57 protein-coding genes and 5 pseudogenes (1 of these 62 running past the window's edge) are annotated in these 56260 nt (G+C 51.7%); 35 read left to right on the forward strand and 27 right to left on the reverse strand.

All coding sequences use genetic code 11. From position 1 onward, the window contains the following. The first annotated feature begins 62 nt into the window (after positions 1-62). Positions 63-1025, forward strand: coding sequence for a DNA replication terminus site-binding protein (locus L2Y28_RS22865; RefSeq protein ID WP_000119428.1), 963 nt, complete (start codon positions 63-65; stop codon positions 1023-1025). 9 nt (positions 1026-1034) lie between these two features. Beyond that, on the forward strand, positions 1035-1940 hold the full coding sequence (locus tag L2Y28_RS22870) for a hypothetical protein (protein WP_001198595.1): 906 nt from the start codon (positions 1035-1037) through the stop codon (positions 1938-1940). A gap of 301 nt (positions 1941-2241) precedes the next feature. Here L2Y28_RS22870 and L2Y28_RS22875 read toward each other — a convergent pair whose 3' ends face one another. Then, positions 2242-3417 carry a tyrosine-type recombinase/integrase gene (locus tag L2Y28_RS22875; protein WP_000795949.1) on the reverse strand — a complete coding sequence of 392 codons (1176 nt, stop codon included), beginning with the start codon at positions 3415-3417 and terminating at the stop codon, positions 2242-2244. 169 nt (positions 3418-3586) lie between these two features. On the opposite strand from L2Y28_RS22875, the gene L2Y28_RS22880 reads away from it, so the two are divergent. Together L2Y28_RS22880 and L2Y28_RS22885 are read left to right on the forward strand one after the other, a co-directional pair. Continuing rightward, the gene (locus L2Y28_RS22880) at positions 3587-3799 is read left to right on the forward strand and encodes an Hha/YmoA family nucleoid-associated regulatory protein (RefSeq protein WP_001285422.1); all 213 of its coding nucleotides are present in this window, start codon (positions 3587-3589) and stop codon (positions 3797-3799) included. Positions 3800-4159: 360 nt separating this feature from the next. Beyond that, a complete protein-coding gene (locus L2Y28_RS22885; protein ID WP_001232447.1) occupies positions 4160-5242 on the forward strand; it encodes a hypothetical protein in 1083 nt (360 codons plus the stop codon). 165 nt (positions 5243-5407) lie between these two features. On the opposite strand, the gene L2Y28_RS22890 is transcribed toward L2Y28_RS22885, so the two are convergent. The 13 genes from L2Y28_RS22890 to L2Y28_RS22950 form a co-directional block, all read right to left on the reverse strand. Next, positions 5408-6907 (reverse strand): helix-hairpin-helix domain-containing protein, encoded by a 1500-nt coding sequence (locus tag L2Y28_RS22890; RefSeq protein ID WP_001284318.1) that lies wholly within the window; start codon positions 6905-6907, stop codon positions 5408-5410. A 25-nt stretch (positions 6908-6932) separates the two neighbouring features. Beyond that, positions 6933-8570, reverse strand: a complete 1638-nt coding sequence (locus tag L2Y28_RS22895) for a PP2C family serine/threonine-protein phosphatase (protein WP_000081059.1) — start codon at positions 8568-8570, stop codon at positions 6933-6935. Continuing rightward, the gene (locus L2Y28_RS22900; protein ID WP_001253656.1) at positions 8570-9610 is read right to left on the reverse strand and encodes a TerY-C metal binding domain-containing protein; all 1041 of its coding nucleotides are present in this window, start codon (positions 9608-9610) and stop codon (positions 8570-8572) included. The genes L2Y28_RS22895 and L2Y28_RS22900 overlap by 1 nt, the downstream gene beginning before the upstream one ends. Positions 9611-9694: 84 nt before the next feature. Next, complete coding sequence (locus L2Y28_RS22905) at positions 9695-10333, reverse strand: VWA domain-containing protein (RefSeq protein ID WP_001253658.1); 639 nt, start codon at positions 10331-10333, stop codon at positions 9695-9697. Beyond that, on the reverse strand, positions 10333-10974 hold the full coding sequence (locus L2Y28_RS22910; RefSeq protein ID WP_000116681.1) for a TerD family protein: 642 nt from the start codon (positions 10972-10974) through the stop codon (positions 10333-10335). The genes L2Y28_RS22905 and L2Y28_RS22910 overlap by 1 nt, the downstream gene beginning before the upstream one ends. A gap of 22 nt (positions 10975-10996) precedes the next feature. Further along, positions 10997-11635, reverse strand: coding sequence for a VWA domain-containing protein (locus tag L2Y28_RS22915; protein ID WP_001253657.1), 639 nt, complete (start codon positions 11633-11635; stop codon positions 10997-10999). Positions 11636-12097: 462 nt separating this feature from the next. Then, positions 12098-12565 (reverse strand): tellurium resistance protein TerW, encoded by a 468-nt coding sequence (terW, locus tag L2Y28_RS22920; RefSeq protein WP_001176767.1) that lies wholly within the window; start codon positions 12563-12565, stop codon positions 12098-12100. 17 nt (positions 12566-12582) lie between these two features. Further along, a complete protein-coding gene (locus tag L2Y28_RS22925; protein ID WP_011152964.1) occupies positions 12583-13791 on the reverse strand; it encodes a DUF4236 domain-containing protein in 1209 nt (402 codons plus the stop codon). A 10-nt stretch (positions 13792-13801) separates the two neighbouring features. Beyond that, positions 13802-14758, reverse strand: a complete 957-nt coding sequence (locus L2Y28_RS22930) for an HpcH/HpaI aldolase/citrate lyase family protein (RefSeq protein ID WP_011152965.1) — start codon at positions 14756-14758, stop codon at positions 13802-13804. Next, the gene (locus tag L2Y28_RS22935) at positions 14758-15837 is read right to left on the reverse strand and encodes a cysteine protease StiP family protein (protein WP_001585166.1); all 1080 of its coding nucleotides are present in this window, start codon (positions 15835-15837) and stop codon (positions 14758-14760) included. The genes L2Y28_RS22930 and L2Y28_RS22935 overlap by 1 nt, the downstream gene beginning before the upstream one ends. A gap of 1 nt (position 15838) precedes the next feature. Next, positions 15839-16612, reverse strand: a complete 774-nt coding sequence (locus tag L2Y28_RS22940) for a hypothetical protein (protein ID WP_001040058.1) — start codon at positions 16610-16612, stop codon at positions 15839-15841. Next, positions 16605-17747: a phosphoribosyltransferase domain-containing protein gene (locus tag L2Y28_RS22945; RefSeq protein WP_001280115.1), complete on the reverse strand. Its 1143-nt coding sequence runs from the start codon at positions 17745-17747 to the stop codon at positions 16605-16607. The genes L2Y28_RS22940 and L2Y28_RS22945 overlap by 8 nt, the downstream gene beginning before the upstream one ends. Positions 17748-17756: 9 nt before the next feature. After that, on the reverse strand, positions 17757-18815 hold the full coding sequence (locus L2Y28_RS22950; protein ID WP_012695441.1) for an ATP-grasp domain-containing protein: 1059 nt from the start codon (positions 18813-18815) through the stop codon (positions 17757-17759). 320 nt (positions 18816-19135) lie between these two features. Between L2Y28_RS22950 and L2Y28_RS22955 the strand changes: the two genes are divergently transcribed. From L2Y28_RS22955 to L2Y28_RS22990, 8 genes are all read left to right on the forward strand, one after another. Beyond that, positions 19136-19717 carry a tellurium resistance-associated protein TerZ gene (locus L2Y28_RS22955; protein WP_000254137.1) on the forward strand — a complete coding sequence of 194 codons (582 nt, stop codon included), beginning with the start codon at positions 19136-19138 and terminating at the stop codon, positions 19715-19717. Next, entirely contained in the window at positions 19717-20874 is a 1158-nt protein-coding gene (locus tag L2Y28_RS22960) for a TerD family protein (protein ID WP_044704557.1), read from the forward strand. Before L2Y28_RS22955 ends, L2Y28_RS22960 begins: the two co-directional genes overlap by 1 nt. A gap of 22 nt (positions 20875-20896) precedes the next feature. Continuing rightward, positions 20897-21352 carry a tellurite resistance TerB family protein gene (locus L2Y28_RS22965; RefSeq protein ID WP_000007449.1) on the forward strand — a complete coding sequence of 152 codons (456 nt, stop codon included), beginning with the start codon at positions 20897-20899 and terminating at the stop codon, positions 21350-21352. A gap of 22 nt (positions 21353-21374) precedes the next feature. Continuing rightward, positions 21375-22415 (forward strand): tellurium resistance membrane protein TerC, encoded by a 1041-nt coding sequence (gene terC, locus L2Y28_RS22970; protein WP_000255079.1) that lies wholly within the window; start codon positions 21375-21377, stop codon positions 22413-22415. 48 nt (positions 22416-22463) lie between these two features. Continuing rightward, positions 22464-23042 carry a tellurium resistance membrane protein TerD gene (gene terD, locus L2Y28_RS22975; protein WP_000116680.1) on the forward strand — a complete coding sequence of 193 codons (579 nt, stop codon included), beginning with the start codon at positions 22464-22466 and terminating at the stop codon, positions 23040-23042. Between the two features lie 68 nt (positions 23043-23110). Further along, positions 23111-23686: a TerD family protein gene (locus L2Y28_RS22980; RefSeq protein ID WP_236919606.1), complete on the forward strand. Its 576-nt coding sequence runs from the start codon at positions 23111-23113 to the stop codon at positions 23684-23686. A gap of 428 nt (positions 23687-24114) precedes the next feature. Next, the gene (locus L2Y28_RS22985) at positions 24115-25356 is read left to right on the forward strand and encodes a VWA domain-containing protein (protein WP_001053340.1); all 1242 of its coding nucleotides are present in this window, start codon (positions 24115-24117) and stop codon (positions 25354-25356) included. A 90-nt stretch (positions 25357-25446) separates the two neighbouring features. Then, on the forward strand, positions 25447-25902 hold the full coding sequence (locus L2Y28_RS22990) for a hypothetical protein (protein ID WP_000374058.1): 456 nt from the start codon (positions 25447-25449) through the stop codon (positions 25900-25902). 240 nt (positions 25903-26142) lie between these two features. Here L2Y28_RS22990 and L2Y28_RS22995 read toward each other — a convergent pair whose 3' ends face one another. Both L2Y28_RS22995 and L2Y28_RS23000 read right to left on the reverse strand, forming a co-directional pair. Then, the gene (locus L2Y28_RS22995; protein ID WP_000398479.1) at positions 26143-26334 is read right to left on the reverse strand and encodes a hypothetical protein; all 192 of its coding nucleotides are present in this window, start codon (positions 26332-26334) and stop codon (positions 26143-26145) included. 91 nt (positions 26335-26425) lie between these two features. Continuing rightward, on the reverse strand, positions 26426-26767 hold the full coding sequence (locus L2Y28_RS23000) for a hypothetical protein (protein ID WP_001151572.1): 342 nt from the start codon (positions 26765-26767) through the stop codon (positions 26426-26428). A gap of 625 nt (positions 26768-27392) precedes the next feature. Here L2Y28_RS23000 and L2Y28_RS23005 point away from each other — a divergent pair. Both L2Y28_RS23005 and L2Y28_RS23010 read left to right on the forward strand, forming a co-directional pair. Next, a pseudogene (locus L2Y28_RS23005) lies at positions 27393-27613 on the forward strand (type I restriction-modification system subunit M N-terminal domain-containing protein); the annotation flags it as partial. A 140-nt stretch (positions 27614-27753) separates the two neighbouring features. Next, positions 27754-28008, forward strand: a complete 255-nt coding sequence (locus L2Y28_RS23010; RefSeq protein ID WP_000880375.1) for a hypothetical protein — start codon at positions 27754-27756, stop codon at positions 28006-28008. Positions 28009-28010: 2 nt separating this feature from the next. Here the strand turns inward: L2Y28_RS23010 and L2Y28_RS23015 are convergent, their stop codons facing one another. Both L2Y28_RS23015 and L2Y28_RS23020 read right to left on the reverse strand, forming a co-directional pair. After that, positions 28011-30050, reverse strand: a complete 2040-nt coding sequence (locus L2Y28_RS23015; protein ID WP_000166877.1) for an ATP-dependent helicase — start codon at positions 30048-30050, stop codon at positions 28011-28013. Further along, the gene (locus L2Y28_RS23020) at positions 30047-31033 is read right to left on the reverse strand and encodes a hypothetical protein (protein WP_000211823.1); all 987 of its coding nucleotides are present in this window, start codon (positions 31031-31033) and stop codon (positions 30047-30049) included. The genes L2Y28_RS23015 and L2Y28_RS23020 overlap by 4 nt, the downstream gene beginning before the upstream one ends. 920 nt (positions 31034-31953) lie before the next feature. Here L2Y28_RS23020 and L2Y28_RS23025 point away from each other — a divergent pair. The 9 genes from L2Y28_RS23025 (at position 31954) to L2Y28_RS23065 (ending at position 39093) form a co-directional block, all read left to right on the forward strand. Beyond that, positions 31954-32346: a hypothetical protein gene (locus tag L2Y28_RS23025; protein WP_000341066.1), complete on the forward strand. Its 393-nt coding sequence runs from the start codon at positions 31954-31956 to the stop codon at positions 32344-32346. A 658-nt stretch (positions 32347-33004) separates the two neighbouring features. Beyond that, entirely contained in the window at positions 33005-33661 is a 657-nt protein-coding gene (locus tag L2Y28_RS23030; RefSeq protein ID WP_000462754.1) for a trypsin-like serine protease, read from the forward strand. 202 nt (positions 33662-33863) lie between these two features. Beyond that, complete coding sequence (locus tag L2Y28_RS23035; protein WP_000340139.1) at positions 33864-34361, forward strand: membrane protein; 498 nt, start codon at positions 33864-33866, stop codon at positions 34359-34361. Between the two features lie 4 nt (positions 34362-34365). Next, positions 34366-35754: a hypothetical protein gene (locus L2Y28_RS23040; RefSeq protein WP_012695445.1), complete on the forward strand. Its 1389-nt coding sequence runs from the start codon at positions 34366-34368 to the stop codon at positions 35752-35754. 400 nt (positions 35755-36154) lie between these two features. Next, on the forward strand, positions 36155-36448 hold the full coding sequence (locus L2Y28_RS23045) for a helix-turn-helix transcriptional regulator (protein ID WP_012477377.1): 294 nt from the start codon (positions 36155-36157) through the stop codon (positions 36446-36448). Between the two features lie 4 nt (positions 36449-36452). Continuing rightward, complete coding sequence (locus tag L2Y28_RS23050; protein ID WP_000088044.1) at positions 36453-37778, forward strand: type II toxin-antitoxin system HipA family toxin; 1326 nt, start codon at positions 36453-36455, stop codon at positions 37776-37778. 60 nt (positions 37779-37838) lie between these two features. Then, positions 37839-38045: a hypothetical protein gene (locus L2Y28_RS23055; protein WP_000134171.1), complete on the forward strand. Its 207-nt coding sequence runs from the start codon at positions 37839-37841 to the stop codon at positions 38043-38045. Positions 38046-38145: 100 nt separating this feature from the next. After that, complete coding sequence (locus tag L2Y28_RS23060) at positions 38146-38556, forward strand: hypothetical protein (RefSeq protein WP_000985909.1); 411 nt, start codon at positions 38146-38148, stop codon at positions 38554-38556. A gap of 12 nt (positions 38557-38568) precedes the next feature. Next, positions 38569-39093, forward strand: coding sequence for a hypothetical protein (locus L2Y28_RS23065; RefSeq protein WP_001805097.1), 525 nt, complete (start codon positions 38569-38571; stop codon positions 39091-39093). A 181-nt stretch (positions 39094-39274) separates the two neighbouring features. On the opposite strand, the gene L2Y28_RS23070 is transcribed toward L2Y28_RS23065, so the two are convergent. From L2Y28_RS23070 to intI1, 4 genes are all read right to left on the reverse strand, one after another. Beyond that, positions 39275-40279 (reverse strand): IS110-like element IS4321 family transposase, encoded by a 1005-nt coding sequence (locus tag L2Y28_RS23070; protein WP_000427623.1) that lies wholly within the window; start codon positions 40277-40279, stop codon positions 39275-39277. 78 nt (positions 40280-40357) lie between these two features. After that, positions 40358-43330 (reverse strand): Tn3 family transposase, encoded by a 2973-nt coding sequence (locus L2Y28_RS23075; RefSeq protein WP_001138073.1) that lies wholly within the window; start codon positions 43328-43330, stop codon positions 40358-40360. 2 nt (positions 43331-43332) lie between these two features. Beyond that, positions 43333-43890: a recombinase family protein gene (locus L2Y28_RS23080; RefSeq protein WP_001162012.1), complete on the reverse strand. Its 558-nt coding sequence runs from the start codon at positions 43888-43890 to the stop codon at positions 43333-43335. Positions 43891-44186: 296 nt separating this feature from the next. Continuing rightward, a complete protein-coding gene (gene intI1 / locus L2Y28_RS23085) occupies positions 44187-45200 on the reverse strand; it encodes a class 1 integron integrase IntI1 (protein WP_000845048.1) in 1014 nt (337 codons plus the stop codon). 145 nt (positions 45201-45345) lie between these two features. Here intI1 and aadB point away from each other — a divergent pair, with 145 nt between their 5' ends. From aadB to ampR, 7 genes and pseudogenes are all read left to right on the forward strand, one after another. Continuing rightward, complete coding sequence (gene aadB, locus L2Y28_RS23090; protein WP_000381802.1) at positions 45346-45879, forward strand: aminoglycoside nucleotidyltransferase ANT(2'')-Ia; 534 nt, start codon at positions 45346-45348, stop codon at positions 45877-45879. A 57-nt stretch (positions 45880-45936) separates the two neighbouring features. Next, positions 45937-46775 (forward strand): annotated as a pseudogene (locus L2Y28_RS23095) (AadA family aminoglycoside 3''-O-nucleotidyltransferase). Positions 46776-46891: 116 nt separating this feature from the next. After that, a complete protein-coding gene (locus tag L2Y28_RS23100) occupies positions 46892-47239 on the forward strand; it encodes a quaternary ammonium compound efflux SMR transporter QacE delta 1 (protein WP_000679427.1) in 348 nt (115 codons plus the stop codon). Next, a complete protein-coding gene (gene sul1 / locus L2Y28_RS23105; RefSeq protein WP_000259031.1) occupies positions 47233-48072 on the forward strand; it encodes a sulfonamide-resistant dihydropteroate synthase Sul1 in 840 nt (279 codons plus the stop codon). Before L2Y28_RS23100 ends, sul1 (L2Y28_RS23105) begins: the two co-directional genes overlap by 7 nt. Positions 48073-48476: 404 nt before the next feature. Further along, positions 48477-50018 (forward strand): IS91-like element ISCR1 family transposase, encoded by a 1542-nt coding sequence (locus tag L2Y28_RS23110; protein ID WP_000050481.1) that lies wholly within the window; start codon positions 48477-48479, stop codon positions 50016-50018. 263 nt (positions 50019-50281) lie between these two features. Next, on the forward strand, positions 50282-50938 hold the full coding sequence (locus tag L2Y28_RS23115; RefSeq protein ID WP_012579084.1) for a quinolone resistance pentapeptide repeat protein QnrA1: 657 nt from the start codon (positions 50282-50284) through the stop codon (positions 50936-50938). A gap of 185 nt (positions 50939-51123) precedes the next feature. Then, the gene (ampR, locus tag L2Y28_RS23120; RefSeq protein WP_004193231.1) at positions 51124-51999 is read left to right on the forward strand and encodes a LysR family transcriptional regulator AmpR; all 876 of its coding nucleotides are present in this window, start codon (positions 51124-51126) and stop codon (positions 51997-51999) included. Positions 52000-52002: 3 nt separating this feature from the next. Here ampR and hypA read toward each other — a convergent pair whose 3' ends face one another. Continuing rightward, positions 52003-52368: a hydrogenase maturation nickel metallochaperone HypA gene (gene hypA, locus L2Y28_RS23125; protein WP_025999322.1), complete on the reverse strand. Its 366-nt coding sequence runs from the start codon at positions 52366-52368 to the stop codon at positions 52003-52005. Here hypA and L2Y28_RS23130 point away from each other — a divergent pair. From L2Y28_RS23130 to L2Y28_RS23150, 5 genes and pseudogenes are all read left to right on the forward strand, one after another. Then, positions 52261-52596, forward strand: coding sequence for a multidrug efflux SMR transporter (locus L2Y28_RS23130; RefSeq protein ID WP_052238321.1), 336 nt, complete (start codon positions 52261-52263; stop codon positions 52594-52596). The two genes, hypA and L2Y28_RS23130, sit on opposite strands and share 108 nt — an antisense overlap. Continuing rightward, positions 52590-53429: a sulfonamide-resistant dihydropteroate synthase Sul1 gene (sul1, locus tag L2Y28_RS23135; RefSeq protein ID WP_000259031.1), complete on the forward strand. Its 840-nt coding sequence runs from the start codon at positions 52590-52592 to the stop codon at positions 53427-53429. Before L2Y28_RS23130 ends, sul1 (L2Y28_RS23135) begins: the two co-directional genes overlap by 7 nt. Positions 53430-53556: 127 nt before the next feature. Further along, the gene (locus L2Y28_RS23140) at positions 53557-54057 is read left to right on the forward strand and encodes a GNAT family N-acetyltransferase (RefSeq protein ID WP_000376623.1); all 501 of its coding nucleotides are present in this window, start codon (positions 53557-53559) and stop codon (positions 54055-54057) included. A gap of 320 nt (positions 54058-54377) precedes the next feature. Beyond that, positions 54378-54446 (forward strand): annotated as a pseudogene (locus L2Y28_RS23145) (EAL domain-containing protein); the annotation flags it as partial. A gap of 117 nt (positions 54447-54563) precedes the next feature. After that, entirely contained in the window at positions 54564-55328 is a 765-nt protein-coding gene (locus L2Y28_RS23150; RefSeq protein WP_001389365.1) for an IS6-like element IS6100 family transposase, read from the forward strand. Positions 55329-55467: 139 nt separating this feature from the next. On the opposite strand, the pseudogene L2Y28_RS23155 reads toward L2Y28_RS23150, so the two are convergent. From L2Y28_RS23155 to merD, 4 genes and pseudogenes are all read right to left on the reverse strand, one after another. Further along, positions 55468-55533 (reverse strand): annotated as a pseudogene (locus tag L2Y28_RS23155) (EAL domain-containing protein); the annotation flags it as partial. A 2-nt stretch (positions 55534-55535) separates the two neighbouring features. After that, positions 55536-55721, reverse strand: a pseudogene (locus L2Y28_RS23160) (DUF3330 domain-containing protein); the annotation flags it as partial. 65 nt (positions 55722-55786) lie between these two features. Next, the gene (merE, locus tag L2Y28_RS23165; protein WP_001087807.1) at positions 55787-56023 is read right to left on the reverse strand and encodes a broad-spectrum mercury transporter MerE; all 237 of its coding nucleotides are present in this window, start codon (positions 56021-56023) and stop codon (positions 55787-55789) included. After that, a protein-coding gene (gene merD, locus L2Y28_RS23170; protein WP_001277466.1) for a mercury resistance co-regulator MerD crosses the window boundary here: on the reverse strand, positions 56020-56260 show its 3' portion. 125 nt of this gene lie beyond the right edge of the window; 241 of the gene's 366 nt are visible here — the last part of the coding sequence; its start codon lies beyond the right edge, outside the window — the gene reads right to left on this strand; the stop codon is at positions 56020-56022. Before merD ends, merE begins: the two co-directional genes overlap by 4 nt.

A 56260-nucleotide genomic window follows, 5' to 3' on the forward strand; every position in this document is an offset into this window, starting at 1 on the left:
GTTCTGCAAGGTCAGCCTGGGCAGCAAAATTGATTGGAAATAACATGAGCCTGGAGAAACGTATGAGTTATGACGATTTGCCCTATTTTCGTGACCAGATTCTGGAACGCATCGACTCGCTCAAGTGTTTTCTTTCGAACACCCCCCCGATGATGGCAAACCTGATGACTGTCTCCACCGTATCTAGAACAGAAGAGCGCTTGAAGCAGGTTAAACCCATCAGGGTTAGTATTAAAGACGATGCTTCGGTTGAGGAAATTATTCAGGCACTTACTGACATCTGTGTGGATGACATAGAGTCATTAAGTCATGATTCCACCAAAGTAACCACTAAATACCCGGGTCTAATCATTGTCCCCGAAAGAGCAGATCTTCTCGAAAGCTTGATCACTTCTATAAACGAAGCAAAAAATGATTTTGCTGCGGCAATGAGGCGTATCGATAATAAAAAGAATGTCCGTTTTGATAAAGTGCACAAGAAGCTCCCGGGCCTTGTCGCTATGCACTCAACAAGAAATATCCTTTTCATCAAGTCCCAGCTTAAAAAAGTTACTTTTTCATGGCGGCTAAACCGAAACCAGGAAGTTAAAACAGCAGAGCAACTTGTGAGTTTGTTGGAGCGCAGGAGAGCCTCAGAAGTAAAAAATGTAGCAACTACCAATTTGAATGTCGTGTCTAATATCGATAAGGCTTTACACCGTCTTGAATTTCACCCACTGAAGCAGGGCGAATCTTATCGCCTTTGTCGAACTAACTCTTTCCCTGTTCCGATTGCTCACATTTTTGCATTTAGGCCTGAAGGGCAGGAACGAAACGGGAATAAATATGCTGAGACTGATTATTCAGTAGTAAAAGCATCCTTGCCCATTTTCGCAGCAGGCAACATACCTCAATTAAAAACGCTCTCTGACTGGGCTCCTGAAAACAGCCAGGGTCCGTCCAACCAACGGAAGCTGAGCCTGAAATATACAGAACTCGTGCCGGGGGCTGAGCTGGGCATTTTCATTGTCAGCCCCGAAAATTAAGGAACAACAATGCAATGGATTTCCACAGCCAGCCAGAAAATCGATGAGCGTCTCTATCGTGTCTGCGTCTGGGTAAAAAAATATCACGCTGATGCGATTAACCGCGTTGTGCTAACCGTTGATCTAAGTAAAGCCCGACATGACCCTGACGAGGACCAGGTAAGAGCAGAGCTGCTGTGCGGCCATTATTTTTTGCTTCGTAAGGAAAACGCTTCGAACTCTGCGCCTGACGATCAAAAGTTTGCTTTCCTGCCTGACGGGCGCAATCTGTGTTGGCAGACCGCAACCCCGGTGCTTCAGCATCTCCTACTCAATAAAAACGTTCCTGAGTCGCTGAGGTTGCTTACGGACTACATACATATGCGTCTGGCCAGGCTGACAATGGTACCTATGTCCGGAACCATCATGAACGAGGCTCTGCTGGACAGCATCAGCTGGGTTAAGGTGGATTTGACCTACTTCTGGCAGTACGAACAGCTCAGCTCTCATCTGGGACCCATCCAGATAACCCACAAGGCACTTGTACGCTTCGGGCACCTGGCAAAGAATGATGAAAACTCCAGTGCCATAAGAATTCTGCGTCAGCGTCTGTCTTCAGAATTCTTACAAGAATTTCAGATGGCTGAGGATGAGCTAAAGCGCAAACAGTCGTTGATGGGCACCATGGACGTGAAAATGCTGTTTCATGCTCATTACCCCAGCCAGAAGATGCTGGTGGCTCGATATAAAAATGGTTGGGTAATGGTGGATTGTTTTCTGTTTCACCATACCAAACCTAAGAAAAAAGCAAAAAACAAAACTACTGTGGCTAAGCCTCAACTTAAACAGACTAAAAGAGAAGGGAGTGAAAATGGAACTGGGCATTATGGTGTGCATCGTGTTGTTACTCTCAGTGGCGGCGGCGTGGATCAGTAATAAGACAGTTGATTTGCTCGAAAGATTCTATTTCAAGCGTCCGCTGAGCATGGAGTACGCGGCATGGCTACGTGTAATGTGTGCAGGCTTGTTATTAGTTTTTATTCAGGTTGCTCCCCAATTTACACTCCTGTATACCCTTAAACTTGTCACGCTTATTAATCTTGGAATCCAGACAATGAAATTAAATGGCGTGTACAAATATAAAAGGACGGGAATTTTGCCTCCGGGAGGGGCACTCTCTAATCTCACCAGACTTAACCCGTTCAAGAAAAAATAAAGTTATGCGCCCGTGAGGGCGCTATTCATCAAAGGCATTTCGCATAAGCTTGATCATGGCTTTTTTACCAGCTTCAATATTGCGAATGTAGCGCATAACCATTTCTTCATTCGACCAGTTCCCCATTTCCATAATCTGTGGTAGCGAGTAACCTTCAATATCCAGCTGTATCGCACCGCCTACACGAACGCTGTGCCCTGTCCAGTAACGGGTTTTAGTCTCATTTGGATAAAGCTCATTCCACATTTCTTTAAATGCCCGTAAAAGGGAATTTTTGCTGAGCATACCGGCATCGTCCACAGTGTCTTCCTCATCTTCATCGTTCAGAAGACTTTGTTTAGCACGGTAGGGCAGGTTATGCCGTTTAAGAAGCTCAGATAGCTCATTCCCTTTACTCCGAAGCTTCCAGCCGGGTGGCATATAGCCTGTATCATGGAAATTTACGGCCTGGAAAAGGTATTCATCCGGATGACTGTGCTGATCCATTTTCACAAGGTTCATCAATCTCAAGAGGCAGTTAGTTAACTGACGTGTCAGCCGGTAGGTAAGAAGTGTACTGATGTTCGTTTTTGTACGGTATACCGTCAGGTTAAATTCACCGGTCATACTATCCAGAGACAGATCTTTCAGACGTATACGGCGAATTTCGGATGAACGGAGCAGTGTTTCAAAGCCTGTCCAGATCAGGCACAGGTCACGAAGCTTACGAACTGAGTTTGTAGTACTGCGTAACTTTATCAGAGCCTTGAGATCGCCAATAAGAAAGGGAGTTGCCTGTTTAGTCGTCTTTCGCTTCCGGGCTTCCGATTGTTTTAAGGCTTCCAGCATGTACCATGCTTCAGACGTAATAATCCCGGGCAGGTTAAGCCCTTTTTTATGGATACTGTTTAAGGCCTGAAGACAGCTGTTTATGCTGCTTCGTGACAATTTGCCTTCAAGATGCCCCATAAACGCCAGCAGAGCTTCCTCAGACACGGGGAGCGAACTTACTGGCCAGTCTGTATGCAACCGGGCATTCGCCTGATACCATTCGTTCCATACTCGTAGCCAGTGCAGATAGGTTTTAGCTGTGTTGTATCTCAGATGGGAAAAGTAACGGATCAAGCGTGAAAGCTGTTTATCATGGTTGCCGAACGTTTCCAGCTGCTGATGCAATTCGCTTTCCGAAAACTGTCTGATCACTGATTGATTCTTCATCCTGCTCACCGGGATACACTGGTTTTATTTACAGTCATTTTAGCACTCATGTACCTGGTTATGAACAGGGTGGAAACAACGAAAAAGGTTGTGAAATCGTTAGGCTTAAGTGAAAAATGATATTAAGATTATCCCTGGCCAGTTGAGGCCTGTCTAAAGAAGGTTGATTATGTCTGACACAAAGCAGTCTTATTTAATGAAATTCCGTAAGTGTAGTTCGTTCGAAACGCTCGAAAAAGTATTTGAAAGGTTATGTGAAAAAAACTCGGGTGTCGCCTCTCTTGAAATTTCTGGTGCTTATGATCATCGTAAAGCTGAACTGACAATGAAAAAGTTATATGACAAAGTTCCTGCGAGTGTGTGGACCTTTGTTCGCGAGTAATTATTGATATTGGCACAACAAAAAGACTGTGTCTGGATTTGAAAATAGTTTATGCCCCTTTCGGGGCTAAAGGCACTGTAATAGCCTGTCTTTTTAACTTTCTTATTAAGTTCGGAGAAAGACTTTAATCATAAGCCAAGCCCACTGCTAAATACATCCGATATTCTCCTTAATTTTAGAAGTTGTGATAAAAGTTACTTTACCTAAACTTCTCTCTCCATATTTGTAAGGCTCTCATTTGATTCTTGTCAAACATTAATCTGGAAAACTAAAAAATCATTTCTTTTAATTCGTTTTACAGAAATCCTCCTCCGTTATTTCGGATATAGTTTGAATAATTATCAAAAACGGGGTGCAGCCATGCGTAAGAGTTACACATTTGGTATTCCATTTGGACTCCAGAGAGAATCAGGACTCTTTTTAGATATTACAGAGGTCAGCCGGGGTATCGACTGTAACTGCATCTGCCCCGCTTGCAAAACTGATCTGTTAGCAAAGCAGGGGGAGGTCAAGCTTTGGCATTTCTCACACAGTACTGCTGTAGCCGGTGACTGTGATGGTCTGATGGAAGCCATCCGGGGAAAAATTATTGAAGTCATCAACGAGCACCAGGTTCTTGGTTTCCCAAATCTTCTCGCTGGCGACGATGGTGGGCCGGTTTCACTGAATGAGGTTATTGGAAGCGGCAGTATGTTCGGAGGCACAGCTGATCTGTTCGTAAAGGTTAATGATTTATGTGTGGCCGTCTTTCTGGACAGGGATCGTAGCATTTCTGCGAAGTTAACCTTTGACCACCTTCATCCTTCCGAAAGAGTTGCCGCATTGCGTATCGATCTTCCAGATATTGAATATGAAATCAGTCAGGTGCAGCTCGGGCGACGTAAAACAACATACAGTGAGTGCATTGAAAGCCTGATCATTGATGAGACCAGTTCCCGGGAATGGCTATATCATCCATTAATGCATGAACTTGAATCTGAACCTCTTCAGGAGTATCGGGGACGGGAGCCTTCAGAGGAAGGGCCTCTTCTTCAGCGCCTTGCTGACTGTAAGATGAAATTGCCTGATATCCTTCCGGGCAGTCATAACGCGTTAGTCAGGTTACAGCAGGATACGATTGTATGTCTGTGTAGGTTAACGGTTCGGGCTTATGACATCGCTCAGACCGATGAATTTCCTTTGTTCCTTCGCTATTTCAGGTTGCACTGCCTGGAAAACAGCGAACATGTCAGTTACGAAAGACTGATCTGCTGGCAGGAAATGATTTCAAAAACCCAGGAAGGCCAGTCCTTGACACAAAACGAACTTGAATATCTTCATGAGATTGTCCGCATCGCCTTATACAATCACCGGCTTAACAATGTCAGTATTTCAGATGTTAAAAACCATGACACAGGAAAGGAGAGCGGCAGGGTAGAGCCACAAAACTATTCACTCTTATAAATAAATTGGGCTTTGCGCATTAAACCCTTGCCGCAGGAGGTGTACCGCATATCCGGCACAGACAGTCAGTTTTTCTGGCAGCTTAAATTTGACACAGCTTAATATAGTGATTCATTAAACAGGTTCAGTATGCTGCCAGAACGTTTTAGTCGTTATGGGCGTCCGTTAGTTTTCTACTAACTGAACGACGACCAGCCTGCCGCCTTCCTCCTTTGACAGAACAAACTGAGCGTTATTCGTCAGTTCAATTTTTTCCCCAATGGCAATCTGTCGTTTATCCGGTAATGACATAAGCCCATTTATGCCTTCATTTACTAACCACCACTGATCGTTATGGAAAACAAAATACCCAACTCGTTTCCTTTGCAAATCGGTTGTACGCTCATTTGGCGCAATGAGGCGATTCACATGCCACGCATAGATTGACTGCCCGCTCCACACCATCAACCGGTGGTCGTCAGGACGATAACTGCCTTCCTTTCGGGAAGAATATAAATTTAGAACCGGTAATTTACCCTTGTATGGCGTACCGCAGTAGGGACAAACCGGCTTTGTCTTACCCGAGAAAACGTACCATTTCTGTTCACACGCCTTGTTCTGGCAGGGCTGTATCAGATCGACTGTTTTAACCAGGGCGCTTTCCCACTCATCGGCGGTCGGGCGTTTAGTGGCATCGTGTAAGCCATCTATAAAGGCGCGCTCAAACAAAGGTGTCAGATAAGGGCCCATGATGGTGTAAGGAATTTTCTCCGGGTCAGCCCAGGGCAGTGAAAAGGACGATAGCTGACTGACTTTGACTGCATTGCTTTTGTCTGTCGGATGTTCAATGAAGAGTGCCTTCTCACCCATAGATAAGGTCTCATCACGTACTTCATCCGACATGTCATGTATTTTTCCGCCACGTAGCGGATGACGGAAGAACAGATACATGTAGATAAGCACCGACAGCGCATGACGGTCAGTAGTAATGCTTGGCAATACGCGGTTCGGATCCTCTTTGGAAAGATGACTGGTTTTCACCACTTCCGGAGCGATAAAATCCGGGGTGCCCACCACGTCGGGAGGATACTTTCCAGGGACAACCAGGCCGTCTACGTCAATGATGCAGGCATGTCCCATTTCTGGATCGATAAGCACGTTTTTATAGCTTAGATCGCTGTGACAGAGACCTGCCGCATGCATCCTTCTGACGGCTCTTGTCAGCAGCAGACAGACCTTGAGATAGGTAAGCGTATTGCCTCGTTCACGTGGGTCGAGAAATTTGTTCTGGTTGCTGGCGCTGGCAAACCATTTGCCTTCCTTTTCACGACCTTTTATGCCAAGAAAATCATCGTTTTTAGAGCCGTATTTAAAGAAAAAGTAGCTTTTGTAGGTTGGAACCACGATGCCGATTTTATGCCCATGCTCAACAACATGGGTCGGCCAGCAAAACAGGTCCTTCCAGTATTCACCTCCGGACTGGCCAAAAATGTTTTGCCTGTAGCGTCCGGTGATCATATCAATCCGATCCCGGGCCTGCTCGTTCTGCGGTTTATGATAAAAAGCGACGACGTATGATTTATCAGGCGAAAAGTAAACATCCTTCATCGAGCCCGAACCAATTACCTCGTCAACATACTGGACTGTTTCGCCGTCCTTTGTTTTGCACGTAACGATATTTGCCATATTGATCACCGAAAAAGCGTATCCCTTACCACAACACCGCAATAGTGCGGTCATCATGGTTCCCTGTGGAGAAAAAGTTAAGCCAGTCGCCTAACCTCTCAGGCGCAATACTGGCGTCTGTAAGGACAGGGTTGAGCTCATCAACGAGACGGGTCCATTTTTCGTCACTGCGAAGCCCATTATCCGTCTCAAACAGAGGGTCTGAGACGCCGTCTGTCATGAGGATCAAGTGAGATACATCATTCCATTTACCCACGCTGATGCGGCCGCTAAACGAGGGGTCTGCGATAATGCTCTGGTCAAGGAAACGGGTTTGTCCTGCGTATTCTCCGCTATCGGGATTTCCCAGTATCCTGACTTTACCGGAAGGGCTGTATGCACCTATCGCACCATCACCAAGCCAGAATGCAGCCGCAAACAGCTCGTTATCAGTTCGTAGCGCTACAGTTGCCAGAAGGGTTGTTGAATAGGATTTCACAGGTTGTTCTGCACAAATGGCTTCGTTCTGGATACTGTTGACCGCGAGCGTAGCTGCCTGTTTAAAATGATGAAGCATGGCGTTTATTGTTGCCTGCTGATCGCTCCCTTCCCACGCCGTGATGTGCTGCTTTAAATGGACGCCTTTCACACCACTGAGCTGATTTAAAAGGTAATCGCCAGCCGTTTTGACTGCAATCCGGGAGCCTTCCCGGGAATTTACCGCACTACCGGCTCCGTCTGCGACCAGCATGACAGACCATCCTGTTTCCTGGCAGTGGTTGATGTAGAAGTCGTCATCTCTGAAGCTTCCGGCATGCTCATGAGAGCGTCCCCGGCGACTGGCGGCAGCAATACGTATATCACCCCTGACCAGGCCAGCAGCGTCCAGATGGGACTTAGGGTAGGGAGCGTCTGCTGGTGGCTCTACCACCTTCCACAGGCTTCTCGGATCGGGATTGATTATAAATAGCTGTTTTGTTTCACATTCGTCGTGCGACGTGCATGACCAGATTACTGAAAGCTCTATATCGCCGCTTTCGGTGGGAGTACCTGTCAGCAACTCCTGTTCTTTGTCAAAAGACAGGCCAATGTTCCGGGGAAAGACAACGTCCCTGACAGTAGCCTGCTGGCCCTCACCCAGAACGATAGCAACCGGCGAAGAGAAACGTTCGCCTGCGCGGGCGTTGGGGATCGTTATTTTAGCTCTCGGGGGAACGGCAGGTGGCACAGCTAAGCTGGCCCGCTGCTGGCCTGTCGGTATCTGCCCGGGTTTTAATACCAGGGAAGACAGGTTTTCGTCTTCCCTCTGTGCTGGTTTATCAAATTCGTAATAAGGCATCAGCTTCCAGAACGGAGGATGAGGCTCATTTTCTGGCAGGGGTTGCAGTGCTGATGTATCGGTAGCGTCAATGCCCGGGTTATCAGCAACACTTACGACCGTTTGTTGCTGATCGGAAAGACTGGATGCTGACGAGGCGGCAATCTCTGCGTCGTTATCACCTTCGCTAACCCGCGCAGATAAACCCTGTGCAAGGCTCTCAATCCGCTCTTTAAGCCGCATAATTTCTTCGGTAAGGGATGGGTCCTGCGATAGAAGTAAAAGCCGCTCACCTTCAACAGGGTGGCCCAGCTCAGACAGAACTAAGCGGATAATCTTCTCTTCAAGTAAAGCATTTTGCGACATCAACCTCTCCCTCTGTTTACGTCGAAGTTAGTGTTTCCGCCATCATTGCTGAATGACAGGCCTGTTTCACACCACGGGCAGATCACGTCATCCGGGCCGTCAATACACAGCAACTTTCCGCATGAGCACAGGGCAAACGCACTGGCATTACCGCAGTGGGGGCAACCCGGTACGCCATGCAGTTCGCTGGTATTTACCTGCAAACCGGTAGCGGTGGCATCTGACCACGCAAAATAGTCCTCATCGATGGGATAGCATCCGGCAATATTAAAGCTGTTCAGGTTCAGACTGAAATCGAGCCCGGAAACCCTTGCTGGTGGCCGTTCATACTTCATCAGGTACGGACGACGGGTCTTGCTGCAACGGCCGGTAAGCGTAACGCAGTTTTCGTCGTACGCTTTTACTGGCTCGTCCTTGGCCAGCCGGACTATGTATTCAGTCTGGCTGAGCTCAGGTTGTTTGTCGTCCCCGACGCTGCGGCTGTGCGCCGTAACCGAGGCCGTGATCCATTTGATGAAGCGGGTAAAGTCCCCTTCCTGAGATTCGGTGAACAGCATGACATTCTCTGTCAGTTGCCGCAGGATATTCAGGTCCGCTGACGGCCCCAGGCCAACGGCAATGAGATTCACTTTACTCGCGTAGTGATCCTTCCAGCGCTTCACTTCTGCGGTTGTGTCGTCAGTCGGACGTCCGTCGGTAAGGAGATACACGACGGGTTTCCAGTCGCCTTTAGCCTCATGAGTGGTTTTTCTGACCTGGGTATCAATTTGCACGGTCAGCTCACGCAATGCAGCTCCAAGGCTCGTACCGCCGCCAACGGGAAGGCGGGGAGGGTAGAACGAGGCAATTTCGTGAAGAGGTACAATCGTACGGGCTACACCGGCAAATGCGATTACCGAGACCCAGGCTGTTTCAAGTGCGTGTGGATCCTTTCTTAAATCTCCGACGATCATTTGCAGACCATCAGTCATTTTTTTCAGGTTTTCACCAATCATGGACTCTGAACAGTCCAGGACAAAAAACACGGGAAGGCGTCTCATAATTTTCCTCGTACGGCTGGTACGGCCAGCAGAAAACGTTGCTGTACAGAAAGGTGCTGCCCGGAAACAGCACCTTTCTGTCTGTCAGAGCACCAGCTGGATTTCTGGTGGAGGAGGGGGAAGGGTATCAGTTCCGTTATTAATCCCCGCGCTTGTGCTGCCGGAAGACACGCTGGCCGATACCCATTTAAAGAAACCTGCAAACGCGGTTGAATCTAGCGTCTCCAGAGACACAACCTTATCGGTGAGCTGTTTTAAGTGCTCATGGCCTGCTTTAGGACCAACGGCGCAGGCAATGATGGATCCGAATCCCCGGCCGCGAATCGCTTTTACCGCTTCACCGTACGCCAGGGCATCAGAAGGGGTTCCATCAGTCATCAGGAATACCAGAGGACGCCAGTCTCCTTTGGTATCACCATCTGAGCGACGTACATCCCGTTCAACACACTGCATCAGACATTCAAGGGCAGCACCGGTGAACGTCCCGCCTGCGCTTGGCACAACGATGTCAGAAAACTGGAAGTCTTCCAGCGGCGTGAGAGGAATGAACTCACGCGCCTCATTGTCATAGGTGATAATGGAGATATGAACGCTTTCGAGGGCGTAGGGATCCTGGCGAAGAGCGCTAAGCATCGCCTGAATTCCAACGTTAACGGAATGGATTGACTCACCGCGCATCGAGCCGGATGTGTCGATAACAAGGTAAACAGGCAGGCGGCGCATCACATGTAATTCCTCAGGTGCGAGACAAACGAATCTGATTCTGAAGGCTCACCAATTGCCCTGAGTTTCCAGCCTGTAGCCTCGCGTATCAGCTCGGCAAAGACCATGGAGCGCTGGCTGGCGAAGGCGGGTCCGCCAGAAAGATCGAATCGTGCCATTTCAATATTACGGGCATCTACTGCCCGGATGAAGGCATTCTGAACTTTACCAAAGTGCTGCTGGAGCTTTTCACCATTGTAGATCTGAACGATGAACACAATTTTCTCGTACTGAGCGTCAAGGGAATTCAGGCGCACAATAATTTGCTCATCGTCACCGTCACCGGCTCCGGTTCGGTTATCGCCCGTCAGCCAGATATTGCCTGACTTATGGCGAAGGCTGTTGAAAAAGATGATATCGCCATTCACAAGCGTTGGTTTACCATTTTCCACATTGCCGAGATCGGTCACCTTTCCGGCTGAATTACACAGGAAAGCGATCACATCAAGGTCGTATTCTTCTTCTTTTTTACCAAAGATCCCGCCGAGAAAACCTTTCTTTTCCTCATTAATATCCCAACCGAGGCCGATAGTAACGGACGAGAGATCGTATTCATTTTTTTTCAGGCTTACGCCCTGGCCTTTGCTCAGACTGACAGACATGATATCCCCTTAATCAATAAAATTATAAGACCACATTTACTTCTGGCGGCGGCGGTGGCAGGTCTTCAAGACCGATCACTTCTTTTTTGCTGGACTCCACTTTCTGACTGCCTACCGAAATGCTCGCACTGACCCATTTAAAGAAAGCTTTAATCGTCGAACTGTCAGCTGTATCGAGCTGAACCACGATTTCAGTGATTTCTTTGAGGACGCTGGTATCGGCATCATGCCCGGCTGCACATGCCACAACAACGCCGGTTCTGGCCGCTTTAAAGTCATTCAGGCCTTTACGCCAGTCATCATTCGGACTTCCATCCGTCATCAGGAATACAAGGGGACGCCAGTCACCTTTAGTGTCAGCCGTCGTTTTCTGTACTTCTTTGGCAATGGAGCTGGCCGTGAGGGAAAGCGCTTCGCCAAGAGACGTGGTGCCGCTGGCTGTTAGTGCTGGCATCTGGAAACTCAGGAGGTCTGTCAGGGGGACTGCCTGTCGGGCTGAAGAATCAAAGGTGATCACTGACACGTGAGCCGTTTCGAGTGCATACGGATCCTGTTTCAGCGTGGTAAGCAGCGTCTGAACGCCATTTTTAACCGCTTCGATAGGCTCTCCGTGCATAGAGCCGGACGTGTCGAGTAGCAGATATACGGGTAAGCGTCTCAAATGTAATTCCTTCTTAAGAGATCGGAAGAGGAGAGTAGTTTCAGGAAGAGGCCAGGGTTTGTTGATTTGATAAAACGGCACGACATCTGTCGGGTGGAGATTAAATACTCAGAAGCGGCATTAAAGAAATAAGTTAACCACCATAGAATTACCGACATGTGAATGGCCTCTTATCAACAGAAAAATAATTCAGACCGGACTGGAATATAAGATTTCTGAAAAAACTCGGACAAATAAACTGTCTTATGTATGAAATTCATCATACATCACAGATCTGCATGAATGGAGTGTAAAACGCCCAAAGATTGATGTGTAGCACAAGAGGATGTCAAGACACCAGGTTTTGTAGTCAGTAAGGCGCTGCTGGCATTGCGGGAGGAGAATAGATCAAAACTACGTCACGCCAATACAGAGGTAAAATATGACAAAACCGGGGTTTTCACCCCGGTCTGAGATTTAGCGTCAGGACTTTTTAGCGCTGTATTCTTTTATCAGTTCGTCAACGGAGTGCAGAGCCAGCTTCTCTACCGCTTCACTTCGGGTCGAGCCACTCAGCGCAGCCAGACGGTCAATTTTTCTTAAGATCCGCATGCGTAGCGATAAGGACACGGCTGTTTTTTTATCCTTATCGAGTACGACCTTCCCTGTAGACTCACCGGTTTTCAGTTCAGCATTCTGTGCGAGCGCTTCATTCATCCGGCGAAGGGTCTTTTTATCCAGCTGGCCCGGATTAACGAGATGGTAGGAATGACCTGCCTTGCTGTATTTGATCTCCGCAGAATATGACTCGCGTAGCTCTTTGAGGGCCCGGGTTAATGTCGGCTCTGAGCATTCCAGACTGGTTATAATGTCGGCAGCGGAAACGGGCTTGCCGGTGCCCAGTAAGTTGGCAAGCTTAAAAATCCGGGCCTGTCTGGTATTTAATTGCATCGTAAGATTTAGCCTGCTTAAAGGGTTAGTGGTTCAATAGGCTGAAAAATGAAGGTACTGCTCATCTTTCGAATAACCGGGTGATCGCCTAACGCTTCAACCGGATCAATGTGTTCTATGCCTGCAAAATTTACTGACGACATCTGGCTGCGAGTGCATTTGCAGGACAGGATATACTCATCCTCCAGATAGCCGGTCCGCTTACTGACCCGTTGCGTAAAGCCTGACACAATCACGTTGTCGAAAGGTAGCGTATGTAAAACGATACCGACCAGGCGGAACAAGCAGCCATGGACGTGGCGGGCATAGTTTTCGCGTACGGCTTTTTGCGTCATGGCTTTTTCCGTCAGCTCCGTGCCCCGGGCATTAACGCCGTAAATCTTATCAGGGAAATCTTCAATCTCAGCTAAATCAACGTCCAGCAGGACTGCTGATAGCTCCGGCTTTACTTCAAATGCAACAATCGTTTCACGCGGCCATTCAGTTTCTGCCAGCACACCCGCCAGGTATGATTCGAAAAACGCGGCGTCTGTCCGGAACTGCTGCCGGGCATCTGCCTGAGCCGTGGCGAGCCGTTTTTCATGTTCTTCTGCTTCAAACTTCCAGTTTGCATACTGTTCGGCCCAGGCCGTCCGTTGTTGCTGGTACCGGTGCTGTCGAAGGGTATTCTCACGCTCCACATCAATCAGCTCCTGCTGCCACCGGCGAAGATTTTCGGCGTGGCGCTCAGCTTTAGCTGATTCCGATTCAAACCATTTACCCAGAAAACTAATGCCTTCGCTCTCGGCAGGCTTTTCCGGCAATGCAAGGTAGTCTGGCTTTTCTGGACGCACCGGTGCCGGAACCTGAAAAGGCGACGTTCTGTTATGCAGGTATACTGCTTCCAGCTCTGCCCAGCTGATGCCTGTTTTTGGATCCGGCGTCAGCTCGTGAATATTACGGATTGCGGTTACCGCTGACATGAGTTCAGCGGCTTCCTGCTCAAGCGCCTGTCTGAGCCCCGGGTCGGTTGCCGTCCGGTTTCCACCTCCGGAACGCGCGGCCCGGTCAAGCCGGGTACGGTAACTCAGCCCGGTACCGGGCAAGCCCAGATTGGCATAGGTCCCCCGGCTACCAAAAGAAACGGAAGCACCTCTCGGCCCGACACTCAGGCTCGGTGCACCGTTACTCAGGTTGAGGCGAACGCCAGGAATAATGTTGATCGACTTTCTGAACCTGAACCCCATTATGATTTCCTTAATGATGCTGGGTCACGGTAAGTAATCTGATTCCATCAGCGCTTTGCTCGTTCTGTAACCCATAAAAACGAGCTCTGTCCAGAATGCCAGCCGCCCAGCGGCGATGTGTGGCGGGTTCACACATTGCTCCCTGCGACTTAAACACGGCCTGGGTAGAGTTCAGGATCCGCAGAGCGTCAGAATACTCACCCTGAGTGACCATCAGCGCGTTTTGAATGACCTCTATCTGACCCGGGTGAATGGCCGTTTTCCCAACAAGCCCATGTGCCATATCAAGAGCCAGCTCTCTGGCCATAACGGCATGATCGTCAATATGCTCACATACGGGCGCGGTCAGGGCAAAATCACGCGGGCCGAAGACTGAAACGAGCATTTTGATGACGTAGCCCATCGGGCTGTCATACAGCGTCAGGTCCCGGGGGCGGCGAAGCGACACAACGTTCATAAGATCGTTGCCGCCGATTCGAAGCGCAATAATGCGGTCGTGGCAGGGATGTTCCACCAGGCGAGTGGCCAGCTCGCGCATCTGAACCACGTCAAAGACGTCTTCTGTTTCCAGCGTTGGCATCATGCACAGGTGAGTCCCGCCCATGATATCCCACCATTCAGCTAACGAACTGAGGGTAAATTTCGGCAACACAAACCCATCGACAGCGGAAAGATCATAATGCGCTTTTAACCATCTGCCCATTTCGGCATGCCGAGGGCGAATGAACACCAGAGGCCAGTCATTTTTACCCAGGCTACGCATGCTGTTACTGAGCTCGTGCAGCAGGTGCTCCAGATTTTTGAGGGCGATGGGGATGTCTGCTTCACTGACAGCATCCTCCAGGCAAATCACCAGAGAGCGCAAACCCGGGATTTTCCCGTGCAGGACGGCATCAGCAATATCTTCCCGTGTTGCAGGCATGTATAGCGTGGCTCCCAGATTCCAGGGAGAAAGACGATTTTTCATCAGAGTACCTTCTTGATAATGGTTACAGCCCGATACTGGCCGAGGGTTCCCCCCATTTCTGTAACAACTATTCCCTTTTCACGAGCAAGCCCTACAAGCAAGGCAACGTCCGGGTCGTCAATAGAACGCACAAATACATGGTCCGGTACCCGACGTAATACAGCCCGGGTTGCTTCAGCAATACCGGGTTTAATACGATTGACGCTGTCCACTTTAAATTCATCGGCCAGGAACGCGATAACGTCGCGACTTGTCTGCCATAAGACCCGGGCTGACTCCATATTCCAGCTCAGGGTAGCGAGGGATGACGGGGTTAACTTCTTACGGAAATGGGCGACGGTATCGACAAGCATCCGGCTGCATTCGAATTCACTGAGATGCTCGCAAACCATGCACCCATGTAATCCTTCAGAGGACCATACTGACCGGGAGATCAGGCCTGATACCGGCGCACCCATGATGCCAAAAGGAATGAGCCAGTCATCATCACTGGCTGCAAGCCAGGAGCAGCCACAGGGATCGGCCAGGACAACCAGTCGCGGCTGCTCAGGATAGCCCGGGCGATCTTTCAGTGCGCGTACAAGCTCTCCGGTAATTGCGCCTTTACCTGTCCATCCGTCAACAAAGACAATACCGCTGGTACCATGGCGCTCTTCAATGACGTCGAGGGCTGCACCGTCAATTCCACGATCCCGGATAATGCTGATACCGTAATGCCATGAGGTTTTCCCCATGTCACGCAGGGCCTGGTGCAGCATAACGCCGAGCGGCACGCCAGCTCTGACGAGACTGGCCAGTACAATGGGCTCATCACCGAAGCGTTCGGCCAGAGCAATAGCGAGCTGTGTGACTTCTTTTGCAAGTCTCTCTGCGCCCCGATCCAGCGCCCGGTGAAACAAATCAAGATGCCATTGTGTTGGCGCTGGCTCCTGACTGAGCATGTCCGAATAATGTTTCTTCCCTGACTGAATCAGCTCTTCTTTTTGCTCAACCGGCGTCATCTCAATGACTACCGGCTTTAGCAGAAATTCCACGTCACCGGGCTGGTATGAGCCGGTAAATGTGTCATGTGGCTGCATTTTAATTTTCTCCAAAAATTCGCTGTGAAATGGCATCTGCAAACTGACTCTGACGCGGGATGCCAAACCAGCTGCACAGTTTCATAAAACGATGATCGCTCAGGCTGTCGCCCAGACCAATTACGGGGAAGACTCCGCGTTCAGCCCGAAGTTTTTCAAGAAGCCATCTGACTGCCAGCCCTTTCTCAACCGCGGTGGGAAGCCAGGCCACGTTATTACTGTTGCGGTGGATGTAGAAGCCCTCGGTCGGAAACACCGTTTCTATCTCATCTGCAATGGCATTGAGCTCGTCAAGGCGGGTGCTGTCGCGGTGCTTCATCACCATATAAACCGCCGTTTCACCGTATTCGAAGTTCAGCCTTGCCCAGGCATTGATCCCTTTTGCGTCCATCATTTCAGTGATCAGACGCTGCATCGATGTCAGCTTTTCCTGATAGGGAGCCAGCTGGCCGAGCATATGGGCCTTCCACTCCTCGTCGGGTTTGCCTTCTGGCGTGAGAATGACGGCCCCGTGAGTGGTGATTGCCCAGGAGTGGAAAGGGATCCGTACGCGGCTGATTTCTTCAGTTCCCCGTGCGGTAACGGGTATGAGTTCAGCCTGCTCCAGGAGCCAGTCCACCAACATGGACTGTTCTTCCGTCATAAAGCTTCGTGGATTCAGGGTGCGATCAACGGCACCGGTACGGAATGGCTCCAGGGCCAGCTCGTCCACCATTTTACGACGGGTCTGAAAGAGCGTGTCGTCAAGGTCGCTCAGAACAACGGGTTTATTCATAGGTAACAATCTCCACGACGGCCGCAACCTCAGCCAGCGCTTTAAGAAGCTGCGTGTCAATACTTTCTGCGGGTGTCTCAGTACACACAAGAATGCGGTCAAACTGCTGGTGGGCGACGTTATAGACAAAATTGGGGATGCCCAGCCCGTAGTTATCCGTAAAGGAAATGGCGGACTCAATGGCATAACCAACGGCGATAGGGGAGCGGGTGGTCGATCCATAAAATGCCTGTGCTCCGGCAGCTTCGAGCCGTTCAGCAAGCAGGAACGGCTCCCAGACGAATTCCCCGGTCCCGAGAACCAGAATACGTTCCCCCTTGTGGACGGAGACCTCATGGCCGAGATCGGCCGCAGGTGCGAGCATCCCCAGTCGGCCCCAGGACTGTTTTCCCTGGATGTCCCATTCTCCTCGTGAAGTTACGTTGACTTTCGGCATGTCCGGGACAGGTGCATCAGGTAATGGGGTCCATCCCCACTTACCGCTTACAAGAGAAACCGAAGTGACTGGTAAGGTGCTGCGCTCGGACAAGGCTTTGCCACTCCAGTCGGTAAGCGTAACGGCTATAACCTGTTCAATATGTTGAAGCTTGCCGGTATTACGCAGGGCTGAAAGCAGGTTAATAAAGGTATTACCGGTGGTTGCCTCGTCATCAATCAAAACCAGCGTTCGTGCGTTGGTAACACGACGTCTTTTCTCTTCATCATCTGGCAGATAGATCAGATGATCGGTGGCGTGGCTGTGTTCTTCCTTGAACTCGCAAAGCAACGTGCCATCAACCGGGTGACGGGTAGAGGTCAGATAGACAGATTCAGGATGCTGGTGGCGCACTTCATCAAATACACCGGCCCCAAGCCCAACGGCGGTTTCAGCCATACCGATAAACAGTACGGGTCCTGTCAGTGTCGAGGGGAACTGGCTGGCAAGCTGTCTGTAGGCCTGCCGCATGACTGAGGGTGGCACGGGAATGTGCCTGCCGAGTACTTTGCTGACAAACAGAAAGGCGCGTTTCGGGTTACGTCTTTCAGCGATGTCAAACAGGTCATCGAGCGAAACTTCACCCTGGTCGCGGGTTACCTGAATCGTACCGCATGAGAGGGTACGGCGATAAATCATATCTTCGAGGATATCAGACATAAATACGCCTTAATTCAGAAGGTTAGAGAGTGATTCCGGGTATGCAATTACATCCGTAATGGATCTCACCGCAACCGGAGAAAAGGTGTTTTTAGCGCTCTGGCGCACCATATCTTCAGACATCAGACCGAGCTTAAAGGCAGCAAATAACCCAGGAAGGTTCACCCCGCTGTGAAGGGTATAACCCACCCCCCCTGACGGACGCATGTTGGTTTCAAGCAGCACCGGGTTGCCATTCACATCGTTTCGCGTCTGAACATTCACCAGCCCGTCGGCCTTCATAACCCTGGCGCAGTCACACGCCAGTTCCCAGGCGCTTCCTTCGTTTACCAGATACTGGATAACCCCTTCCTTACGGCGTCCCACGGCTGCGAGTATTTCGCCCTTATCCGCGAGGATATCGACGGAAAATTCCGGGCCTGGCAGGTACGGCATCAAAACAAGGGGTTTAAACGACTCAGCAGCTGATGCTGCTGCAATATACTGTTGCGGACTGACCAGACGATGTTCGGGATGATTAAAGACGGCCATAGGCGAAGCACTGTCATCAAAGCGCCAGAATCCCATGCCATAGATACCCGTCACCGGCTTCACGCATACCGGGCTGTCAGTGAACGGCGGGGCCGCGAGGTGTGTTTTTAATTCTGCCAGCGTATTCACCCGCCAGGATGGTACGACCGGGAGACCCTTTTGCTCCATAAACTGAGCAAAAGTAACTTTTTCGTCAGCCAGAGTTAACCAGTCGACGCCCGTTGCACCGGTAGTAAGGGTGGCACCGGTCGATTCAATGGCTGAACGGTGTTCTTCAAACCACTGGCTGTTACGGCCAGTATGAATATGGTGGATGCCGTAGGACTGAATGGTTTCCTGGATAAACTGAAGACGTTTTTGAGGATCTTCAGGTTCAGTCAAAGAATAGTCGGCAACGGAAAGGATTTCATTTCTTTCGTTACGGTGGGAGGCAAAAACGGTAATGGCAAAATTATTTTTTTTTGCAAATGATTTTACCCCCTGAATAATATCTCGCTGGGAGGATAAACCTTCCATAAACCAAATTTTCTTGTTCATTTTTTTTAATTATCCGGAACGCCATGCAAATTTATGATTGAGAAGTGAGTCTATGAGTGTCTAAGCTACATGTCAATCATAATATGATTAATAACTCCTGTGGTTATGGAGTGCGTCAGGTTTTTTGGATTCCTGATAACACATTGATATTTAAATTAAACTTAGAAAATTAACACCCTGAAAAGGATTTCTTTTTGTGTTTTTACAGAAAACTACCAAAATTTCCCTTGTCAGAGAACTTCATCATGATATGATTTTCTTCGTCAGTTACTAAATATACCTTTGATTGTCTCGGTCATTACCATTTTAAGGAATAAAACATGGTTTCATTAGTTAAGAACCAGACGGTATCACTCAGCAAAGAATCATCTGCATTAAGCCAGCTTCATTTCGGTCTCGGTTGGGATCCGGTTAAGAAAAAAGGTCTTCTTGGAGGATTGTTTGGAGGCAACGACTCAATCGATCTCGATGCTGGCTGCGTATTAATGGACAGCACCGGTAAAACAATTGACACCATCTGGTTCCGCAAACTGGAATCCACCTGCGGCGCTGTTGTGCACAGTGGCGATAACCTGACCGGTGAAGGTGACGGTGACGATGAGGTGATTAATGTCAACCTCTCCCGACTGCCTGCAAACGTTGAATACCTGGCGTTTACGGTAAACAGCTTCCGTGGTCAGTCGTTCAATGACGTCGAAAACGCGTTCTGCCGCGTTGTCGATCAAACCGGCAAAGAGCTGGCTCGCTACAAGCTGACTGAGCAGGGCTCACATACCGGGATCGTTATTTCTTCGCTGCGCCGTAATAACGGCAACTGGGACTTTACCGCCCTTGGCCATGCCTGTCGCGGCCGCACAATTGACGATATGCACTCCGATATCGTTTCAGCGGTTATTCGCTAATGAACCTGACGCCGGGGGGCAATGCCCCCGTTCCAGCCCAGGAGTTGCGGGTCCGGATCACCTCGGGCGGCCAGGTGGATGCTTCGGCGTTTCGCCTGTATGCCGACGGGAAGGTGCAGGGTGATGCGGACATGGTGTTTTATGGTCAGCCACGTAACGATGATGGTACCGTCAGCCTGGTCAGTGAAGGCCAGTACTCAACCTTTACTGTCGCGCTCAACCGGCTGAAACCTGATGTCCAGAAAATTGCGTTCACCGTGACCTGTGACGGTGGGCAGACGGCGTCCGGTCTTCGTAATCTTTCCATCGACGTGGAGCAAGGGGCTACCGGCCTGGTTAGCGGCAGTGTCGAACTGAGCGGCCGTCAGGAAGCAGCCTTAATTCTGGGTGAATTTTACCGTCGTAATAATGACTGGAAATTCCGCTTCGTTGCGCAGGGGTTCAACGGTGGACTTAAACCGCTGGCAGAGCATTTCGGCGTAAATATTGCCGACGAACCGGCTCCCGCAGCCCCGACTCCTCCGGTTGTAACCCCTCCGCCAGTTGAGACAAAAATCAGCCTGAGCAAGGTATCGCTGACAAAAGAGAAGCCTGCAATCAGCCTGACCAAACGGGATAACTTCGGTGAAATCCGGATCAACCTGAACTGGCACCGGGGCAGCGGCAAATCAGGCTTTGCAGGCATGTTCGGCTCCAAAGGAATCGACCTGGATCTGGGGGCCTTTGTTGAGCTTCAGGACGGGTATAAATCGGTCATTCAGGCGCTCGGTAATGCATTCGGTGATTATCGCGATGAACCGTATGTTCAGCTCAAGGGCGATGACCGGACGGGTGATGTATCAGACGGCGAGTGGCTGCATATCAATGGACGTGAATGGAAGCATATCCGCGAAGTGCTGATTTACGCCTTTATTTATGAAGGTGTTCCCAGCTGGGACAAGACTGATGGTGTGGTCACCATTCATGTGCCGGATCAACCGCCCATTGAGACCCGCCTGACCGAAGGTGAAAACCGTCGCACATTGTGCGCCATTGCCAGACTCGTAAACGAAAACGGCGCAATTAAAGTCGAGCGAATTAACCAGTACTTCAAAGGCCAGGACGAAATGGACCGGGCATTTGGCTGGGGATTTCGCTGGAGCGCCGGTTCTAAATAACACAGCAACAAAGGAAACAGGTATGAGCTTTTTCGACAAAGTTAAAGGTGCCATTAACTCAGGCCGTGACGAACTGACCCGCCAGGTTGGCCGTTTCAAAAACAAAAAATTCATGCAGGGCACCGTTGCTGTATGTGCCCGTATTGCCGTATCGAGTGACGGCGTAAGTTCGGAAGAAAAGCAGAAAATGATGGGCTTTCTGCGCTCTTCAGAAGAGCTGAAGGTCTTCGATACCAATGAGGTGATTGAGTTCTTCAATAAACTGGTTTCAAGCTTCGATTTCGATGTTGAAATCGGCAAGGGCGAAACCATGAAATACATCCTGGCGCTGAAAGATCAGCCTGAGGCCGCTCAGCTGGCCTTACGTGTTGGTATTGCCGTTGCGAAAAGTGACGGTAACTTCGATCAGGACGAGAAACTGGCCTCCCGCGAGATCGCTATCGCGTTGGGCTTCGACCCGGCTGAATTTGGCCTCTGATCCACATCCCTAAGGGTAAAATATGGTTTCCACACACATCGGCTTCCCGACTGAAACGGTCATTGTTTTTATTGCGCTTTCAGTCGGTGCCATCTTTATTGACCTGTTTATGCACCGTGATGACAAGCCTATTTCGCTGAAGAGTGCGGCGCTCTGGTCCGTATTCTGGGTTGTGGTTGCGATGGCATTTGCCGGTTTCCTCTATATCCACCACGGTGCTGAGGTTGCCAGTCTGTTTGTCACGGGTTATGCGCTGGAGAAAGTGCTGTCGGTCGATAACCTGTTCGTCATGATGGCCATCTTCTCCTGGTTCGCCGTTCCGGATCGTTATCGCCACCGTGTTCTCTACTGGGGGATCATTGGTGCCATTGTCTTCAGGGGCATCTTTGTCGCCATCGGTACGAGCCTGCTGAGTCTGGGGCCGTATGTTGAAGTTGTCTTCGCTATTATCGTTGCCTGGACAGCGGTCATGATGCTTAAAAGCGGTGATGACGATGATGAAATTGAGGATTACTCCCAGCATCTGGCTTACCGCATGGTTAAACGCTTCTTCCCTATCTGGCCGAAGCTCAGAGGGCATGCCTTCCTGCTTAACCAGAAGGAAGTGGATGCTGAACTGGCGAAACCAGAAAACAGCGATGTCACCATTGGCCGTGGTAAAAAAGCGGCGCTGTATGCGACCCCGCTGTTCCTGTGTGTGGCTGTGGTTGAACTCTCGGACGTAATGTTCGCGTTTGACTCGGTACCGGCAATCATTGCCGTCAGTCGTGAACCGCTTATCGTCTATAGTGCCATGATGTTTGCTATCCTGGGCCTGCGTACTCTGTACTTTGTCCTTGAGGCACTGAAACAGTACCTGGTTCATCTGGAGAAGGCCGTTATCGTGCTGCTGTTCTTCATCGCGGCAAAACTCGGCCTGAATGCGACCGATCACATCTGGCATCATGGTTACAGCATCGCGGCAACAACCAGCCTGTATGTTGTACTGGGTGTACTGGCGCTGGGCATTCTCGCAAGCGTCATGTTCCCGGGCAAACCTGAATCTGAGGAAAAGGGGAGTTAATCCCCTTAAGTGTTAACCTGAACAATTACTAATCGAAGAGGTTATTTTATGAGTGTTTCTCTTTCCAAAGGCGGGAACGTCTCCCTAAGTAAAGCAGCTCCGTCAATGAAAAACGTCCTGGTGGGCCTTGGCTGGGATGCGCGTTCAACAGACGGTCAGGACTTTGACCTGGATGCTTCAGCATTCCTGCTGGCCTCAAACGGCAAAGTGCGCGGCGATTCAGATTTCATCTTCTATAACAACCTGACGTCATCCGACGGTTCCGTAACGCACACCGGCGATAACCGCACCGGTGAGGGCGATGGTGATGATGAATCGCTGAAAATTAAACTGGACGCCGTCCCGTCTGAAGTTGACAAGATCATCTTCGTTGTGACCATCCACGATGCTCAGGCTCGTCGCCAGAGCTTTGGTCAGGTATCCGGTGCGTTTATTCGTCTGGTTAATGACGATAACCAGACTGAAGTTGCTCGCTACGATCTGACCGAAGATGCGTCCACTGAGACTGCCATGCTGTTCGGCGAGCTGTATCGCCACAATGGTGAGTGGAAATTCCGCGCAGTAGGTCAGGGTTATGCTGGTGGTCTGGCATCTGTATGTGCTCAGTACGGCATTAACGCGTCCTGATCAAAAAGTAACTTTTCTACCCGGGGCTGTTAATGCAGCCCTCATTCAACTGTTTGCAGGAGCTAAAAATGGCAGTTTCTCTCGTAAAAGGCGGCAATGTATCTCTGACCAAAGAAGCACCAACCATGAATGTTGCTATGGTTGGCCTAGGCTGGGATGCCCGTGTAACCGATGGTCAGGGTTTTGACCTGGACGCTTCCGTGTTCGCAGTAGGCGAAGACGGTAAAGTGTTGTCAGATGCGCATTTCATTTTCTTCAATAACAAAACCAGCCCTGATGGCGCGGTAGAGCACCAGGGCGACAACCGTACCGGTGAAGGCGACGGCGACGATGAGCAGGTCAAAATCGATCTGACCAAAGTCTCAGCAGATATCAAAAAACTGGTGTTTGCCGTTACCATCTATGATGCAGAAGCGCGTAAACAAAACTTCGGCATGGTGAGCAACAGCTTCATGCGCGTTTACAACAACGACAACGGCACGGAAATTGCCCGTTTCGATCTGTCTGAAGATGCCTCAACCGAAACCGCTATGGTCTTCGGTGAACTGTATCGTCATGGCGCTGAGTGGAAGTTTAAAGCTGTCGGTCAGGGCTTTGCCGGTGGCCTGGCGGCTCTTGCCACCCAGCACGGCGTTAACATCTAAAATAACGCTGAATCATACCCCGGCAATGCCGGGGTTTTTTTTGGTTGCGATCCGCTATCAGGAGGGGGGGGGCAGAAAGGGTTCGGGAATCTCAGAAAGCAGAGAGATGTTAATTCTGACGTGAGCCTTTTAAAGGCAGGAAACGGATTTTTCTCTGGTTGCTGGTTAAAGCCTGTATTCCGTGCCTTATATCAACAGCATGCCCCTCTGATATATGTTACGTTTGCGACTTATGAAGGCACGGGTTCTGGAAGATAAAATACCCGACCAATGGAAATTCCAATTCAACAGGTATAGAAACTTCAACGTGATGAAATATGGTGTCACACCATATATACGCCTCACCAGAAATCCAGCGTCCTGAACTAAGCCAGGGGAACCTATATAAACGCTGCGCTTTAAAATAATCAAAAATCAGGAGAGTTAATGTGAATCTACAATCCGGACAAAACATACCACTTCAGCAATCTGCGATCAGGCTGAATCTTCAGTACCCTACCAAATCCGGCTTTAAAGGCGAACCCGATACCTGCCTGTTCCTGCTTAATGCTCAGGGAAAGGTCAGCGGCGATTCTGACTTTATCTTTTACAATAATCTGTCTTCTCCTGAAGGGGCAGTAAAGCTCGTTACCGGTTCTCAGCAGTCCAGCATTGAGATAGCACTGGATCGTGTTCCTGCGAACATCAGTAAAATTGCAATCACAGTTGTCATTGATGGTGAAGATACCATCAGTGGGCTCAGTTCGTTGAGCATGCAGGCTCAAGGAATCGCTGAGTTCCAGGCTGAGACTCAGGGCCGCAGTGAGAAAGCAATTATCCTGGGTGAAGTATATCGGCACAATGGCGCCTGGAAGCTTCGTGCGCTCGGGCAGGGTTTCAACGGTGGTCTTGAGCCTCTGGCCATTAGCTATGGCGTTGATGTCGCACAGCCAGCTCCGCAGCCAGCAAAGCCTGCTCGTATCAGTCTGGAAAAGAAACTGGAAACCAGATCTCCGCGCCTTGTAAGCCTCGCTAAAAAAGCCTCGGTCAGTCTTACTAAAAATAAACTGGACACCCTTGAGGCAGCGGTTGCATTTGTACTTGACGCATCCGGCTCAATGAGTGGCCAGTTCAGTAAGGGTAACGTTCAGTCTGTGCTGGACCGCATCGCCGTTCTTGCCGCCCAGTTCGACGACGACGGTGAAATGGATGTCTGGGGATTTGGAGAGAAGCATAAGAAGTATCCAAACGTCACACTGGACAACCTGGACACATATATTCAGTCCATTCGCGGGGCTGGAAAGCGTTCAGCCTGGGAGAACCTGCCGGGCCTCGGAGGGACAAACAACGAGCCTCCTGTGATGGAAGAAATAGTCGACTACTTTAAGGACTCGAAAATCCCGGTGTATGTTGTATTTATTACCGATGGCGGGATCAGCAAGACCCGGGCGATTAAAGATGCAATCCGGCGTTCTGCCAACTACCCCATCTTCTGGAAGTTTGTCGGCCTGGGTGGTTCAAGCTACGGTATCCTCAAAAATCTGGATGACTTTACTGACCGCCGGGTTGATAACACCCACTTCTTTGCCATGGATGATTTCGGTTCGATTAGCGATGAAAAGTTATATGATAATCTACTGGAAGAATTCAGACCGTGGATCGATGAAACAAAAAGGTTAGGCATCCTTTAATACGCACAGTTTGAGCTTGGTTGAATGAGCTCTACAGCAGCTTAATACTGTAGAGCCTTTGTTCATTGGAAATCGTACAGGGAGGCGCATATGGACCGCATCAAGTACCTGAAATGGATAGCTGAAGAATCACCAAGTACGGCTCAGCAGCTGGTGGCCTGGTTAAACAGAGCAAGGCACTATACGCCCGACATGAAAGAGCATCAGGCAGGTGTACAGATTCAAGAAAAGGGGATTGTTGTAGGGCTTAGACAAAGTACTAATCGTTATCATGGAGATTGTCTGACCATACATGTGGTACGGCTTCCGGAAGAAATACAAAACAAGGGATGGTTTAAGTCTTTTCTGAAGCTTTGCTGTGAATCGAATCCCTGGTGCGATGTTGTAATAGAAGACGTGAAAAACCCATATTTATTAAGCTTTTGTAAGAAACTAAACTTTACTGTATTAGATGAATTTTACCCGAATACTTACATAGTAAACACAGATGCCATTATGAGTTTACCTATCCCACCCTTAGGGAGATACGAAACCTATCTTTATTAAACCTGCGAACCTTTACCGGTTGCGTGGGGAGCGGATGGACTTCGGCTAAAGAAAAATCACATCGTCTATTTTGACCAGAAAAAGCTAATCTGCTTGATGTAATGCAGAAACGCATTACATTAATATCTTCTCCCAACAATCACCTGAACAATTCCCTGATTGCTTTTCACCTCATACCAGTGCTGGCTCATAGTTAGTCCTTAAGCAAATTTGTTATCGGAATAAAGAACGAAGCCAGCCTCATCGAGGCGCATAACCTTCTTCCCTTAACGCCTGTTGTAATTTTTCAATTGCGCTTTTCATTACCCAGGCTTCTTCGTCACTCACAGCACAGCCACGAAGATCGCTCCAGCTCAGACGTTTAACTAATTGAGCAAGGGCCATAGTTTCATTCTCATCAAGCTGCAAACTCAGTGTCTCAATACCTTCCACTATCTAACCTCCCTTATACTGAAAAATGGCGCTTTATTTCTGACCAGATGCCGAAGCCTTGAATGCGGCCGGAACTGCCGTTGTTTCTACTTTACAGAAATGGAATTAAAAAGTGGTGGTGCTGGGCACGTTTCTTTTCCAGTCGGGGTTTAAGCCAGAGCCGAAACTCATTCAACTTCTCAGCAGCCAAAACCGCTTCAACGGGGAAAACTTTATATTTACCCTGCTGCTGAGGTTCACCCAACCATCGCCTGATGGCTCCGTCAGTCCATAAACGAGTCTCTTTGAGCCTGGTTACAGTGACCCATTTCCTGGACCATTCATCAAATTGTCGCTGGCGATCCCGATAACGTTGTTCTTCCTGCTGACGAAGCCAGTCACGATCAACAGCGAATTTTCGGTATCCAACAAAGAGCCCTTGTACTTTGGCCATGACAACATTCCGGTTTGCTTAGAACTGTTCAGACAGACATGTCAGGGATAAAGCTGAAGAAAAAGGTACAACGAAGAATAACCAAGACATAGGCCTGCCGGGTAAGTGGTGCGGTGCACAGGACTGTCGGAAAGTACGCTCAGAGAGGGTCGTTTAAGCATGATGCACCACCGCCAGCCAGCCTTAATAATGGTAATGTACCACTGGGTTACCAGACAGACCAGTAACGCATCAAACATAAAACTGTTTTTTAAAAAACGTCAGGAACGTAGCCTGACCTTTTAACCAGTGGTGTAAAAAACATACAGATTGCTCTGAGGTATGAGGTTCAGCAACTAGCCTTGTCGACGCAGAAACATTAAGTAATCAATAGCAGCTATCGCAAACAATGGTGAAAACCACCACGTGCTTTTCAACAAGCCAAGCGGCAGAAAGAGTACAGTTGCCATCGAATAAACAAAAACACGAACCATACCATCTGTAATAAACATAGGCTATTTGCAATCTGAGGTTGGATTGTAGATTTTAGTTAGAAATGGATCAAAGTCCGTTTTGTGCAAAACTTGGTTGACAACCCTCTTTTGGAAGATGTGCCGTTTCGTGCAAAAGTTGGTTGGAGGCCAAGATGGCAGAGTTCGTAGGTTCGGCTGCTTCGCAAGCTGATTTCATTTGGAAGAACGCGGAAGACCTGTGGGGGGGGATTTCAAGCATACCGACTTCGGCAAGATCATTTTGCCGTTTACTCTGCTGCGTCGATTGGAGTGCGCACTGGAGTCTACACGGGAAGCATCGCTCGATAGCCAACCAGCCACGATTGAGTTCTTAGAAGCAGAGTTCAGTGTTGATTTCGATGCGCTGCTATCTTGACCGCCAATCAGACCCGCATGGTTCAGGTTTGTGTATGAGAGTCCCCAAATGGCTGTAGTTCTAACCAAAGCCTTGATTGAAGCCGGCCGCGCCGGAAATAGTGGGTACAGAAAAGGCAGTTGCTTGCGCTGGGCGTAAGTTACCCGCCGAAAAGCGGCTGGATCGAACGACTGATCGGCACTGAGGTATCTGACGAGCAGTACGAACGCTTTCTGGGGCACAGCACGAGCAAGCAGGCTGAACAGATCCTACGCGGAGAGCAGCCAGCCAAGGGGCTTCAGTATGCAAAGCGAGCGAAGAAGCTCGCTTCTGAAAGAAAAGCCACAATTGATCTGGATAACGAGCACCTGTCTGAAATCGAAAAGTATCGGTAGCCCTAGACTTTTAGCCGCTGAAGATCTCTTAGATACCATTGGTGAAACTTGCTGAAGTCAGCCTTCTGTTTCTCTACCGTGCTGTTATAGATCGCATCACTGGTAACCGCACAAGCAGTCCAGCCAGCCTCATAGACGAAGCGAGTAGCTATCGGTGACTTCTTCGGGGTGCTATCCCAGCGGTTTTTGAGCCACCGCGCAAGCCCTTCATCAAGAGGGACCACCAGATTTAGCTGCTGTTTTGTGCGAGTGATACCGACATAAAACAGCCGACGTTCCTCCTCGATTTCCTCTTCGGCCGGAGGGGTGTTCATCGATGTGCGAACGCTGTAAACATCATCGGGTTTGCCGCCAGGAAATTCCTGCTCATTCAGCCCGATCAGTATTACGTTATCCCACTCCAGCCCCTTGGAACCATGCAGTGTGGAAAGGATGAAGGGATCGCAGTCAGTAGCAGCCTCGCCTGGATTCAAGATAAGGTTTAAAAACGTGCGGGAATCGATCTTACTGGAGTCAAGTAGCTCCCCGATCCTCACGACCCCTCGTTGCTGGTCGTTCGATCCAGTGCGAGTTACACCCTCAGAGCCAACACTATCAATGAAACCCTCCATACTCAGGCGTCGTAACACATCGATAGCAGGCGTTTCCTCTCCGTCTTTCTGGCAGATAGTGGCGAGCCTGCCCAGCCGATCTTTTTGGTATTGTGCGCCCTCGAATAACTGACCTAGAGCAGACCATAGGTCGGCGTGCGGAGCCATCAATCCACTGAGCGCCGCTTTGAATTGCCCTTTCTGCCATCTAAAACCAGCCTCCTTCAGAAAGCCGTAAACAATCGCTTGTTTGTTGGGATGGTTTTCCAGTAGCCGCAGATCGCCGTACACAGACAGCAAGACGCCAACTACCAGTATCCCGATTTCGGTGCGGGTGTGTAATGCGCTTGAACCATTGAGGTAGCGATAAGGTAGCCCACACAGGCGTAAAGCAATTTCCGCCTCAGCAAGGTTCGCCTTAGTGCGGGACAATATGGCTTGTGTTCCACTGCTCACCGAGAGGTTTGATAGCACCTTGGATAGGCAGTTATCAAAGTGCAATCTGACCTCTGTTTTGGGGGTGCTAGGATGACTGACACAAAGCTTGGTCAGCTTTGTAGAGTTGCGCCGAATTACCGAGTTAGCCATCAAGGAAAGCTCATGGCCAAATCTGAACGTGCATGACAGTTGAAACACCTTCGTATTCGGGTAGTGCCTTTCAAACAGTCCGCCGATAAAGTCTGGTCGAGCACCACGCCACTCATAAATACACTGGTTAACATCACCAACAGCCATAACCGACGTATCCGACTTAGATAGCAAGCGGGTCATGTCATGCTGTATCAGGTTAACGTCCTGATATTCATCAACAATGATGTGCTTGAAGTGGGCACCAAGGCTGCTGTCATTACGCAACAGTGCGACAGCCTCAATCAAACAGTCATCAAAGGTTCGCAGACTGTTTTCCTCCAGCAGCTCACAATAGCGGCCATAGGCGTGAATAAACTCCCGTTTGATGTTGCTGAACGTTGGATCATTGGCAGCATCAACAGGAGTTACGGCCGCCGCCCGGCAGCGAGCAATAAACAGCTCGAAGTTTTCAATTTCATTGGGGTCAATATAATTCGCCTCATGGTCAAAGCCATAGCGGTAGGCTTGCTTTACCAGTTGCTCATAGCGGTAGTCGCTTGGAGTAATGAGGTCTTTCTTCTTGATTATCTGTTGGCGTTCTCCGTAACCAACAATCTTTAAGGCCAAGCTGTGGAACGTGCGGATTTCTGGAATCACGCTCGACATCAGTGCCGTCTTCAAGTTCTCCGTGAAGCTCACCTGCGCCGACTTGTTGTACATCAGGATCAGAATGGAGCGAGGATCAGTTCCCGTCTTGACCAGCCGCTCAACGCGCTTTACAAGTGTGGTTGTTTTCCCGCTACCAGGTACGGCTTTTACCAACGCATGTCCGGTGTCATGGCTGACAATACTTTTCTGCTCCCAAGTCAGTCTTTTGGTCATGCCTTAACCTTGTAATTGGCGCACTGACGGGCCTCGGTGTAGGGAACGATCTTTGCCTTACTGTGACATTGCAGATAGCCATCCTCCCATCGGCCTGCTTGCTCGCACATAATGCAGTTGGGAAATAGTGAATGAGGATCGGCGTGACGGATAAAAGCTCGTAAGTTATCAGCCAGCTCAGCGGCCCCTAACGATCTAGGCCATGTGTTCACGTCAGAATTGATTGTTAAATCCACTTCAGCGAGCGGCATCGTTTGTTCGTTGAGTCGGCCGGAACCACTTAAACTCCAGACAGACATATCCACGTTACCTACTGAGCAGACGCCGCTACAGGTGTCCACAGATTGAAACGGGGGAAGCCAGTTGAATACTCTCAGGATCTTCTCCTTGATCGAGTAGGCCCCGGTAAGCAACATCTGAATATCAGAGGCAGATTGGACCTTAAACTCAAGAATCGGGATACCGGCTTCGATCTTGTCTTGAGAGCAGGGGTGTGTGACACAAATCTCTACGTAGCAACGCCTTTCGCCAGTCGTATCATACAACATCACGTCTGGTCGCAGCCCTGTGACCTTATCGTGTTTTTCCAGCTCTGCCTGATCGAAAAATTGAGTCAAGTTGTAGCGTGCAGGCACGGATTTTACGCACTGACGTGCTTCGTCTCTAACCAAGGCTAAACGAGAACCATTACAGGCAACCCGGCGCTCCAGCTCAAGGCTAATAGGCATTTCACGGCTGAGAGCTTGTTGGTAGCGATAGAAGAATGCTTCTTTGCCGCACTTGTGAAGATAGGTTTCAAGGGCACAGCATTCTTCCGAATGGCGAAAGTGCTTAGCGTTGAACTCGCCCATTACCGGGGTCAGGGGGCTCTTACAACCTGGGCAGGTGTAAGTATGTGAGCGCAGGGCAGCGCCAATGTGCGTGAGGGTGCCCTCGCCGTCTAGCGCGTAAGCGTATTGTATTGAGCTGGATTGAGTTGTCATGACTGCGTATCCTCCCAAAAAAATCCAGCTAAGAACAGACCTTACGGCAGGCAAATGGTAAGTAGTGCTTCTTGAAGCAGTCGAGTGTACAGCGGCTCAGTGAAAAAGCTAATCGCCCGCTCAACAACCTAGTGATACTGGTGCAGATTCGACAATGAGTTAATGCCCGGAGAGCATCTGCAAGACTTCTAGCTGGAAGGCATTCCAACCAGCCCTCGCTTCTGAAAAGCCGTCAGGAAACGGTAAAATCCAACCAAGTGAGCAACTTCACTTGATCAAAGATCTAAGGCTAGAATGATGGAATTCCAACCTTAGTTTGCAAATAGCCTAAACATATAACTTCCTCTGAGGATTTAAAAGAATTCTCAGATGTCTTGAAAGCTACTTTTTAAACTTTCTCATTCTGAGAAGCATATTTAATTTTGCTGCGTCTGCTCGTGCTGCTGCTACAGAAAGGGCTTTATGCAGTGAAACTACCACGACAAACAAACAGAACATCGACCAGAATCCATCCATTTCGTTTACCTAATCGTTGAGGTTTTTATTCGGGATATCTGGCTAAATAGGACTACACAGATACCCAGTTAAACCCCCCGCTTACATAACACTCCGGTTCCTCACCAGACGTTTTATTCTATCGCGGTCTGTGGTTATCAGAAGCTGCATAAACCGGTTATTTAGTCCGTTACGCGAAAATTATTGAGGATCCGGGCTGTTAAACTGTTCTTCCTCTTTCGCTTCCGGAGAAAAGGGGAGGTGTCACCCTGCGGCCGGGTAGTGAAAGGGATTTGACGTAATTCAGGCGAAGGGCGAACAAGACCGCAAAGGACGCCCGGGCGACCGGATACCTGCCGGGTTGTGCGAAGTAAAAACCGGAAGCAGTGATAACACAAACAGGCCCCTACAGCGTAAGGATTGTGATGGACGATAAAGAGCAATTTACGAATCTTGTGGCAAAGCATGCCTCCGGACTCACCGAAGAGCAGCTGGCCGGTTACGATGCCTGTTCCCTGGATGGTGAATGCGTCACGCCTTCATACGAGGTTTTCCGGGGGTATCGTACCCGCCATACCCTGGATGAATTTCTGGAGATGGCCATATCGCTGAATGCCATCCACCCGGATGAATATTTAACGGATATGCTGCTTAAGCCTCATGAGGTGATCGGCGCTCTGGCCGATGAAGGCGACCAGCTGAACAACGCCACCCCGGTTTATTTCTTCCCGGATACCGGCGTCTATGCAGCGGCCGTCAGTGAAACCCGGGTGCTCGATGCCTGGCTTTGCTGGCCATGCTACCCGGCGAACTGGTAACGCGGCCGTTGGAATTGCACCGGCAGGATACGAATTTAACCGACCCCGTGGCGGGAAGGTTATCACAATTGCATGTCCTCATCCCTCAAGCCCCCTGCCAGGCCCTAACGTGCTGTCAGGCTTCGCCTGATTCCCGATCTGCGCCGGTACTTCAGCCGATAACTTTTTGTTTTCTTTTTATTTTCTCCCCATTTCCTCAAAGTTCGCGGGCGGCGTGGACAGGGCACCATTGCCGCATGTGGGGTCTTAATAAGGGCAGGGTGGTCAGGTTTGCTCGATGCCGGGGGTAGGCCCTACCCTTTATGGGATGAGGACATGCAATTCACTAAATTAATCGACAGCACCGGTGGTGACTTATCTGTAACGGGTCAGTTTTGATACGGGGAATGTTTCAGGGTTAAGATCTGGAATCATAAAAATATACGCTCCCGTTCAGGACATACGACTTGAAATGGATAATGCCATTAAAGGAATTCCAGCCTTTCGTCGATAACAGTTTCTGACCATCGCCATAACCATGTCATGGAGGAGACTAACCGTGTTTCAGAGGTGAGCTGGTGCCTGGCAAAACATACAAACTCAAATATCAGGAAGCGAGTTTAGTTGTTTATAACATGCAGCCGTGTAACTGATTAGGTACCGGCAAAAGGAGGAAATAATGTTTGAAAACTACGTTTGTAAAATCTATGTAAGCAATGATCCTCATTTTAGTAGCCATCTCGAAGCAACTGCGTTTGGTTTCGATAATGGTCAGCAGCAAAAGATTCTCACCGCAGCCCATGTTGTTACCAATGCTCTTGGAAAAATTTATCCCGTCAGCAATACACTTAAACTTTACGTCAAATTTCTTAACCATCAAGGACTGGTGAACGAAGAGCCTGTTCTAGTCGATTTCATTCTCAATGAGGCTAATGACAGGGCAGACTTTAAAGACGGCATTCCGTTTGTTGACAGTGCAGAAATCGTATTACCAGCTGGAATACAACAGCCTGTAAGTAGTTACTTTAAGGTCCTGGCTCCCGCAGCTGGCATGGGTACATTGGGTGTCGGATATCCAATGAATGAGACAACAATTTCGACATTCCCTGGTGAAGTTTCAGGCATTTGGCCTTTAAATTGCTCAAATCATTCTCCCCAACATCTCACAACTCGCTTTGTAATAGCACATTTCAACACCGATGGTTGCTCTGGTGGACCCTATGTCGTCTCCGAGAATGACGAGCATTTTGTCATTGGAAGTCTGGTTGGAATAATGTCTGGAACCTGCCCAGATTCAAATCCACACATGTCTGTTCAGTCCGCTACTGATTTTTAGCAAAGTCAGTTCCAAAATGACGCTGGCACGATAGTTATTTTGGGTCTGCCCGATATGGCGTCTGCCCTTACTAACAGCAACAGCATTGAAACTGACAAACATGAACTCGAAAGTGCCACAATAGTAAGTCATGATTTCTTCATCACTTTTATGGTGCTCTTTTTCACCTATCACACAGCAAGTTATGAATACGAGGCCTGTAATGGACGCTACCGAAACTGAAGAGCTCGAAAAAATTCGCAAGAAGGCAATGGATGAAGTTACAAGTGCTCTTCAGGCGCTTGAAAATAAGTTCCCGGGTATTACTGAGGGCGCAGCAGCTTTGGCGGGGTCAGGCGTAGGCGCAGCGGCTTCCTTCGGTGCTCTCTATACGCTTGGTACAACGGGAGTGTCAGCAGCAGGCATAACCTCCGGGCTCGCTACAGCAGGGTCTATCGTCGGTGGCGGTATGGTTGCAGGCATTGCGGTATTGGCCGCACCTGTAGCTGTGTTAGGGATTGGCGGGTACGCGATAGTGAAACACAAAAAAAATGCGAAACTGACAGCCGCCCTTAGTCAGGCCATCCAAAAGCTCTACGAAGTTCAGGAAAGGTTGATGTCGAATGCGGAATATTTTAAGGCAGAAATTGCTGGCATCAAGGCAACAATCGACATGCTTACTAAGAAAGCTCCAAAAGGTAGCCTGGTCGCGGTGAGGTAAACACATGAGTCAGTCTCCTTATGATGATGAGTTCAGGGCCATCCGTTATATTCAGCTCCGTGGTCAGGATATCGCGAACGCTCACGAGACAATTAACAGTGATATAGAGAGCCTTAAGGCACAGTTGACCGGGCTAATCAGCGGCACTGAACTTGATGAAGCGGAGCATCTGGCGCTTAAAGAACATCATCTGCGAGAAATGACCCCTTCAGATACTGCCATGCATTCTACTGGTCTCAAGACTATATATAGCGAGGCTAACCAGCGTGTATGCGGTGATATTGGACTGGCCACAATACTCTCCACGGATGACTTGGCTGTTGTAGATGCCCGGATCCAGAATCATATTAAAGAATTTAATGATCGCTACGCACTCGACGCCTGGGATTATGCTATTGCCTGCGGATGCGGGCTCATAGCATCCATGCTGGATTTACTTTGCGTCAGAGCCCCGCCAAAACCTACGGTGAGCTTTACGGCAGAAGTGGATGGTATTTTCAATAAACAGGTGCAGAAAGCCTTCAATGCCATTTTGCCGGAGGACCTGAGTACAAAACTCTCAGATTTGTTCCCTATAGGGGCACCAGACAGTTCGATCAGCAGCGATTTAGTGGGTGCGGCCGGTGGCGTTTTGTCTCCCACAAATCACCGCTTAAGAGCTTTGTCACACGATCCCGTACTGGGCATTATTTTCGGTATAAAGGATATGCTGAACGGGACCTGTACGGTGGTTCAGAATGGACAGATCGTGGTTTATCCTTCCAGTAAAGGCGTTACAGACGAAACCAATATTTTCAGGCTCATCGCCAGAATGTTTGGACACCTGGCATCGGATGTTAATGCCCCCTCAGCAAAAGGAAACCGTGGCATGGGGTTACCGGCTCCTTTTATGGGGCTACTTCGTATGCTTGAGGGGATCCCTGTGGGGAGTTCTAACTTCGGCAAACAAATAGAGTACATGTATGTCAACGGGTATGACTTTCGTCAGTTTATCGTGACAAGTATTCCGATGAGCATAATGGAAGTTTTGATGCGGGTTTTCTATGTGGCGAAACAGGTATCGCTGGGAAAAGGAGCTTTTGGGGAGACCTTACTGGATACCATGCCGTTGCGGCTAAATCCACGCTTCCGGATGATGCTTGCCCTGGGTTATGGAACTTCCAGTGCTGTTAACGCAGGTAAAATGTATATCACCGGCAATATTCTCAATGCGAATTACGCCTCCTGGATGGGGTTGGCCTGGAATGGTTTTCACTCACTCAAGTGGTCCCTTTATCAGCGACACTTAAAGCTTTGGGCCGGTATTGAAAAGGCAGAACTGGAACGGCTTCAGAACAATATAGACAGCATCGAGGCATTGACCATCATAGCAGGAAACTTGCCAGTCAAGTAACATTCACCGGAGCACCTCCGGAACCCCATAGCCCACCAGCTGCTAAAAATGTCTGCCTTTGCTTTTAATACTCTCTCTGCCTCCTCCCCGAGGCAGAGAGTAGCTCGTAGTTATTTATACAGCTCACAACAGGGCCATAAGATACTCCGCTTCTCGTTTACCGATGATCCTGATCTGTCAGCTCTCTTACCGGATGCTGTACGAGCGTAACGGCTTATTATTGATAGTTCTCTCATATCAAACCTCATAAAGATTTATGCTGCCACTTAGTAACAGCCTAAAGGTTGTACTCTCTATTTAACAGCTTTTAGGCTGTTAATTTGATATTACAGCTTTTAGGGTGTATGTTTAGAAAACAGCGTACAAGGTGTATCAGAGGAACTACTGAGGCCAGCTTATGATCAATAATGATTACCCGTTAAACACGCTCAACCAGTTGCGTCCCTTGCTCATTGGTTTTCGCAAGGCGAATGGCCTGACGCAAAAAGACCTGTCCGAAAGGTTAGGGGTCACTCAACAGACATACTCACGTCTGGAAGCCAACCCTGCCAGTGCGAGCATTGAACGGCTATTCAAGGTGTTTTCTATCCTGGGCGTAAAAATCAGCTTCTCCTCGACAACCGCCTCTTCAGAGGGGAAGCAGACGGAAGAAATGCTTAAATCAAACTCACCTGCACGACAGGAGAAATGGTAACGATATGAGCCGGAAACAGCAGCGTCTGGCAATCTGGATGAACGGAATCAAAGTCGGATACTGGGAAAAAAGTAAAGGGGTAGACAGCTTACAATACCTTCCTGACTGGAGTGCAGACGAACAGGGAAGGCCGCTGTCATTGTCCCTTCCTTTTACTCCCGGGAACCAGGTCTGGCGTGGAAATGTGGTACGTGACTATTTTGATAATTTACTCCCGGACAGCGAAGGCATACGCAGACGTCTGGCAATGCGTTACAAGGCCGATAGCCTGGAGCCTTTTGATCTTCTGACGGAGCTGGGAAAAGACTGCGTGGGCGCGATACAGCTGCTTCATGACGGAGATGAACCCACAGATTTATATTCCGTGAAGTATCACCCGCTTACTGAATCAGAAATTGCGGCAACTTTGCGTAATACCACGGAGACATTGCTACCGGGCAGGCCAGAAGATAACGACGACTTACGTTTATCTATTGCCGGTGCTCAGGAGAAAACAGCCCTACTGTGGCATGAAGATCGGTGGTGTATGCCGGAGGGTAATACACCAACGACGCATATATTCAAGCTACCGCTCGGACTTGTGGGGAACATGAAAGCCGACATGCGCTCGTCGGTTGAAAATGAATGGCTCTGCTCGGTACTTCTCGAACAGTACGGGCTCCCCGTGGCAAGAACGCAGATTGCTCACTTTGAAGATCAGAAAGCGCTGGTGGTAGAACGTTTTGACCGAAAATGGTCAGGAAACGGACAATGGATCATTCGTTTACCCCAGGAGGATATGTGTCAGGCCCTGGGCATTTCGCCATTACGAAAATATCAGGCGGACGGCGGGCCAGGTATATCGGAAATTATGGAAGTTCTGAGTAATTCAGACCGTGCTGAGCGTGACAAAGCGCAGTTTTTTATGACGCAGATAGTTTTCTGGATGATGGCCGCAACAGATGGCCACGCTAAAAATTTCAGTATTTCTATTGGGCCACAGGGACGTTATCACCTTACACCACTCTATGATGTGTTGTCGGCATGGCCGGTGATCGGTCATGGGAACAATCAGATATCCTGGCAGAAGTGCAAACTGGCGATGGCCGTACGTGGCAGTAGCAACTATTACCAGATATATCGAATACAACGACGCCACTGGATCAGGCATGGTGAGATAACCGGCCTGAGTAAACAGCAGACAGAGGCGATGATAGAGGAAATCATCGCCAGAACCCCGGGTGTCATTGAACGTGTTAGCGGGCTTCTTCCGGACCAGTTCCCCCAGCAGCTTGCGGAAAGTATTTTTGATGGAATGAGGCAGCAATGCAGGCGCCTGGCTGAGAAATGACAGCCGCAATTTATAGTGTGCATGTTTTCAGAATAGCTGATGTAAGCGTGAGGATTCAGTATGACTGAAGAACAAAAAAGAATAGAGCGGGCTATTGAGTTGGCTTGTCGTTACGGCGGAACCGATGAAATGCATCATCTGCAATGGGTCGTGGATCAGATGGTAAGAGAACTTGCTGGAGAACGTTATGCACAGATTGTAGCAGATGCCACCAGCGGAGAAGATGGGCCTGATACTTACAAATGGAGTGTTGGGATCGCGCCTTAGCATCTGTCAGTCTGGGGATGAAAACGTACTTAACATCCAGCGAATTCCCAGACTTCACATTAAGACTAGAGTAACGGCCGCAATCACGTGAGAGAAAAAAATGGCAATTTTAGCAATCATTGCAGTTATCGCCCTGGGTGGGTACGCCTGCGGGTTTATTAAAGCCCGTGAGCTGAGCGCTTTGCGTAAAGAAATGAAACTATACGTGGATCGCATGGAAGCGGCGGAGCTGGACTTACACGCAATCAGAAGTGTAGCGGAGCACCGGTTGCACGGTGCAGGTAAACAGTTTGCCGACCTTTACAGCCGTATCGACGGTGCAACTGTGACGCTGACACCCGAAGATCAGCTGTTACTGGCAACGATGCCATTTAATATTCAGGATGTAGAAGACATCGTAAACGAGCGCGGTCCAAAGACAATTAGCGGCCGTCCATTCTGGGAAGTTGAGCCAGGCCCGCATGACTATGAATATGGCCCGCAATATCCGTATTTCCCAGACCAGCGCTAGGAAGAGATCAAGATGAGAGAGCCAAGACCCCGCCATACCTTGCAGGTCATTCGAGTGCCTTCTCTGGAGGTTCAGGATCTGGGGCTGACCAGCTTTGATAGCTGGCTTGACGAGAACGGTTATGACAAAACGAATGCCAGAAATAACCGTACCATCTGGGCGAGAGAAGGCGGATGGCATCTGAAACGTTGCAGAAATCTGGAAACTGGCACGGACGATTTCTGGTTTATCGCTTTCGATGGTAAAGGCGGAAAGATATACCCGCTGAAAACCCAAAGAGACTACCGGGCTGCATATCGTAAGCTGGAAGCAGAAGGTTATGCACCTGCGGTCATCGAGCAAATGACCACAGGCGCAGCATATAACCTGGCCTATCCACGTTCCACCCTAAAACAAGCTGAGACGGCCACCAGCGAACCAAAGCGGAAACCTGACGTAGATGGGGTCGTCTCAGAAAACGGAATCTATGGTCACTCCCGTTTTTGCAACACCGATTTTGACGACAAGTTGGCTTGCTTGAATCTATCCGGCGTCTGAATGGGATTTTATTCCCGCGCCTTGATGAGTTCCGCGCCTGATGAACCTCCAGAAAATATACGGCTTCAATGAGCCTTTCCGTTTTACAGGTTCCTCAACAGGCCGGTGGGCCGTTAGTATCATCAATATCAGTATTCGCAAAACCAGATCAGTAATTCTTTAAACCGGTGTATTTCTGCCGTTATGCTACATAAGTTTGCTGTCGTGCCGTTAGGGCCCAGGCTATTCTGGCCAGCTTGTTTGCCAGAGCACAAGTGACGACAAAGTTGCTTTTCCGGCACAGTAAATCCCTGACCCAATCGGCCAATTTGCCAGACTGGTGTTCCAGTTTTTGTATGAATACCCTGGCACATTGAACCAACAAAGTTCGGATCTTTTTATTACCTCGCTTACTAATTCCCAGCAATGTCGTCCTACCTCCCGTGCTGTACTGCCGAGGTACAAGCCCTGTTGCCGCCGCAAAGTCACGGCTGCTGGCGTACTGCTTCCCGTCGCCAATCTCAGTTGAAATAGTACTCGCTGTCAGTGTTCCGACGCAGGGAATGCTCAGCAAGCGCTGTCCAACCTCATCTTCGTCCAACTTTCGTTTCAACTGGGATTCCAAATCTTTAATCTGCTCAACAAGATAGTGATAATGCTGTTGTAATTTCAGCAATAACTGGCTGAGGTAAAGAGGCAAACTATTATCCTCAAGAATGGTACTCAGTCGGCTAATAACGGCAGCTCCTCGGGGAACGCTAATGCCAAATTCCAGCAGAAAAGCATGCATTTGATTGGTTGTTTTTACCTTATCCTGAACCAGGGATTCACGGACACGATGCAGAGCCCGCATTGCCTGCTGAGATTCCGTTCTGGGCTGCACAAAACGCATAGACGGACGCGATGCAGCTTCACAAATAGCTTCGGCGTCGACAAAGTCGTTTTTATTGCTTTTAACGAACGGGCGGACAAATTGTGGTGATATCAGCTTTGGGGAATGCCCCAACTCTTCCAACTTGCGTGCCATAAAGTGAGAACCGCCACAGGCTTCCATTGCGATGGTTGTAGCGGGGCATGTCGCCAAAAATTCGATCAACTTTGGCCGGGTAAATTTTTTACGGTAAACAGCCTTCCCGCGACGATCCTGGCAATGAATATGGAAAGAGTTTTTACCCAGATCGATACCAATGAGCGCAATGTTTTCCATGATAGTTCTCCGAATGAAAGCCTGTCCTCAGCATAGTACCGGGAAGGAGGGAGTGACCATCTCATTAAATAAAGCACGCTAAGCCGGTGGCAGCGGTCGCAATGGCCTAAACTTCCCCGCACCGACCTTGGCGCTGCTGCGCCATAGGTAATCGCCGGTCAGGTTGATGTGCTCCCACCCCAGCGGCGACAGATATTGCAACAATGTGTCGTCCAGCGCCGTGCCGTTGCCACGCAAAGCACTGGTGGCACGCTCCAGATATACCGTGTTCCACAACACGATGGCCGCCGTCACCAGATTGAGGCCGCTGGCCCGGTAGCGCTGCTGCTCAAAACTGCGGTCGCGGATTTCACCCAATCGGTAGAAGAAGACCGCCCTGGCCAGCGCGTTGCGCGCCTCGCCCTTATTCAGCCCCGCATGGACGCGGCGGCGCAGCTCCACGCTTTGCAGCCAATCCAAAATGAACAGCGTGCGCTCGATGCGCCCCAGCTCGCGCAACGCCACGGCCAAGCCGTTCTGGCGCGGGTAGCTGCCGAGTTTGCGCAGCATCAGCGAAGCCGTTACCGTGCCTTGCTTGATGGAGGTGGCCAGCCGCAGAATTTCATCCCAATGGGCGCGTATTTGCTTGATGTTCAGCCTGTCGCTGCTAATCATCGGCTTGAGCGCGTCATAGGCGGCATCGCCCTTGGGGATGAATAGCTTGGTTTCGCCCAAGTCACGGATACGCGGCGCGAAGCGAAATCCCAGCAAATGCATCAAGCCAAACACGTGATCGGTGAAGCCTGCCGTGTCGGTGTAGTGTTCCTCGATGCGCAAGTCCGACTCGTGGTACAGCAGGCCATCAAGCACGTAAGTTGAATCACGAATGCCCACGTTGACCACCTTGGCACTGAAGGGCGCGTACTGGTCGGAGATATGGGTGTAGAAAGTCCGTCCTGGACTGCTTCCATACTTCGGGTTGATATGACCAGTGCTTTCTGCTTTGCTGCCGGTTCTGAAGTTCTGGCCGTCCGACGATGACGTGGTGCCGTCACCCCAGTTGCCGGCGAAGGGTTGCCGAAACTGCGCATTCACCAGCTCGGCCAGCGCCGTCGAATAGGTTTCATCGCGGATGTGCCAGGCTTGCAGCCAAGACAGCTTGGCGTAGGTGGTGCCAGGGCAGGACTCGGCCATTTTGGTCAGACCCAGGTTGATCGCGTCGGCCAGGATCGTCGTCAACAGCAAGGTTTTGTCCTTGGCCGTGTCGCTGGTCTTCAGGTGTGTGAAGTGGCGGGTGAAGCCCGTCCATTCATCGACCTCCATCAGCAACTCGGTGATTTTGAGGTGCGGCAGCAGCATAGCTGTCTGGTCGATCATGGCTTGCGCGGCGTCTGGTACTGCCGCGTCCAGCGGCGTGATCTTCAGGCCTGACGCGGTGGTGATGATGGCATCCGGTAAGTCGTTGGCCGCAGCCATGCGGTTGACTGTGGCGAGTTGCGCCTCCAACAATTCCAACCGGTCATGCAGGTATTGGTCGCAGTCGGTGGCCACTGCCAGCGGCAATTCGCTGGCCAGCTTCAAAGTGGCGAACTTCTCGACCGGCACCAGGTATTCGTCGAAGTCCTTGAACTGGCGAGAACCCTGCACCCAGACATCACCGGAGCGCAGCGCGTTCTTCAGCTCCGACAGGGCGCATAACTCGTAGTAACGCCGGTCGATGCCGTCGTCGGTCAGAACCAGCTTTGCCCAGCGCGGCTTGATGAATGCGGTTGGCGCATCGGCGGGCACCTTGCGCGCGCTGTCGCTGTTCATGCCGCGCAGCATGTCGATGGCATCGAGCACACCCTTGGCGGCGGGCGCAGCCCGCAATTTGAGCACGCCCAGGAACTGCGGCGCGTAGCGGCGTAGCGTGGCATAGCTTTCACCGATGTGGTGCAGGAAATCAAAGTCGGCAGGCCGCGCCAATGTTTGCGCTTCGGTGACGCTGGCGGCGAAGGTGTCCCAGGGCATAACGGCCTCGATGGCGGCGAACGGATCGCTGCCGCTTTGCTTGGCCTCAATCAACGCTTGACCGATGCGCCCATACATCCGCACCTTGTCGTTGATCGCCTTGCCGGAAGCCTGGAACTGCTGCTGATGCTTGTTCTTGGCCGCGTTGAACAGCTTGCCGATGATGCGATCGTGAAGGTCGATGATTTCATCGGTGACGGTGGCCATGCCTTCGATGGCCAGCGCTACCAGCGTGGCATAGCGTCGTTGCACCTCGAACTTTGCCAGATCAGCAGGCGTCATCTGGCCACCTTCACGAGCGATTTTGAGCAGGCGGTTCTGGTGAACCTGCCGCTCGATGCCTGCGGGCAGATCAAGTGCTTGCCAGGATTTCAGGCGCTCAATATGTTCGAGCATGTGGCGAGAGTTCGGTTTGGCAGGCGACTGGCGCAGCCATGCCAGCCACGTCACTTTACTGCCGTCCTTGCGCTTGAGAAGTTCGTCCAGGCGCTGACGGTGGGGTGATAACAAAGAATCGGTCAGCGCCGCGTAAATGCGTCGGTTGGCACGGGTGATGGCCTCGGCGCTTGCGCGCTCGATGGCATTCATGGCGGGCAGGATAATGCTCTGCCGCCGCAGATTCTCGACAAGTGCGCTCGCCAGCACGATGCCTTTGTCGGTCTGCAAGGCCAGCTCGGTCAATGTATGCACGGCTTGCCGATAGTGGCTCATGGTGAAGGGCTTGAACCCAAAAACCGTTTGCAGCTCGACCAAGTGCTCCCGCCGTGTCTGTTCGCGCTGGCCGTACTCGCTCCAACTTTCCACTGGCATCTTGAGTTGCGCGGCCACCATGCGCAACAGGGGCGGAAACGGAGGCTCATCGACGCCCAAAAAGGTGCCAGGGAATCGCAAGTAGCAAAGCTGCACAGCGAAGCCCAATCGATTCGCGGCGCCGCGACGCTGACGGATCACCGACAGGTCGGTTTCGTTGAACGTGTAGTGCCGTATCAGTTCGTCTTTGGCATCTGGCAGTGCCAGCAGGCTTTCGCGCTCGGTGGCGGACAGGATTGAGCGGCGTGGCATGGTCAGTCTTCCCGCAGGTACTGGTACAAGGTTTCGCGGCTGATGCCGAAGTCACGGGCCACCAAGGTTTTTTGGTCGCCTGCCGCAACTCGCCGTTTCAACTCGGCAATTTGTTCGCTGTTCAGCGATTTCTTTCGTCCCCGGTAGGCACCGCGCTGCTTGGCCAGCACGATTCCCTCGCGCTGACGTTCGCGGATCAGGGCGCGCTCGAACTCAGCGAAGGCTCCCATGACCGACAGCATCAGATTGGCCATCGGTGAGTCCTCGCCGGTGAACTTCAGCCCTTCTTTGACGAACTCCATGCGCACGCCCCGTTGTGTCAGCCCTTGGACGATGCGGCGCAGGTCATCAAGGTTGCGTGCCAGCCTGTCCATGCTATGCACCACCACGGTGTCGCCCTCGCGGACGAAGGCCAGCAGCCTTTCCAGCTCGGGACGCTGGGTGTCCTTGCCAGAAGCCTTGTCGGTGAACACCCGCGCCACCTGAACACCCTCCAATTGCCGTTCCGGGTTCTGGTCGAAGCTGCTGACGCGGACATAGCCGATGCGTTGACCTTGCAAGATGCCTCCAAAGGCAAAAGTGTCAGGATGAAATCTATTACCTTTGACGGAATATGTCAATCAATAGGAAATTTAACTCTATTCTGACATCGTTTGTCGTTTTCAGAAGACGGCTGCACTGAACGTCAGAAGCCGACTGCACTATAGCAGCGGAGGGGTTGGATCCATCAGGCAACGACGGGCTGCTGCCGGCCATCAGCGGACGCAGGGAGGACTTTCCGCAACCGGCCGTTCGATGCGGCACCGATGGCCTTCGCGCAGGGGTAGTGAATCCGCCAGGATTGACTTGCGCTGCCCTACCTCTCACTAGTGAGGGGCGGCAGCGCATCAAGCGGTGAGCGCACTCCGGCACCGCCAACTTTCAGCACATGCGTGTAAATCATCGTCGTAGAGACGTCGGAATGGCCGAGCAGATCCTGCACGGTTCGAATGTCGTAACCGCTGCGGAGCAAGGCCGTCGCGAACGAGTGGCGGAGGGTGTGCGGTGTGGCGGGCTTCGTGATGCCTGCTTGTTCTACGGCACGTTTGAAGGCGCGCTGAAAGGTCTGGTCATACATGTGATGGCGACGCACGACACCGCTCCGTGGATCGGTCGAATGCGTGTGCTGCGCAAAAACCCAGAACCACGGCCAGGAATGCCCGGCGCGCGGATACTTCCGCTCAAGGGCGTCGGGAAGCGCAACGCCGCTGCGGCCCTCGGCCTGGTCCTTCAGCCACCATGCCCGTGCACGCGACAGCTGCTCGCGCAGGCTGGGTGCCAAGCTCTCGGGTAACATCAAGGCCCGATCCTTGGAGCCCTTGCCCTCCCGCACGATGATCGTGCCGTGATCGAAATCCAGATCCTTGACCCGCAGTTGCAAACCCTCACTGATCCGCATGCCCGTTCCATACAGAAGCTGGGCGAACAAACGATGCTCGCCTTCCAGAAAACCGAGGATGCGAACCACTTCATCCGGGGTCAGCACCACCGGCAAGCGCCGCGACGGCCGAGGTCTTCCGATCTCCTGAAGCCAGGGCAGATCCGTGCACAGCACCTTGCCGTAGAAGAACAGCAAGGCCGCCAATGCCTGACGATGCGTGGAGACCGAAACCTTGCGCTCGTTCGCCAGCCAGGACAGAAATGCCTCGACTTCGCTGCTGCCCAAGGTTGCCGGGTGACGCACACCGTGGAAACGGATGAAGGCACGAACCCAGTGGACATAAGCCTGTTCGGTTCGTAAACTGTAATGCAAGTAGCGTATGCGCTCACGCAACTGGTCCAGAACCTTGACCGAACGCAGCGGTGGTAACGGCGCAGTGGCGGTTTTCATGGCTTGTTATGACTGTTTTTTTGTACAGTCTATGCCTCGGGCATCCAAGCAGCAAGCGCGTTACGCCGTGGGTCGATGTTTGATGTTATGGAGCAGCAACGATGTTACGCAGCAGGGCAGTCGCCCTAAAACAAAGTTAGGCCGCATGGACACAACGCAGGTCACATTGATACACAAAATTCTAGCTGCGGCAGATGAGCGAAATCTGCCGCTCTGGATCGGTGGGGGCTGGGCGATCGATGCACGGCTAGGGCGTGTAACACGCAAGCACGATGATATTGATCTGACGTTTCCCGGCGAGAGGCGCGGCGAGCTCGAGGCAATAGTTGAAATGCTCGGCGGGCGCGTCATGGAGGAGTTGGACTATGGATTCTTAGCGGAGATCGGGGATGAGTTACTTGACTGCGAACCTGCTTGGTGGGCAGACGAAGCGTATGAAATCGCGGAGGCTCCGCAGGGCTCGTGCCCAGAGGCGGCTGAGGGCGTCATCGCCGGGCGGCCAGTCCGTTGTAACAGCTGGGAGGCGATCATCTGGGATTACTTTTACTATGCCGATGAAGTACCACCAGTGGACTGGCCTACAAAGCACATAGAGTCCTACAGGCTCGCATGCACCTCACTCGGGGCGGAAAAGGTTGAGGTCTTGCGTGCCGCTTTCAGGTCGCGATATGCGGCCTAACAATTCGTCCAAGCCGACGCCGCTTCGCGGCGCGGCTTAACTCAGGTGTTAGACATCATGAGGGTAGCGGTGACCATCGAAATTTCGAACCAACTATCAGAGGTGCTAAGCGTCATTGAGCGCCATCTGGAATCAACGTTGCTGGCCGTGCATTTGTACGGCTCCGCAGTGGATGGCGGCCTGAAGCCATACAGCGATATTGATTTGTTGGTTACTGTGGCCGTAAAGCTTGATGAAACGACGCGGCGAGCATTGCTCAATGACCTTATGGAGGCTTCGGCTTTCCCTGGCGAGAGCGAGACGCTCCGCGCTATAGAAGTCACCCTTGTCGTGCATGACGACATCATCCCGTGGCGTTATCCGGCTAAGCGCGAGCTGCAATTTGGAGAATGGCAGCGCAATGACATTCTTGCGGGTATCTTCGAGCCAGCCATGATCGACATTGATCTAGCTATCCTGCTTACAAAAGCAAGAGAACATAGCGTTGCCTTGGTAGGTCCGGCAGCGGAGGAATTCTTTGACCCGGTTCCTGAACAGGATCTATTCGAGGCGCTGAGGGAAACCTTGAAGCTATGGAACTCGCAGCCCGACTGGGCCGGCGATGAGCGAAATGTAGTGCTTACGTTGTCCCGCATTTGGTACAGCGCAATAACCGGCAAAATCGCGCCGAAGGATGTCGCTGCCGACTGGGCAATAAAACGCCTACCTGCCCAGTATCAGCCCGTCTTACTTGAAGCTAAGCAAGCTTATCTGGGACAAAAAGAAGATCACTTGGCCTCACGCGCAGATCACTTGGAAGAATTTATTCGCTTTGTGAAAGGCGAGATCATCAAGTCAGTTGGTAAATGATGTCTAACAATTCGTTCAAGCCGACCGCGCTACGCGCGGCGGCTTAACTCCGGCGTTAGATGCACTAAGCACATAATTGCTCACAGCCAAACTATCAGGTCAAGTCTGCTTTTATTATTTTTAAGCGTGCATAATAAGCCCTACACAAATTGGGAGATATATCATGAAAGGCTGGCTTTTTCTTGTTATCGCAATAGTTGGCGAAGTAATCGCAACATCCGCATTAAAATCTAGCGAGGGCTTTACTAAGCTTGCCCCTTCCGCCGTTGTCATAATCGGTTATGGCATCGCATTTTATTTTCTTTCTCTGGTTCTGAAATCCATCCCTGTCGGTGTTGCTTATGCAGTCTGGTCGGGACTCGGCGTCGTCATAATTACAGCCATTGCCTGGTTGCTTCATGGGCAAAAGCTTGATGCGTGGGGCTTTGTAGGTATGGGGCTCATAATTGCTGCCTTTTTGCTCGCCCGATCCCCATCGTGGAAGTCGCTGCGGAGGCCGACGCCATGGTGACGGTGTTCGGCATTCTGAATCTCACCGAGGACTCCTTCTTCGATGAGAGCCGGCGGCTAGACCCCGCCGGCGCTGTCACCGCGGCGATCGAAATGCTGCGAGTCGGATCAGACGTCGTGGATGTCGGACCGGCCGCCAGCCATCCGGACGCGAGGCCTGTATCGCCGGCCGATGAGATCAGACGTATTGCGCCGCTCTTAGACGCCCTGTCCGATCAGATGCACCGTGTTTCAATCGACAGCTTCCAACCGGAAACCCAGCGCTATGCGCTCAAGCGCGGCGTGGGCTACCTGAACGATATCCAAGGATTTCCTGACCCTGCGCTCTATCCCGATATTGCTGAGGCGGACTGCAGGCTGGTGGTTATGCACTCAGCGCAGCGGGATGGCATCGCCACCCGCACCGGTCACCTTCGACCCGAAGACGCGCTCGACGAGATTGTGCGGTTCTTCGAGGCGCGGGTTTCCGCCTTGCGACGGAGCGGGGTCGCTGCCGACCGGCTCATCCTCGATCCGGGGATGGGATTTTTCTTGAGCCCCGCACCGGAAACATCGCTGCACGTGCTGTCGAACCTTCAAAAGCTGAAGTCGGCGTTGGGGCTTCCGCTATTGGTCTCGGTGTCGCGGAAATCCTTCTTGGGCGCCACCGTTGGCCTTCCTGTAAAGGATCTGGGTCCAGCGAGCCTTGCGGCGGAACTTCACGCGATCGGCAATGGCGCTGACTACGTCCGCACCCACGCGCCTGGAGATCTGCGAAGCGCAATCACCTTCTCGGAAACCCTCGCGAAATTTCGCAGTCGCGACGCCAGAGACCGAGGGTTAGATCATGCCTAGCATTCACCTTCCGGCCGCCCGCTAAATATCTCCTTTTGGGTTGTTAATAAAACATCCAATAAGTTGACTGTGCGTGAAAAAGAAAGTTTTGTGTGATGGCGTTGAAGATCGCACCGTTAAGCTCTTATGTGGGATGGTGCAGAGCTCGACGACTACCGATAAAACGCAACCGCCGCAAACAGACAAGAAAAAGCCCCAACTGATAACAGTTGGGGCTTCAGTATTGTGATTGGTGGAGCAATAGCACCCTGAACCCAAAACCTTCTCGCTCAACCGGTAGTGGCTGATAACAACTCGTGAGGGCTATTGCGGGTTAAGCATTTAGCGATGTCTAGGGCCAGACTGGACGTCTGAACGCAAGCCGCTGATACTGTACATAACCACAGTATCAGCGGAGGATACCCATGTCGCTGGCAAGGAACGCCACGGCGAGTCAATCGCCCACTCAAACAAACGGTTACGAACGCCACCAACCCGACCAGACGCTGCTCTACCAGCTGGTTGAGCAGCACTACCCAGCCTTCAAAGCCTCACTCGAAGCCCAAGGTCAACACCTGCCTCGCTACATCCAACAAGAATTCAACGACCTCCTCCAATGTGGCCGTCTGGAGTATGGTTTCATGCGGGTTCGCTGCGAGGATTGTCATCACGAGCGTCTGGTCGCCTTCAGCTGTAAACGACGCGGCTTTTGCCCTAGCTGCGGTGCCCGCCGGATGGCCGAGAGTGCGGCGCTGCTGATAGACGAAGTCTTCCCCAAGGAGCCCATTCGCCAGTGGGTGCTCAGCTTTCCTTTCCAGCTACGCTTTTTGCTGGCTCGCCATCCCCAGCTGATGGGCCAGGTCTTGAGTATCGTCTATCGTACACTCTCAACTCATCTGATCAAAAAAGCCGGTTACACCAAAGCCTCTGCACAAACTGGCTCAGTGACTCTTATCCAACGCTTTGGCTCCGCGCTAAATCTCAATGTCCACTACCACATGCTGTTTCTCGATGGTGTCTATGCCGAAGATGACTATGGCAAGCAACGCTTCCATCGTGTCAAGGCACCCACTTACGATGAGCTGAATACGCTCGCTCACACCCTCAGCCATCGCATCGCTCGCTGCATGGAAAAGCGTGGGATTTTGGAGCGTGATGCCGAGAATACGTGGTTGACACTGGAAGAGGGCGAAGACGATACGCTGACTCAATTACATGGTGCTTCGGTTACGTATCGCATTGCCGTCGGCCCCCAGCAAGGGCGCAAAGTCTTCACCCTGCAAACCTTGCCAGGGCGTGAGGATAAAGCCGACTCAAGCAGTCGAGTAGCCAACCATGCTGGTTTCTCGCTACACGCCGGTGTGATGGCCGAAGCGCATCAGCGGGATAAGCTTGAGCGCTTGTGTCGCTACATTAGTCGGCCAGCGGTTTCAGAAAAACGTCTGGCATTAACCGCCAATGGGCAGGTGCGTTACGAGCTCAAAACTCCGTACCGCAATGGCACCACCCATGTGATCTTCGAGCCGCTGGACTTCATCGCCAAACTCGCTGCGTTGGTACCTAAGCCGCGAGTCAACCTCACACGCTTCCACGGCGTCTTTGCACCGAACAGCAAACACCGAGTTCAAGTAACACCCGCCAAGCGGGGCAAGAAGCCCGACAAATCGGAAGGTCTCGATACTAACTGGCGTGACAAGAGTCCTGCAGAGCGCCACCGCGCCATGACCTGGATGCAACGCCTCAAGCGAGTCTTCAATATTGATATTGAAGTCTGCGAACACTGCGGCGGTCACGTCAAAGTGATTGCCAGCATCGAAGATCCGAAGGTCATTGAGCAGATTCTCAAGCATCTGAAACAGAAAACAGCCAAGGCGAATGCCGCCAAGCAGCGTGAGCTGCCACCAGAACGAGCGCCGCCACTGACTCCCAGCCTGTTCGATCCATCACAGAGTCGTCTCTTTGACTGACGACCCCAAATCCAACACTGCTCAACACTGCCAACTTTTAAACGGGGCGGTGGGGCAGTTTGTATCTCTCGAGCTATCAGGCTAGAGATTTTACCGCCAAATCGAACCTTATTAGAGCGGTTTAGGCTGGACCGGCAGTTAAAATTGGGGCTTGAGCGGTAAACGAGTGAGGGAATTTCAGGTAAGATACTTCGGATGAGGAGCAAAAAGGTGGTTTATACTTCCTATACCCGTTAGCACCCTCCCTGATTAAAGGAAGCCGTATGGATATTATTGATAAAGTTTTTCAGCAAGAGGATTTCTCACGCCAGGATTTGAGTGACAGCCGTTTTCGCCGCTGCCGCTTTTATCAGTGTGACTTCAGCCACTGTCAGCTGCAGGATGCCAGTTTCGAGGATTGCAGTTTCATTGAAAGCGGCGCCGTTGAAGGGTGTCACTTCAGCTATGCCGATCTGCGCGATGCCAGTTTCAAGGCCTGCCGTCTGTCTTTGGCCAACTTCAGCGGTGCCAACTGCTTTGGCATAGAGTTCAGGGAGTGCGATCTCAAGGGCGCCAACTTTTCCCGGGCCCGCTTCTACAATCAAGTCAGCCATAAGATGTACTTCTGCTCGGCTTATATCTCAGGTTGCAACCTGGCCTATACCAACTTGAGTGGCCAATGCCTGGAAAAATGCGAGCTGTTTGAAAACAACTGGAGCAATGCCAATCTCAGCGGCGCTTCCTTGATGGGCTCAGATCTCAGCCGCGGCACCTTCTCCCGCGACTGTTGGCAACAGGTCAATCTGCGGGGCTGTGACCTGACCTTTGCCGATCTGGATGGGCTCGACCCCAGACGGGTCAACCTCGAAGGAGTCAAGATCTGTGCCTGGCAACAGGAGCAACTGCTGGAACCCTTGGGAGTAATAGTGCTGCCGGATTAGCTCGAATGCAAACACAAGAGGCAAATATCACTTGAGTTCCGCGCTACAACAAGGCAGATTCTGCTATAGCAGAGTATTACCGCCGGAATGCCGTTTCTCTGCTGCCGCAGCCGACGTTATACCTTCCCTTCAAAGGAGGCATTATGAAGACTCAACTGCCCTAAAGAAAAACTTACAGGTGGATTATGGTCAGACGTTATCTCCCCCTTAACCCGCTGCGCGCCTTTGAGGCCGCCGCCCGTCATCTCAGTTTTACCCGCGCGGCGATTGAGCTGAATGTCACCCATGCCGCCGTCAGCCAGCAGGTCAGGGCGCTGGAAGAACAACTCGGCTGTGTGCTGTTTACCCGCGTCTCGCGCGGGCTGGTGCTGACCCATGAAGGTGAGGGATTACTGCCGGTGCTCAATGAGGCGTTTGACCGGATTGCGGATACTCTGGAGTGTTTTTCTCACGGGCAGTTCCGTGAGCGGGTGAAAGTCGGTGCGGTGGGAACATTTGCCGCAGGCTGGCTGCTGCCGCGTCTGGCCGGATTCTATGACAGCCATCCGCATATTGATCTGCATATCTCCACCCATAACAATCATGTGGACCCGGCGGCGGAAGGGCATGATTATACGATCCGTTTCGGTAACGGCGCGTGGCATGAGTCAGATGCGGAACTGATTTTCAGTGCACCACACGCTCCGCTGTGCTCACCGGCCATTGCAGAACAGTTACAGCAGCCGGATGATGTTCACCGCTTTACCCTGCTGCGCTCATTCCGCCGGGATGAATGGAGCCGCTGGCTGGATTGTGCGGGCGGCACACCGCCTTCCCCGTCACAGCCGGTAATGGTGTTCGATACCTCACTGGCCATGGCCGAGGCGGCACAACTGGGTGCCGGGGTAGCGATCGCACCGGTATGTATGTTCAGCCGCCTGTTACAGTCAGGCGCACTGGTACAGCCGTTTGCCGCAGAAATCACCCTCGGCGGCTACTGGCTGACGCGGTTACAGTCCCGTACGGAAACCCCGGCCATGCAGCAATTCGCCCGCTGGCTGCTGAATACGGCGGCGGCGTAAAACTCACTCACCTTCCAGGCTTTTTACCCGCAAATCATCACCTTCACTGATGCGCAGCCGTTCACTGCCGCAGTGCGGACAGCATCCGGCGTGCTGCATGATTTCGGCCTCACGGCTGCAATCCCAGCACCATGCCTGTGCCGGGATAACATCAATATGCAGTGTGCAGCCCTGCGCCACGGTATCACGGCAGGCGATATCAAAACAGAAATGCAGTGCACTCTCCTCAACATCCGCCAGTGCGCCGACTTCCAGCCAGACATCCGTTACCCGCGCAATGCCGTGCTGTTCAGCCTGTTCGCGGATAATGTCCGCCGCACCGAGGGCTTTACTAAGCTTGCCCCTTCCGCCGTTGTCATAATCGGTTATGGCATCGCATTTTATTTTCTTTCTCTGGTTCTGAAATCCATCCCTGTCGGTGTTGCTTATGCAGTCTGGTCGGGACTCGGCGTCGTCATAATTACAGCCATTGCCTGGTTGCTTCATGGGCAAAAGCTTGATGCGTGGGGCTTTGTAGGTATGGGGCTCATAATTGCTGCCTTTTTGCTCGCCCGATCCCCATCGTGGAAGTCGCTGCGGAGGCCGACGCCATGGTGACGGTGTTCGGCATTCTGAATCTCACCGAGGACTCCTTCTTCGATGAGAGCCGGCGGCTAGACCCCGCCGGCGCTGTCACCGCGGCGATCGAAATGCTGCGAGTCGGATCAGACGTCGTGGATGTCGGACCGGCCGCCAGCCATCCGGACGCGAGGCCTGTATCGCCGGCCGATGAGATCAGACGTATTGCGCCGCTCTTAGACGCCCTGTCCGATCAGATGCACCGTGTTTCAATCGACAGCTTCCAACCGGAAACCCAGCGCTATGCGCTCAAGCGCGGCGTGGGCTACCTGAACGATATCCAAGGATTTCCTGACCCTGCGCTCTATCCCGATATTGCTGAGGCGGACTGCAGGCTGGTGGTTATGCACTCAGCGCAGCGGGATGGCATCGCCACCCGCACCGGTCACCTTCGACCCGAAGACGCGCTCGACGAGATTGTGCGGTTCTTCGAGGCGCGGGTTTCCGCCTTGCGACGGAGCGGGGTCGCTGCCGACCGGCTCATCCTCGATCCGGGGATGGGATTTTTCTTGAGCCCCGCACCGGAAACATCGCTGCACGTGCTGTCGAACCTTCAAAAGCTGAAGTCGGCGTTGGGGCTTCCGCTATTGGTCTCGGTGTCGCGGAAATCCTTCTTGGGCGCCACCGTTGGCCTTCCTGTAAAGGATCTGGGTCCAGCGAGCCTTGCGGCGGAACTTCACGCGATCGGCAATGGCGCTGACTACGTCCGCACCCACGCGCCTGGAGATCTGCGAAGCGCAATCACCTTCTCGGAAACCCTCGCGAAATTTCGCAGTCGCGACGCCAGAGACCGAGGGTTAGATCATGCCTAGCATTCACCTTCCGGCCGCCCGCTAGCGGACCCTGGTCAGGTTCCGCGAAGGTGGGCGCAGACATGCTGGGCTCGTCAGGATCAAACTGCACTATGAGGCGGCGGTTCATACCGCGCCAGGGGAGCGAATGGACAGCGAGGAGCCTCCGAACGTTCGGGTCGCCTGCTCGGGTGATATCGACGAGGTTGTGCGGCTGATGCACGACGCTGCGGCGTGGATGTCCGCCAAGGGAACGCCCGCCTGGGACGTCGCGCGGATCGACCGGACATTCGCGGAGACCTTCGTCCTGAGATCCGAGCTCCTAGTCGCGAGTTGCAGCGACGGCATCGTCGGCTGTTGCACCTTGTCGGCCGAGGATCCCGAGTTCTGGCCCGACGCCCTCAAGGGGGAGGCCGCATATCTGCACAAGCTCGCGGTGCGACGGACACATGCGGGCCGGGGTGTCAGCTCCGCGCTGATCGAGGCTTGCCGCCATGCCGCGCGAACGCAGGGGTGCGCCAAGCTGCGGCTCGACTGCCACCCGAACCTGCGTGGCCTATACGAGCGGCTCGGATTCACCCACGTCGACACTTTCAATCCCGGCTGGGATCCAACCTTCATCGCAGAACGCCTAGAACTCGAAATCTAACGTCCGTTCGGGCATCGAGGTCCATGTCGGGGTGGGACGGGCCCGTGGCTTCAAGATCACTTGCAGTCCGACCGCGATGTCTTGGTTGCGCGAGAGGTTGTCGATATCCTCCACTTCCATCATCAACCCTGGATAATGCCGCCGCCGTCATCGCCGCCGACGCCCGTGCCGGGCTTTTCGGGCCTGTCAGGCTTGCTCGGCCTTCAGCCTGCCTGGGCGAGATCTCCGGCGGACGGATTAACGGCGGAGCTTCGCCGCCTTTCGTGCGTGTGAAGGCCGAAGATAGTTCTCTCAAAAACATCCGTTTATGAGAGATACCAAATGTCATTTTCAGAAGACGACTGCACCAGTTGATTGGGCGTAATGGCTGTTGTGCAGCCAGCTCCTGACAGTTCAATATCAGAAGTGATCTGCACCAATCTCGACTATGCTCAATACTCGTGTGGGCTCTGTTGCAAAAATCGTGAAGCTTGAGCATGCTTGGCGGAGATTGGACGGACGGAACGATGACGGATTTCAAGTGGCGCCATTTCCAGGGTGATGTGATCCTGTGGGCGGTGCGCTGGTATTGTCGCTATCCGATCAGCTATCGCGACCTTGAGGAAATGCTGGCGGAACGCGGCATTTCGGTCGACCATACGACGATCTATCGCTGGGTCCAGTGCTACGCCCCGGAGATGGAGAAGCGGCTGCGCTGGTTCTGGCGGCGTGGCTTTGATCCGAGCTGGCGCCTGGATGAAACCTACGTCAAGGTGCGGGGCAAGTGGACCTACCTGTACCGGGCAGTCGACAAGCGGGGCGACACGATCGATTTCTACCTGTCGCCGACCCGCAGCGCCAAGGCAGCGAAGCGGTTCCTGGGCAAGGCCCTGCGAGGCCTGAAGCACTGGGAAAAGCCTGCCACGCTCAATACCGACAAAGCGCCGAGCTATGGTGCAGCGATCACCGAATTGAAGCGCGAAGGAAAGCTGGACCGGGAGACGGCCCACCGGCAGGTGAAGTATCTCAATAACGTGATCGAGGCCGATCACGGAAAGCTCAAGATACTGATCAAGCCGGTGCGCGGTTTCAAATCGATCCCCACGGCCTATGCCACGATCAAGGGATTCGAAGTCATGCGAGCCCTGCGCAAAGGACAGGCTCGCCCCTGGTGCCTGCAGCCCGGCATCAGGGGCGAGGTGCGCCTTGTGGAGAGAGCTTTTGGCATTGGGCCCTCGGCGCTGACGGAGGCCATGGGCATGCTCAACCACCATTTCGCAGCAGCCGCCTGATCGGCGCAGAGCGACAGCCTACCTCTGACTGCCGCCAATCTTTGCAACAGAGCCTCCGTCGCCATGCTCACCTCGCTTTGGTGCACACGAGTATTGAGCATAGTCGAGATTGGTGCAGATCACTTCTGATATTGAACTGTCAGGAGCTGGCTGCACAACAGCCATTACGCCCAATCAACTGGTGCAGTCGTCTTCTGAAAATGACAGGACAGGCGCAATGTCAGATTCTGTCGCGGCCTTGGCGCGTGCCTGGAAGCGTTCATAGCAATCCAGCCCGCAGAAATGTTCGACGTATTCCGCGCCTTCCGGGGTGAAGGCGGCATCGAGCGGAATTTCTTTGCAGCATACGCAGCAGGTGGTGCAACTGGCAGTGTTCGGGGCGTTTGCGTTCATGGTGGTACTCCTCCAGATTGGTAGCGAAGCTCAAAGCTGCCCACTCTCGGCTGGCTGGGAAGCGGTCATGATCTTCCCTTGAAGGCCCGCAGCAGCCGCGTCACAGACAGGACAAACAAGCCGGTCAGCGTGAGGGCTGCAATACCCCAGTGCTCCCCGATGAACGCGCCGGCCGTCGTGCCGGCTAGCACAATGGCGAGAATCGGCAAATGGCAGGGACAGGTGAGCACGGCCAGCGCGCCCCACAAGTAGCCGGTGATCGGTTTGTGCGTCTCAGACGGCAAGTGCTCTGGGCTGTTCATGGCAGACTCTCCGCGTGCTGTGCCGGTTCGGTTGGCATGGCGGCCAGTTGCATTTCGAGGCTGGCCAGGGCCTCGCGCCGACGCTCGACGAGTTGCCGCAACACGGCAAGCTGCGCAGACGCACCGTCACCGTCCGCAGCATCCAGCGCCCGGCACAGCCGCGCCAGTGCGTCCAGGCCGATACCCGCTTCGAAGGCAGCCCGTACAAAGCGCAGCCGTTGCAACGCGGTGTCATCG

This window comes from Enterobacter sp. JH25 (assembly GCF_021725435.1).
GTDB classification, from domain to species: Bacteria; Pseudomonadota; Gammaproteobacteria; order Enterobacterales; family Enterobacteriaceae; genus Enterobacter; species Enterobacter intestinihominis.

Coding starts and splice junctions, on each gene's coding strand:
- ampR (WP_004193231.1), top strand. CDS start 51,124: ATGGTCAGACGTTATCTCCCCCTTAACCCGCTGCGCGCCTTTGAGGCC.
- L2Y28_RS23015 (WP_000166877.1), bottom strand. CDS start 30,050: ATGACCAAAAGACTGACTTGGGAGCAGAAAAGTATTGTCAGCCATGAC.
- L2Y28_RS22900 (WP_001253656.1), bottom strand. CDS start 9,610: ATGAGACGCCTTCCCGTGTTTTTTGTCCTGGACTGTTCAGAGTCCATG.
- L2Y28_RS23115 (WP_012579084.1), top strand. CDS start 50,282: ATGGATATTATTGATAAAGTTTTTCAGCAAGAGGATTTCTCACGCCAG.
- L2Y28_RS23150 (WP_001389365.1), top strand. CDS start 54,564: ATGACGGATTTCAAGTGGCGCCATTTCCAGGGTGATGTGATCCTGTGG.
- L2Y28_RS23025 (WP_000341066.1), top strand. CDS start 31,954: ATGGACGATAAAGAGCAATTTACGAATCTTGTGGCAAAGCATGCCTCC.
- L2Y28_RS22965 (WP_000007449.1), top strand. CDS start 20,897: ATGAGCTTTTTCGACAAAGTTAAAGGTGCCATTAACTCAGGCCGTGAC.
- L2Y28_RS23020 (WP_000211823.1), bottom strand. CDS start 31,033: ATGACAACTCAATCCAGCTCAATACAATACGCTTACGCGCTAGACGGC.
- L2Y28_RS22955 (WP_000254137.1), top strand. CDS start 19,136: ATGGTTTCATTAGTTAAGAACCAGACGGTATCACTCAGCAAAGAATCA.
- L2Y28_RS23030 (WP_000462754.1), top strand. CDS start 33,005: ATGTTTGAAAACTACGTTTGTAAAATCTATGTAAGCAATGATCCTCAT.
- L2Y28_RS22895 (WP_000081059.1), bottom strand. CDS start 8,570: ATGTCGCAAAATGCTTTACTTGAAGAGAAGATTATCCGCTTAGTTCTG.
- L2Y28_RS23075 (WP_001138073.1), bottom strand. CDS start 43,330: ATGCCACGCCGCTCAATCCTGTCCGCCACCGAGCGCGAAAGCCTGCTG.
- L2Y28_RS23035 (WP_000340139.1), top strand. CDS start 33,864: ATGGACGCTACCGAAACTGAAGAGCTCGAAAAAATTCGCAAGAAGGCA.
- sul1 (WP_000259031.1), top strand. CDS start 52,590: ATGGTGACGGTGTTCGGCATTCTGAATCTCACCGAGGACTCCTTCTTC.
- terW (WP_001176767.1), bottom strand. CDS start 12,565: ATGCAATTAAATACCAGACAGGCCCGGATTTTTAAGCTTGCCAACTTA.
- L2Y28_RS23065 (WP_001805097.1), top strand. CDS start 38,569: ATGAGAGAGCCAAGACCCCGCCATACCTTGCAGGTCATTCGAGTGCCT.
- L2Y28_RS23100 (WP_000679427.1), top strand. CDS start 46,892: ATGAAAGGCTGGCTTTTTCTTGTTATCGCAATAGTTGGCGAAGTAATC.
- L2Y28_RS22910 (WP_000116681.1), bottom strand. CDS start 10,974: ATGTCTGTCAGTCTGAGCAAAGGCCAGGGCGTAAGCCTGAAAAAAAAT.
- L2Y28_RS22980 (WP_236919606.1), top strand. CDS start 23,111: ATGGCAGTTTCTCTCGTAAAAGGCGGCAATGTATCTCTGACCAAAGAA.
- L2Y28_RS23040 (WP_012695445.1), top strand. CDS start 34,366: ATGAGTCAGTCTCCTTATGATGATGAGTTCAGGGCCATCCGTTATATT.
- intI1 (WP_000845048.1), bottom strand. CDS start 45,200: ATGAAAACCGCCACTGCGCCGTTACCACCGCTGCGTTCGGTCAAGGTT.
- L2Y28_RS22925 (WP_011152964.1), bottom strand. CDS start 13,791: ATGGGGTTCAGGTTCAGAAAGTCGATCAACATTATTCCTGGCGTTCGC.
- L2Y28_RS22990 (WP_000374058.1), top strand. CDS start 25,447: ATGGACCGCATCAAGTACCTGAAATGGATAGCTGAAGAATCACCAAGT.
- L2Y28_RS23110 (WP_000050481.1), top strand. CDS start 48,477: ATGTCGCTGGCAAGGAACGCCACGGCGAGTCAATCGCCCACTCAAACA.
- L2Y28_RS22940 (WP_001040058.1), bottom strand. CDS start 16,612: ATGAATAAACCCGTTGTTCTGAGCGACCTTGACGACACGCTCTTTCAG.
- L2Y28_RS22880 (WP_001285422.1), top strand. CDS start 3,587: ATGTCTGACACAAAGCAGTCTTATTTAATGAAATTCCGTAAGTGTAGT.
- L2Y28_RS23050 (WP_000088044.1), top strand. CDS start 36,453: ATGAGCCGGAAACAGCAGCGTCTGGCAATCTGGATGAACGGAATCAAA.
- terC (WP_000255079.1), top strand. CDS start 21,375: ATGGTTTCCACACACATCGGCTTCCCGACTGAAACGGTCATTGTTTTT.
- L2Y28_RS23070 (WP_000427623.1), bottom strand. CDS start 40,279: ATGGAAAACATTGCGCTCATTGGTATCGATCTGGGTAAAAACTCTTTC.
- L2Y28_RS23055 (WP_000134171.1), top strand. CDS start 37,839: ATGACTGAAGAACAAAAAAGAATAGAGCGGGCTATTGAGTTGGCTTGT.
- aadB (WP_000381802.1), top strand. CDS start 45,346: ATGGACACAACGCAGGTCACATTGATACACAAAATTCTAGCTGCGGCA.
- L2Y28_RS22870 (WP_001198595.1), top strand. CDS start 1,035: ATGCAATGGATTTCCACAGCCAGCCAGAAAATCGATGAGCGTCTCTAT.
- L2Y28_RS23060 (WP_000985909.1), top strand. CDS start 38,146: ATGGCAATTTTAGCAATCATTGCAGTTATCGCCCTGGGTGGGTACGCC.
- L2Y28_RS22885 (WP_001232447.1), top strand. CDS start 4,160: ATGCGTAAGAGTTACACATTTGGTATTCCATTTGGACTCCAGAGAGAA.
- L2Y28_RS23140 (WP_000376623.1), top strand. CDS start 53,557: ATGGACAGCGAGGAGCCTCCGAACGTTCGGGTCGCCTGCTCGGGTGAT.
- merE (WP_001087807.1), bottom strand. CDS start 56,023: ATGAACAGCCCAGAGCACTTGCCGTCTGAGACGCACAAACCGATCACC.
- L2Y28_RS22875 (WP_000795949.1), bottom strand. CDS start 3,417: ATGAAGAATCAATCAGTGATCAGACAGTTTTCGGAAAGCGAATTGCAT.
- L2Y28_RS22935 (WP_001585166.1), bottom strand. CDS start 15,837: ATGCAGCCACATGACACATTTACCGGCTCATACCAGCCCGGTGACGTG.
- L2Y28_RS22950 (WP_012695441.1), bottom strand. CDS start 18,815: ATGAACAAGAAAATTTGGTTTATGGAAGGTTTATCCTCCCAGCGAGAT.
- sul1 (WP_000259031.1), top strand. CDS start 47,233: ATGGTGACGGTGTTCGGCATTCTGAATCTCACCGAGGACTCCTTCTTC.
- L2Y28_RS22930 (WP_011152965.1), bottom strand. CDS start 14,758: ATGAAAAATCGTCTTTCTCCCTGGAATCTGGGAGCCACGCTATACATG.
- L2Y28_RS22890 (WP_001284318.1), bottom strand. CDS start 6,907: ATGGCAAATATCGTTACGTGCAAAACAAAGGACGGCGAAACAGTCCAG.
- terD (WP_000116680.1), top strand. CDS start 22,464: ATGAGTGTTTCTCTTTCCAAAGGCGGGAACGTCTCCCTAAGTAAAGCA.
- L2Y28_RS22960 (WP_044704557.1), top strand. CDS start 19,717: ATGAACCTGACGCCGGGGGGCAATGCCCCCGTTCCAGCCCAGGAGTTG.
- L2Y28_RS22865 (WP_000119428.1), top strand. CDS start 63: ATGAGTTATGACGATTTGCCCTATTTTCGTGACCAGATTCTGGAACGC.
- L2Y28_RS23000 (WP_001151572.1), bottom strand. CDS start 26,767: ATGGCCAAAGTACAAGGGCTCTTTGTTGGATACCGAAAATTCGCTGTT.
- L2Y28_RS22905 (WP_001253658.1), bottom strand. CDS start 10,333: ATGCGCCGCCTGCCTGTTTACCTTGTTATCGACACATCCGGCTCGATG.
- L2Y28_RS22945 (WP_001280115.1), bottom strand. CDS start 17,747: ATGTCTGATATCCTCGAAGATATGATTTATCGCCGTACCCTCTCATGC.